Source organism: Pedosphaera parvula Ellin514, from assembly GCF_000172555.1.
In the GTDB taxonomy this organism is placed as follows: Bacteria; Verrucomicrobiota; Verrucomicrobiia; order Limisphaerales; family Pedosphaeraceae; genus Pedosphaera.
Genome location: NZ_ABOX02000024.1, coordinates 57,672 through 99,020, shown reverse-complemented (window position 1 = coordinate 99,020; position 41,349 = coordinate 57,672). Strand labels below are relative to the sequence as shown.

Genomic DNA, 41,349 nt, shown 5'->3' with positions numbered 1-41,349 from the left:
CCTCTTTTCGGAAGTGTAACCCACCACTCCGGACAGACTGTTACACATCATTCCGATTCATACCGCCGGGACCGGCGGACCCGGTATTCGAAAAGCACCTGGGAAATTCTGCGAGTATTTCGAATTTGTGAGGCGGGACTTTGTGGCCAAGGACGAGAAGAACAGCCGGGAAGAGGCGGCACAGGTGCAGTTGAAGAAGTTGTTTGGGGATTAACCGCGGAAAACTTTACTTCGGGACAAAGCGATAGAAGCGGATTGCGGAATTGGTTGAATCGTGGTCGCGGAAATAAAACGTCCGATTGGTGAGTGGTGCCCAGGAAACGAGGTTGGTTGAGGCTTCAATCTGATACGCCAGCTCAATGCCCGGCGGCACAGAGTATCCGAAAGCGTGGTCAACCGATAGTGGTGTTGTTTCCGGCATGGAAAGGCTGGGGGTGCTGAACAGCCGGTGTGGGAGAGTGAGCCCGGGGGCATTGTTTGAATCCAATGGCGCCGTCACTCCGCTCAAGCGCGGTGCCGGGTCGTTTGAGCTAAACGACCAGCTCACCACGTCCTGGTTCTGCCAATCCGCGCCCCCGGATCCCGTGAATCCCACCCATGCCCGGCCTTCATCCAAATTCATCAGTTTGGCCAGATTCACATAGACCGTCATCAATGGATTGGCCAGATCGTCCAGAAACACCTGCAAGTTGCCGGGGACGTAGAGAATTTTCACAGTGTGCACTGCGCCATCGGAGTAATCAATCCGCCGGCTTACCGAGCCGATGAAGTTTTCGGGTGCGTCGCGCAAGGGTTCCGTGGGGGAAGAAGCTGCCAGCACGGCGATCTCATCGTACCGGCCGTCCGTGGGGTGGTCGCCCCAGTGATAGTTTTTAAAGTGAACCGCAAATTGATTCGTGATTCCCCCAAATCCAAGCTCTCCTCCGGTCAGCCCCACGCCAGGTTTTGCGCCGCCCTGGATGACAAAGGCCATGCCATCTCCACCCGAAGAATATTTTTCCGTGATCTGAATTTGAAACGTCGTTTCGAACCCGTTTTTCACCGGCTGCTTCGTTTCCAACCAGGCGCCGCCCAATCCCCGGCCGGCAATCGCGGGCGTCAGTCTGAGGTGTCCGTTGGCCGAAGCGGCGTTGGCTTGCAGGATCAGTCCAGCGGTCGAGGAAAAATCCTGGAAACTAACCGTTCTGGCAGCGCAAAATGGGGTGATGGCAAATAAAGGTAACGCCCATATCTGGAAAGCAACCGAGCGCCATTTTAAATTCATAATATCACCTTGGGTTTGTCGTACGCCCTCTTTTAGCACGGGCGAAAAGGCCGTGCAAGTTATTAGAGATAAATGTCGCGGAAAGGGGTCAGAAAGGGATCAGGCCAAAGCAATTATTATTCGCCATCATTTTGGTTTTCGCCGTAAGCCGGTTGGGAAGCTGGCGCGAGGGATTCAAAACTTGGACCGCGTACGCAGATGAAGTGCGGTGTGAGTTTCGCAGCCGGACACCCTGAAGGGTGGACAACCTACGAGGTGCGTGGTGATGGGATTAGATCCTTGGTCGCGTGCGCGAATCGAGGCGACGGAGTGACAAACATTCCTACCCTAAATCGATGAACTTTGTCCAAGGGACAATCGAACTTTATCCTGGAGACACTGCTTTACTTTTTATATTCCAAAACGTCACCGGGCTGGCATTCCAAGGCGTTGCAAATCGCCTCCAAGGTTGATAACCGGACGGCTTTGGCCTTGCCGTTTTTCAAGATGGAAATGTTGGCCATCGTGATGCCGACTTTTTCGGCGAGTTCGGTGACGCTCATCTTCCGCTTCGCCAACATGACGTCGATATTGATGATGATTGCCATGCTGGTCCTCTTATACCGTCAAGTCGTTCTCGGATTTTATATCCACGGCATTTTGCAAAACCCGTTCAGATATAGTCACCGCGGTGGCGACGATGATTGAAGGAAAGGTAACGAGGATGCGCATGAAAAGCCCGGCCGGCCTGTCTTCCCTGTCGCCACCGATCGTGAAAATTACGCTTGCCGCAACAAAACCGATAAGGCCCAGTGCGCAATATTTTATGATCCGCAAAGAATTCACGGTTGCCTGCGAGAATGTCTTGTTTTGTCTTACGTATCCCAACACCTTGAATGCGTGATAGAGCGCCGCGAAAAACGGGGTGGAACCGATAAACGCATACACCACAAAGGAATTGAAATACATCTGAAACAGTGTGGCGTGCGCATTTGTGCCTTCGACGTGAGGCTCCCAAAGCATGAAAGCAAGAGCGCCGATGCCGATGAGCACGATCACTACCTGAAGAAATATTGTTGAGCCTCGATTCATATTTTCATCTTAGTTGGTAATTGATCGTTTGCCGATATATATTTATCGTTATTCGTGATTCATCCTTAAATTCAAACCATTGCGGCACTTGTAGTTTGAACTGGAGGCGATTTGCAGGAGATAATCGCTTCCGTAGAAGCCGCGAAAAAATTGATGCAAGACTTGGATAATCGACCGCCATTTAAGGAATATGCCGATGGCAATTTCAATACTTCGTTCCGCTACGAGTTGACTGACAAAACTGGTAAGAAAGTGGCGAGTGCAGGTTTGAAGGATCAAGACATCTGCGTGCCATAGACGCTCGCATTCGTGCCGGAAATCGAGAGCATCGAATACGCGAACCGTCTGGTGAACCTGGGTCAATCAAAAAGCGGCACAGACGGTGAGGTGCAATTTCTTTCAGCGAATTCTTCCAGGTGCGGTTGGTCACGTTGCCCGCCCCATCGTACTGGCTTACTTCCTGATCAAAGGCACCCGTGGGAACGGTGAAGGTGCTGGCGGTGTTGGTGGTGAATAAACCACTGGGATGGTCCGCATAAACCGTGAGCGCATTGGTGCCAGGGGGCAGGGCCAGATCGGCACTCCACGCGCTCGGGCCATGGGCATCATAGGCCAGGTCCAGCGCCTGCCCGTTCAAATAGCCCCGCAAGGTGGCGGATCGCTATTCAACGAAACGCTGGTTTGGCAAAGGGAAGTTTGATTTCAGGTGCGCGACATAACCGGAGAAGTCGCATCCCTTACCGAAAGCGATCCGGGCGTGCCGGAGTGAAATAAACCCGCAAAACCACGCTCTGGGTTGACCGGACCAACAGCACGAGGCGGGCAGGCTGTTGGGATGTTCGGTGAGATGTAGATGAGCTTTCCTTCCTCACGAAGGGTTCGTAATCAAGAAGCTGCTCCAAGGTTCAATTTTCATTGGCACCACCGGTGCTATGGTTGGCTCGTGAGTTCTTTTTCCTATTGTTGAGGGCCAGGATAGTGACGATAACGTATTCTGATGCCTAAACCGGCACAGGCATCTGAGGCATGCGTTAAGAGATCAATCCCACTCTGCGGTAATGGAAACTTTCCAATAACATCAATTACCAGCTGTCGCCCTGCTGCTTCGGGATAGGACTCCAAAATCTGTCCGCTTTCAACGAATCTAAAATAGGCATTTAGTTTTGCTTGAAGCGCCAATAAGTGCGTCCGTTCGACCTGCCAGTCCCACTCATCAGCTATTGTGAGAACTGCGAAATCGCTATTATTCTCGATACCGACCGCATCAACTGTTTCTGTATTCTCTAAAGCCATATCCGAGTAGCGTTCAAATCTGCCATCATCATGATAGAAATAAAAAACCGGAGAATCCTCCCCTGCGCTGGCACTCAGACAAAAATAGTCACCGTTCCCAATATTATAGAAAGGAATCATATCTTTCTGCCAGTCGCCATTCTTCATTTCAAAATCGTATGAGAACGCGATGGTATCATTACTGCTAGAATATCCTCCTCGGGTAATGTTCAGAATTTCTCCCCGAAATTGATACTTGTTCACGAGTTCCATAAACAAGATGAACTCGTTGCTGAAATGTGTTCCGAATTTTTCATTCAACTTATTCCAATCTTGCGGCGTCGCCGAATCGAACGGCACAGTCCTCTTTTTGAAGAGTGATGCCAGCACATTCTCGATTTCCTCTCGTGTCATGAATGCCAACAAGGTTCCTCATTATTGCTCAATTCCTTTAAGCATGTTGCGCATTTTTAAGAACCTCTTAACGTAACTCTTTACCAGAACTTTTTTATCTTGCTCCAATTTTTAATTTTCCCAGGCACCACGCCTAATATAGTTGACTCAAAAGTTCATTTGAGCCCTACTGGAATAAAATCGGCAACTGCCTACGCTTAGCCGTCTCCACCAAACGAGCTAATCGCTCCAAAATTGGCTCGCCATCTACATCAATAAAGCAATCATAAAGATTTAGTGGGGTGAGACCAAGTTTCTTCACCACACCTTTTTGCCATTCCGAATGAAATTCTCTCGGTGGACGCTGCTTTAATTCTGATGCAATGATTTCGAGCTCTCTCGATAGTTTGAGACACTCATCCGGTTTCCATTCACCATCACAATCGGAATGCAGCATGAGAGTGGGAAACCGTGTCCCTGGCCGTCCCTCTTCCAACTCTTGTGCTATCGTATTGCGGAAATGCGCGAAATCTGAGTATGCCCCAACGTCCAAACCGTCGATCTCGTCGTCTTCATCAAATACGCAGAGATATAGGCTCACTTCAATCCTTTCTCGATCCGAAGGGCTTTCGGACACTCCTTCATAAGCCTGGCTAGTGACGCGTGTGGTTTAAAGTGTTTGGGAACATCAATTACTAGCTTTCTCCCAGTTTCAGAAGCTAGGAAGGTTAGCAAGCGTACTTGATAGGTGGCCCTGAGCGTTGCGACATTTTTGAACAGGTAAATCTCATCTCTGCTCTGGGCATCTGGAAATGCCGCTCTCGGGACCTGATGCTTCGTGTAACGATAGTTCATCTTGTTCACTTGGGGTTCTGAACTGTGACACCCCACCGCTGAAGATAGTTCATGAAAGTCGGATTCACGGGGCGCGAGGTCTCTATCGTCATTGGTATATTGTTCACGACTGAATTGTAAACTTGCAAGCGCATTTGATAGGTGGAATACAGAGTGCTTGAGCCTCCTTTGATTTCAAGCAGTCCATTTCGAGCGCCGTCTGAAATAGTTCCTATAAGTTGGCCGCCTGGAGTGTATTTTGGTGGCCCTACGATTATTTGAAATGCCGCGGTTTGAGTTTGCTCAGGTGTTGGTTGAAAAACCGAAGTATTTTTTGGTACACCTCGAGCTGCAAGACGTTCTGCTTCATAATCAACGCCTTCCGGTAACTGTGGTGGGACAACATTCTGTTTAGGACTGGAATGCGGCATGTCATTGACAAATTCTCCACCCCAATTCGCAAACTCTTGTGGAGCGTTCTTTGTCATATTCTCAGCCTCGGCACCAAGCCACCGGCTAAGTGTAGCCCCCACATCTGTTTCCAGGATTGGGAACCGCTCCATCAGTGCTGTCATCCATCTTGCAGCGAACTCTCCGCCAGCCGCCTCTCCTCCCGCGGGAATTAGATTCGGAGCAAAATCACCCACAAAATAACCCGCTCCAAAGTGATAGCCCTGTTCGGCAGTGAAATTCTGCGTGATTCGGCTAAAGGCAGCGTTTTCAGCGTCTCGAGCAGCGCTGGTAAGGGGAGTCACATCGCCTTGAAGACTGAGGGCGACACCGGTAGAACTGGACATCTCAATGAACGCTACCGCGTCCAACCCCCAGTCAGTAGCGCCGTTTGCCAATCCAGCAGCTTCGGCAAAGTTGTTCCCAGCCCAGCGAGTGGCAACCCTCCCATCGGCATCAAAATACACCGCTGGATTGCCATTGAACGCAGTATTGAGCGCAGGATCAGATTTGTGTCCCAAAGGATCACCGCTCAGGAAGGCGCGGCGAACGGGGTCATACGGTCTGGTGCCCAACTGGAACAGGCCCGCAGGCGTAATGGAGCGGGTGCGCCAGGCCAAGCTCGCGTAAGCAGGTGCGCTTAACGACAGGCGGGGCGGAGCGTAGCCTTCCACTGGTCCATAAAGGTTCACCCGCGAGGCGTTCCAGGCCACGGTGCCATTGGTCACTGCGCCCAGGATGTTGCCAAAGGCGTCATTGAGCAGGACGGCGGAGCTGTTGAAGGGAAGGCTCGTCACCGTCTCCAGTCCACCCACCCCGTGCATCCCCCCGTAAGTGCCGCTCACATCCGGGCCATAAACGAGCGTATCCTGGCGCGCATTCATCCCCTGGCTGATGCCGATGCCCACAATCAAGAACTCCACCTGCGGGTCGTAGGTATAGGTGACCGTCACCGGCGCGGGATTGGAAGAGAGCGCCACGTTGTTGGTCACCGTGGTCTCAATGGTGCGGACCTGCCGTCCCGCGCCGTCAAAGTAGGACTCAAAATTAAACCCGTTGTTATTGACATCCCGCTGATTGACTCTGACCAGTTGTCCCAAGCCATCCCACGAGAGGCTCTGGGTCTGGATGATCTGGCCGAGCGCATTCTTCCAGGTGCGGTTGGTCACGTTGCCCGCGCCATCGTACTGGCTGACTTCCTGATCAAAGGCGCCGGCAGGAACGGTGAAGGTGCTGGCGGTGTTGGTGGTGAATAAACCACTGGGATGGTCCGCATAGACCGTGAGCGCATTGGTGCCAGGGGGCAGGGCCAGATCGGCACTCCACGCGCTCGGGCCATGGACATCATAGGCCAGGTCCAGACTCTGCCCGTTCAAATAGCCCCGCAAGGTGGCGGGCCCATTGACACTGCCACTGGCCGTGCGGTGGAGAACCGTATTGGTTTCTGTTGCCACCCGGGCAAAGGCATCCAGACCGCCGTTCCACGAAGCGGCACCGGCAGCTTGTCCCGTCAGCACACCGAGGCCACCAGCCTGACCATTGTCAAACGTGTAGTTATTAGTGACGGTCTGGCTGCTGCCCAGAGCCAATGTTTCCTGTGTCAACCGCCGGTTGGCTGTGCCGTAAGTGAAACTCCGCGCATCGGTGTAGTCGCTCCGCGCCGCCGTGTAGGAACCGGGCATTCCATCGCCCGTCCAGGTCCAGTTTTCCGTCAGCACCGGGGAGAGGTTGACGCGGGTGGTTGCCTGCAAGGGCCGCCCTGTGCCGTCGCGCTGGTCCATCGTCATGGAACGGGCGTTGTTCGTGCGGCCCGTCATCAAGCCATTGTCCCCGTAGCCAAAGGTGGCTCCATTCACACCCGTTAACAGGCCATCGGCACGGTATTGGAAGCTCATGCCCGCACTTTGTGCCCGGCGGCCTGCCGAATCCCAGCCCTGGGAAACGGAGTTCAAGGCAGCCCCGTTCAAGGTTGTGCTTTCGCTCGTGAGCTGGGCATAGGCGTTATAGGCGCGGGTGATGACGGTCGTGGGCCCGCCATTGGTGCTCGCGAAGGATTGCGTAAGGTTGGTCACCAATCCGCGCACGTCATACTGCCAGTTGCAGGTGAGCTGTTGTTCGTTCAGCGGCCCGGTCAATACGGCCCTGCCCACCCGCAGATAATCGTCATACAAGTTGGTGCGCGTCACGCCCCGATCGTCGGTGACGGTTTGCGGCAAGCCGGCAAACGCATTGCCTATTGGGTAATAGCTGTAGGTTAGGTGGCGGGTGGACTGCGCGCCGCTGCTGTCATTTTCGGTCAGGATTTGACTGGAGTTATTGTAAGTGGCCGACCAGCCCAGATTACCAGGCATGGCCCGGTTGGTCAGGTTGCCCAGGGCGTCATAGCCATAGCTGGTGACAGCGCCATCGCGCGTGGTTTCGGTGCTCACCCGGTTCAAGGCATCATACGTCCAGGCATTCGTGCTCCAAACCGTGACCACGGAATTGCTCCTGGTGCATTGTTTGCTTTGCGTGAGGTTTCCGGCGGCGTCGTAGTCCTGAGTGGTAAACTCGACCAAGTCGGTGGTGGGATAATGCGGGTAATGAGAAGTGGTGATAGTGCGCCCTTCATTATCCAAGGCGTAGAGTGTCGGAATCGCCTGGGAGTTGGTGCCCTCCCACTGGGTGATAAAATGCTGGTCAGCGGAATAAACAAAGCGGCTGAAGCGCACGGGACTCACACTGTTGGAAGCATAAATGGCTGCATTCACCACCCGGCCCAACGCATCGCGGGTCGTCACGCTCTTTTCCCCAAAGGCATTTACATTCGTGAGAGCGATGCCAGCGGCATCATAGAAGTTGGTGACCACCTGCTGGACCAGATTGGTGGTCAAGCCGCCGCCGGGTCCGGGGATATTCGTATTGCCAATGACGGTCATGATGGCAGGCCCAGCCGAAATCTTGAGCCGGTCCAGTCCGTCGTAGATGTTCGTGAATACATTGCTGGCCGCATCCACGCTCTGAATGACATTGCCGCGCCGATCAAACACCGAGGCATTGGTTGCCAGAGGCGAACCGGTGGAGGAATAGAAGATGCGTGTGGCCGTCCGGTTGGCATCGTCGTAGGTGGTTTCCAGGAACGCGCCATTGCGTTGGAACTCCCGGCGCAACCGGCCATCCAGATAATAGGTCCAGGCGTTGGTGGCTCCATCGGGAGTGCTCTGAAACTCTGGTTTGCCGGTGTACGTATAGCGTTTGGCCGTGACCCCGCCTAGGGCATTGGTGGCAAAGGCCACCTGCCCACCCGGTTCATACGCAAAACGATTGGTGGCCAGTGCCAGGCCGGTTTGGGCGGCGTAGGAACGCTGTTCGATCAGTTGCCCGACCGCATCATACTTCATCCGCTGGTAATTGCCCCGTGGGTCGATGGCTTTGATGAGATTGCCGAAGGGGTCATACTCAAAGAAACTGATGGAATAAAGAGCGTCACCCGAGGGAGCCACCGCACCGGCGGCATTGGGGTCTGCCTGAGAACGCCAGTGAACCTCCTGCACCTTGCGGCCGGCGCCATCATAATCGCGCCAGACATAATCCTCCGGGTCGGATTGCGAGCCATCGCTCCAGGTCAGCTCTCCGTTTTCATTGTAGTAGGCGGACTCGGCGGAGACTCGGTTGTTCAATTCATCATAAACTTCATGCGACTCCACCCGTCCCATCCCGTCGTACGTGTAAAGGTTGGCGCGCCCGGCGGCATCATCGCTTTCCACCAGCTCGCCACGCAGGTTGTGGAAGAAGGTGTTGGTGATATTTGGGTCAGAGGTGCCGCTATAGAGCACCTGCTGAGGCGAAGGAGTTGAACGCAGCTTTCCAGTTTTGCCATGACGGTTGTGGGACAAAGGAGGCTGACGCTACCAATGTCATTAAAGCTATAATGTCAGTATTCCGCGCGGAAATAGGATTTGCACCTATTGTGACATTAAAACGGGTGGATGGGTCTAAAATGAGGTTTACCGAGGACGAAATTTTGTCGGTTTCACCGTCTATTTCCTCTATTTCCGTTCCTTCCTTGCTATCTCATAACTGTCTCAAACAGAAACCATTGGTATCATTGGGTGTTATTTATGTCTCCTTAGAACAGAAATTGAATGAATTTGATGATGTTCCTGCCTTAAGTCATAAACCAAATGATGACCGCCACGTGGATGATGATTTGCCTGTAAACATTTCTGACTTTTGGGGGTGTTTCAAGGTATCGGGACAACTTTTCCTACGACAAAGAACTTGAAAGACCTATCCCGCCGCCCTCCAAACATCGGAACTTGTCCGCCTTGGACAAAATAAAGGGTTTAGAAGCTCTTGCAGCCAAGTATCAAAGTAATTAAACCGCTCGTTCTTGCAGATTAAAGGCACCGCCAAGGAGTTTTGATTACCAAGGTGTCTAATCCGTCGCGCGGTGCGATTTTACACCGCTTTCCCTTTGGTGCCTTGCCAGTGCTTTCCACCCCTGATAGTGTCAGCCTTCAAGATGGGTTCAGCAGTTCATAATTTGCAAATGACGATTGTGGAAGGAAAGCAATCGCTCACACAGTTATTGAGGCAAACAAAGCTGATTGCTGCTAAACTTAATTTGGAGGATGTGGAGCGTTGGGTAGACATGGAACTGGACGGCTATCCAGCGAATACAGAGACACCACCATATAGGGATTATGTTACGAATAGTTTGCAAATTCATAATGCTTATCGGGGCGGTTGGCAATTCGCGGGAAATCTCAGTATTAAGTTGAAAGCACGCGAACCCATTGCACAAATCGAAAGTCATGCAAAGGCAGAGCAAGTAGCAATGGCTTCCCCAAAAAGATTTCCCATCGTAGGCGATGATGGGCTCCCTTCTATACACATGACCAGTCCCCAACGAATTGTCACATCAGGGGAACAATTCAAACGCATCATCGACGCGGTAACGAACGAACTTCTTCGGTGGACAACTGAACTCGAAAAGCGCGGAATCAAAGGAGAAGACATGAATTTTAACGAAAAGGAAAAGCAGGCAGCTGCAAATCACTTTTACAACTACGGCACGGTCCACGGTGCTATTGGCAACATCACCAACTCTCAAGTTACTGTCTATGACTACAGTTCCATCCATCAACTCCTGATTGACAAACAAATACCGACAAAGGACAGGCACGAACTGGAAAACATCATGGACGAACTGAAAGACGCTCCAGCCAAGAAAAAGCCTTCTTTGATTGCTCGCGGCGAACAATGGATTGTCAAACATAAGGAATTTTTAGGGGCGGCAGGCGAGGCGATTGGAAAAGCAATCGGCGCAATGGGGAATCAGTAAAACCAAAGTGTATGATACCCGAAGAAGTCAAAAAAGGCGGTTTTGACCTTGCTGGGGTCGGCAAGGTTGCTGAGGCCATCCCGCCAGAAGTTTACAAGCAGACCACTGCAACAGTGCTGAAGACCTTTGAAGCTTTAGTGGCTCCGCTCACTCAAACGACAGATGGACTCGGGCGACTGATTCGCCAAACCTTTGATAATTGGGTTGAAGTGCGAAAGGCCATTGGAACTTATACGTTGGAGCAAGCATTAATCCGCGCTAAAGCACGAGCGCAGAAGCAAGGCGAAGTTCCACAACTGCCAAGCCATCCTAAAACGTTCCTTCGGGCACTTGAGGAAAGTTCTTTGGAAACTGATTCAGTTGTGCATGAAATGTGGGTCAACCTTTTGGAGTCGCAACTTGTCGACCACAACAGCCATCCACGATTTGTGAGCATTTTGAGCCAGCTAGGCCCAGAGGAAGCGAGACTTTTGCTTACTTTGAAACCTCGCCCCGAGGACCCGAGGCTTTCCTATTTTCTTGGCGGAAGTGAGGGGCAAGTGGGGATGAAGGAACGATGGGTATCCGCAATAGACGAACAGCAAGATCATCCTTGGAGCCTGTCCGTCACCTTATTGTGCCAGCAAAGCCTTGCGGATGTAATTCCCTTCAAGCCAGGACAAGAGCGACGGCCTCTTTTATTGCTCCTGACCCGGTTTGGCCAGGAATTTATGGCTGCCGTTGCTCCGCAAGACTAAAGTAGCCAACTAAAAAAGGAATAGTACCCGCCCAATGAATCTATTTTCGAAATCGCAGAATGACGGCAAGAAGCCGGATGCACTCAGCCACGATTTGCCTTACGATTTACGCGTTCAAATCATGCAAATTTGGGAGAAAGGATTCGGAGAGGATGTGTCCTACCATCCCGGCCCGGGCATGGCATACCGAAAAATTTACCAAATACTTTGCGAGGAACATAAGCTTCTCGAGTTGCCTCAGGTGAGCCAGCACGAGCTTCCTCTGCGCGGAGTCATAGCGGAATACTTCTTTAATCTTCGTGACGTATCCATGGCATTAGACGTGGTTCAGGTTGTGTTTAACGTCATGGAAAATATGATGTACCGGACATTTACCCCTTGGGGAGATAACGCATTCAGCCTTGCACGATTCAGGCCCGCCGACATCATCGAAGAACTGAATCGCCGGTTTAATGAGAACAATGTGGGCTATCAGTATGTTCGCGGGCAAATTGTCACAATTCCCAATGGGCCGCCGCCTTTGCCATTGGCGGAACGATTGGTTGCAGGAGAACCTGCCCGCAACATTAGAAAAATCCAAAAGATAATTGGAGGAGCTGCCGTGGTCGCAATTCATGACCCATACATAGACACAGCTTCGTTATTGCTTATGACGACACTGGCTGACATGGGAACTACGTTCAGCCCTTCGCTTCGCATTCTTGGCACAATAAAGCGGCTCTCCAAAACGACCGAAAAGCAATCATTCCTTACGTTTCTTGCGGATATCAACACCGAACGACAAGCTTCCTGGGAAGTTCGCATTTGTCCAGCGAGCATTAAACCCCACCGCAGATTTTTGGTACTCCATGATGGCAGTATCGTTACCTGCGGAATGTCGCTCAACCATATTGATAAGGACGAGGTTTTAGACCACGAACCAACCGGTTCCGAAAATGCCAGACACGATAGCCAGTTGTTCGAGCAGCAATGGAGCATTGCAACCCTGGTTTAATTGCAACTGAACACACCAGTCACCATAGGCCTTCGCCGATTGTTCATGAGAAGGCATCAACTCATATACTGCGAAGATTTTTGCTGCATTAGCATTCCATCGGTTGTATCACGAGAGGCGGTTGCTAAGGTTGCGATTGAAGCAGTAGCGTAAATAAAAGAAATGAAGGGGACAGGATCGATTTTTTCGAAGGTTGTAATTGCCGTTTCGGTGTGCGCACTTATTGTGGTTGAATTCCTTTTACTCAGGAATGAATCACTTTTTTCCAAGGTGTCAGTTGCTGGTTCAGGGGGCTTCATTGTTGTCGTTGGGTTAATTTTTGAACAAGCAGCAGAAAAAGAGCATTTCAAAAATGTTCGACAATTAAGGTTCATAAAAAAAATCAAGACCTTGGGTGAGTGGCTGGTCATAATCGGAGTGTTCATCGAAGTTATTTTGGCTGGAATCACAGCGTATTCTGAATGGTGCAATGATCCGCTTAAAAAGAAGGTGGCAAGCGCATCAGCATCTGCTCGTCTTATCATCAAAACGCCATCCAATCAGACACCGCTGTTTATATCAAAACCAGAGGAACCGTTCGGGGCTCAGCTAAGATTTTTTAGTCCATCTGGATCAAACACCACTTTGTTATCACTCGTATCTCATGATTGCTTCCTGTGGAATATGGGTACGACCAACCAACGCGACGCCCGACTGGAATTCGCAGAGGACAAAGCAAGTTTCAATTCTTTTGATGTTGATCTGAAAGGATCAAAAACAATCGTTAAGCAATTCAACGAGGTTGACTCATTTATCTTACAATTTTCCGAAATGGATAGAAATGCAGAAGTAGTATCAGGGCTTGTCGTTTTGCACGTGAACGACTCGACGTGGGAATATGATGTGCCTCCACAAAAACCAAAATGGGGGCTAGTTACAATGCGGCGGACGAGAGATAAAAAGGGAAAGCTGATCAGTGAGGTTAAGCCCGTGCCAGTAATAGATTTTGTGGAGCCTCCACGTGTTCAGAAGGAACAAGTGTATGACGGAAAGTGAAGCTGCTTTGCCAATATAAGGATTAAGGAACTATGGCACTAATTAATTGCCCGGAGTGTAATCAGCGGATTAGCAATCAAGCATTTTCTTGTCCCCACTGTGGGCGCCCCAATGTCCCACCACGGATAGCTGCACCAGTTCCACCCGTCATTCCTCAAAGGACAGCTCGTCCTAAGAGAAGTCGCCTATGGACTCTGCTCCTTTTCGCAATCGTGGGCTTCATCGGTTTGGCAGTTTTAGCCCTGGTTTCATCCTCAGACCAGCAGCCTGAAGTGAAGCAGCCTTTCAGGAAGCCACAAAAAGCACCAATCTTGCCTGCGACAACGAGCACAACAAACGAGACGTCACAAGTAGCTGCTTCCACGCCCGATCCAACTACTAGGAGCAATAAAATTGATGTGCTTAAGGGAGAAGGGATCGCCTATGAAATCGAATCCACCATCAATTTCCTTGTGACTTTTACAAAGACGAAGTGCTTGCCTGCAGCGGGCAATGAACCTGGATCGTTTTCATTTATTTTGATTTCATCTGAGCCTGTTTTTAAAGTTGAAGCCTCCAAAAAGGGATGGCTCATCGGAGTTGCAGGCGTAGTTGGCAAATCCTATCACGATCATTCCAATCTCGTGATGGATCAGGTTTTTGTGTCGGATATGTCCCTTGCGAAGGAAGGTCGCGCATTTACTATACCTGCATCAACTCTCCGCTCTCTTCAGGAGCGCTGTAAAAGCGATCAAATAACGCTGGACCAGTTGTATTCGGCAATGCTTGCCGAACTGAAAGAAACGACAGCTCGCCTCAATTGATCGCATGGCTATTTTCCTCTTCATCCTCTCCTGCGTTAGCGCGGCGTCCGTCAGGAGTTGGGTAATGGAAGCGATTGGTCTGCGAGAATGCCACGAGTCTTACGATCGGCACCAGATCAAAACAGAACTGACCAGAGTTTAGTCAGTCTTAGTGGAACCGTTTGCCGGTTTCTCAGGGCTGCTGTTCTTATTCTTTCTATTAAGCAACAGGTTGACTGCACCCATTAGCTCAGCCTTTTGCTGGAGAGCAAAATTTAAATTCTCAGCCAACTTTGACAAAACCACTCTGATGCTCTGTGCCAATGCCAAGCAATCCTCATCTGAGGCATTGTGGATACTATCACTAAGAGCATCGTGAAGTAATGTTAAGGGATTATGGTTATCGATTTTTAAGGAATCAGGAAGCTCTGATTTAATAAGTCCAACAGCCTTGGTAAATTGGGTCTCCTTCTTGGCCTTTTCGAGTTCTGCAACGATATCTCCCGTGACTCCGAGTCGCTTGCAAACCTTAATAATTTCATCAAAAATTCTGTCTTTTTGGTTTTCCACTACTCGCCGATAATAGGTGAATGCAGCGATCCCCAGACCAGAGCACTCCGCCTTTACTCCTTTATAAAAGAAGTCCCTGTCCTGGCCAATTAACTTGCTGATGCGGCTTGTTAGAGCAAGATTCACCTCGGGAAGCTCTCCGTACTTTAAGATTCTGGCCTCAACAATTTCATTAAGGGTGAAGCTTTCCGCTTCTGTAATTCTCAATGCATAAGTCTTTTGTGAACGTCTGCAATGCCGACAGCGATAACTTATGAAGATGTCCGCATCTGGATTAACATGGACAGTGCGTTCAGAAACATTGGGATCAAACTGCGTAAAGTCCTCGCATGCTTCATCGGTGCAGTAAAGATTAAGAACGGGCACCTTGAACTGGACACTAATACCAGCAGCCACTCCCGTAAGCCGAACAGAACAAAGAGTCCCAGGAGGGCTCCCCGTCAGAAAGTCCTTCAGTGCCAACACAGGCTGTTTAACACTCTTATCACCCATGTCTCACATGATAATGAGCGCTGTTCCGGCGGCAATAATTTAAATCCGTGCGGTGGTGCATCACAGTTCGTCCGATGCCAGCTTGCAGCCAGGATGCAGCCGCCGCGCATCATTACTGTGGTATGTGGTACTTGGTGACGTTGACAGAAACGGGTCAGAAACGGGTCGGGCCAAAGTAATTACTATTTGCCATCATTTTGGTTTTCGCCGTAAGTCGGTTGGGAAGCTGGCGCGAGGGATTGAAACCTGGACCGCGTACGCGAATGGGGGGGCAATCGAGCCTTATCCCGGAGACACTGTCTTTACTTTTTATATTCCAAAATATCGCCGGGCTGGCATTCCAAGGCGTTGCAAATCGCCTCCAAGGTTGATAGCCGGACGGCTTTGGCCTTGCCGTTTTTCAAGACGGAAATGTTGGCCATCGTGATGCCGACTTTTTCGGCGAGTTCGGTGACGCTCATCTTCCGCTTCGCCAACATGACGTCGATATTGATGATGATTGCCATGCTGGTCCCCTTATACCGTCAAGTCGTTCTCGGATTTTATATCCAGGGCCTTTTGCAAAATCCGCTCGGATATAGTCACCACGGTGGCGACGATGATTGAAGGAACGGTAACGAGGATGCGCATGAAAAGCCCGGCCGGCCTGTCTTCCCGGTCGCCACCGATCATGAAAATGACGCTTACCGCAACAAAACCGATAAGGGCCAGTGCGCAATATTTTATGATCCGCAAAGAATTCACGGTCGCCTGCGAGAATGTCTTGTTTTGTCTTACGTATCCCAACACCTTGAATGCGTGATAGAGGGCCGCGAAAAACGGAGTGGAACCGATAACGGCATACACCACAAAGGAATTGAAATACATCTGAAACAGTGTGGCGTTCGCATTTGCGCCCTCGACGTGAGGCTCCCAAAGCATGAAAGCAAGAGCGCCGATGCCGATAAGCACAATCACTCCTTGAAGAAATATTGTTGAGCCTCGGTTCATGTTTCTATCTTGATTCATAATTTATCGTTTGTCGATATTTTTTTATCGTTATTTTTGAACCGGGAGGAATCCGAACCGGAGATCCACCTCCTTTGAACATTTTCGGTTCAGTCGACTTTCCAAAGCTCTGCTTGTATAGGTTTTACCGGATTTGCATACTGCGTCCGCACCGATGATTAAGCATAATAAACATCTGTTTCTTTTTGTCGGGATCATTCTCTCCTTGTTCCTATCGCTTCCCCTGGCAGTGACCGCCGAGACGGAACTGGTGCCGCCGGGGTTTCGGCCCATTCCGCTCGGGGTGCATGCGTTGAAGGGCGGGAAGGTGGTGGTGAAGCCCGGTGAAACTTTGGACGGCGCTACGATCCTCATCCGGGACGGTTTTATTGAGAAGGTGGGAAAGGATCTTGCCATTCCGGCCGATGCACGGGTTTGGGACATGAAAGGGCTGACGATCTATGCCGGTTTAATCGACCCTTACCTCGCTCTTGAAGCCAAACCTGCGGCCAAGGCGGAAAAGAAGGATTCGGAGGATTCCGGCCTGACGGGCGGTGGAATCAGATTTTTTGGCACCACTCCGCAGGAACACGAAACCGAAGGGCCGGGAAGCGAAGTGGGATTGGTCACACCCGAACGTCGCATGGCCCGCACCTTCGCTCCGGATGCCAAGGTATTGGCGAGTCTGCGGGAACTGGGATTCACCACCGCCAATGTGGTTCCGAACAAGGGGATTATTCGCGGCACGAGCACGTTTGTAGCGCTTTCGGATGAAGAACCGAGCCACGCCATCATCAAACCGGATGTGTTCCAACACGTTTCCTTTGACCTCGAAAACCGCAAAGAAGATACCTATCCCGAATCGCCGATGGGCGCGGTGGCGGCGGTGAGGCAGGCCTTCTTCGACGCGCAACATTATATTATCGAACAGGTATATCATCAGAAGCATCCCGACGTGCATAAGCGCCCGGCGTTCAATTTCAATGTGAGTCTGGAAGCATTGGCGCCAGCGACTCAAAAGCGGATGAAGGTGGTTTTCGATCCGAAGGACGCCTTGCTGGTGGATCGTGCGGCGCGCATTGCGCACGAGATGAATCTGGATTTTTACATGGTCTCGAGCGGCGAGGAATGGCGTCGCCCGGACCTGGCCAAAGCGGCGGGAGTGCCATTCATCGTTCCACTTAATTATCCCGCGCTCCCGAAGATGCCCAGCGATGATGATTGGAGCCAGGTGACGTTGGATGAATTGCGCGCGTGGGATTGGGCTCCGGAAAACCCGGCGGTGCTGCACAATCAAGGACTCGAGATTGCCCTGACCACTTCGGGACTCACCGAGAAAAAGGATTTCCGCAAAAACCTGCGACTGGCGATCGATCGCGGCTTGTCCGAAACCAACGCGCTCGCGGCGATGACGACCGTGCCGGCAAAACTTTGCGGTCTCGATAATTTGCTCGGAACCATCGAACCCGGCAAGCAGGCCAACTTCACGATCGTGAATGGGAAAGGCTACTTCGATCCGGAATCAAAGGTTCATTCCGTCTGGATCGATGGTCGGTTTTATCGCGTGCCCGGCGAATCTGCTGAGGAGGAGGAAAAGGAGGGGAAGCCAGCGAAGACACAGGAGCGCGAAGAAAAAGTAGCAAAGCCCACCACGCCGGAAGGGGGCGATCCCAACAAGATCCAGCCTGAATCTCCGGAGACGGGCGCTCCTGAAAAGACCAAACCAAAACCCGAGACAAAGCCGGAGACAAAACCTGAGATTGCCACAACCGAGCCAGGCAAATCAAAAGAGGATAAAAAGCAGGAGGAAAAGGAAAAGAAGCTGGCCAAGATGAAAGATCTGCAGAAGCGCATTGCCCATTCACCTTTGGAAGGGCGCGGCGCCATCAGCAATCCACCCGCCCTGCTAATCCGCGGCGCGACGATTTGGACCTGCGGTCCGGAAGGCCGGTTGGAGAATGCTGACTTCTATATCAAGGGCGGCAAAGTTGAGCAGGTTGGAACGAACCTTTTTGCCCACAGCAGCGTTCCCAAGGACACCACAGTCATTAAAGGTGATAACCTCAACATCACACCCGGCATCATTGATTGTCACAGCCACAGCATGATTCTTGGCGATGTGAACGAATCCACCCTGCCCTCTACGGCGATGGTGAGGATTGGCGATGTGGTCAATTCTGAAACCGAAAATATTTACCTGCAACTGGCTGGCGGCCTGACTGTGGCCAACCTGCTTCACGGCTCCGCCAATCCAATCGGCGGCCAAAACTGCGTCATCAAACTGCGCGACGGTGAAACACCGGAAGGTCTCAAATTCGAAGGAGCCATGCTTGGGATTAAATTTGCTCTCGGCGAAAACGTGAAGCAAGCGAACTGGGGTGACAAAGCCGTAACACGTTTTCCGCAGACCCGCATGGGTGTGGAAACATTTTTTGCCAACCGTTTCACGGCCGCGCAACAATATCTCAAGGCTTGGGCCGATTATAAAAAGTCGGGCGGTCTGCCACCCCGTCGCGATTTGGAATTGGAAGCCATTGGCGAAATCATCCAGGGCAAACGTCTCATTCATTGCCATTCGTATCGGCAGGATGAAATCCTGATGCTGATGCGATTGATGGAGCGGTTTGGCGTAAAGATCGGCACATTCCAGCACGTGCTGGAGGGTTACAAGATCGCCGATGAAATCGCGAAGCACGGGGCGGGAGGATCCACTTTCTCCGATTGGTGGGCCTACAAATTCGAAGTGTACGACGCCATTCCTTACAACGGCAGTTTGATGCGTGATCGCGGCGTGGTGGTTTCCTTTAACTCTGATTCAGACGAATTGGCCCGCACCATGAATTTGGAAGCGGCCAAAGCTGTGAAGTATGGCGGGGTTCCTGAAGAGGAGGCGCTGAAATTCGTTACGTTGAATCCGGCGAAACAGTTGCACATCGATAAAAATGTCGGCTCGCTTGAACCGGGTAAGGATGCCGATTTTGTTCTCTGGTCCAAATCTCCCCTGAGTTCCGAAACCATCTGCCTGGAAACCTGGATTGAAGGCAAAAAGTATTTTGACTATTCATTATCCCCTGCCCGCACGAAAGCCCTGAGCCAGGAGCGCGCTGATCTCATCGCCAAAGCCCAAAAGCTGGCCAAGCTTTCCGATGACGGCAGCGGTTCCGGTGAAGGCGGCTCGGATGATAAGTCTTTTTTCCATCAATCCCTTGAACACAAGTACGATGGCCATGTGCGGCATTGTCTCGATGAAGAATAATCTTTTAAGAAAACCGAGTCGGCCTTACCACCACGCATTGTGGTCGGCTGTCGCTGGTATCCTGCTGGCTTTTACTGCCAGCCGTGTTTCGGCTGAATCCATGTTGCTGAGCAACGCCATTGTGCACACCGTCTCCCACGGCACCATCACGAACGGGCAGGTGTTGGTGAATGGAAATAAGATTGAAGCGGTTGGCACGAATCTCACAGCCTCCTCAGCCAAGGTCATCGATCTCAAAAGCCAGCACCTTTATCCCGGGATGATCGCACTGGACAGCGCGCTGGGTTTGACGGAAATCGAAGCCGTGCGCGCCACCCGCGATATGAGCGAAGTGGGAGACTACCACCCTGAGGTGCAATCCTGGATTGCCGTAAACCCGGATTCCGAACTTATTCCCGTCACTCGCGCCAATGGCATCTCTCATGTCGAACCCGCACCGCAAGGTGGTGTGGTCGGAGGAGTTTCCGGAGTCGTCGCGCTGGATGGTTGGACGACCGAACAAATGACCATCAAACGTCCTGCCGCACTGCATGTGTATTGGCCGGAGATGAAGCTCGACACGACGCCCAAGGAAAAGTTCAAGGATCAATCCAAATACAAATCTCTCGAAGACCAGGCGAAGGAGCGCCAGTTGAAGATAAAGTCGCTGGACGATTTCTTTCTGGAAGCCCGCGCCTATGCGAAGGCACGGGAGGTCGCGAAAGGAAAAGGCACTGATTTTGGCATCAATCCGCCGTGGGAAGCGATGTTGCCCGTGGTCCGTGGAGAGATTCCCATCATGGTCCATGCTGATGAATTCCGGCAAATTAAAGCCGCTCTCCGTTGGGCCCAAACCAACCAATACAAAATAGTGTTGGTGAATGGGAACGATGCAATGATGGCTGCCGACATTCTTTCCTCGAGCAAAACACCGGTCGTTTTTGAACGCACCTTCGCGATACCGCCACGGGATTATGAAGCCTACGACGCGCATTATCGCACACCTGAATTACTCCGCCGCGCCGGCGTGAAAGTGGCGTTCAGCGTTGGTTCCGACAGCTTTCATGCCGCCATGGCCAAGAATCTTCCTTACTCAGCGGCCCAGGCGGTGGCTTTCGGTCTGCCGGAAGAGGAGGCGCTCAAAGGGCTGATGCTCTATCCAGCCGAAATTTTGGGCATCGCAGACCGGCTTGGCTCCATTGAAGCCGGCAAGGAAGCGACGCTTTTTGTTTGTGACGGCAGCATTCTAGACCTGCGCGCGAATGTGAAGCAAATGTGGATCGCCGGAAAGGAAGTCAGCCTGGAGAGCCGACACACCCGCCTCTACGAAAAATATAAGAATCGGCCTCGAACCAAATAGCTTTGCTCCCGAAATTCGTCGCACCAAAACCCGCCACAAATCATGAATACACTCTCCCCGCTTCGAACATTGCCACTTTTCCTTGCGCTGGCGGTTACACCAATCACCTACTCAGGAGCACAATCGACCAATCATCCCGCTCCACTCACCCGCGCCCATGCCCATAACGATTACGAGCATAAGCACCCGTTCTTCGATGCAGTCGAGCAAGGCTTTTGCAGCGTGGAGGCGGATATCCATTTAGTGAATGGGCAACTGTTGGTCGCTCACAATTCCAGGGATGTCGATCCAGCGAAGACTTTGCAATCGCTCTACCTGGATCCGATGCGCCAACGCATCAAGAAGAATGGTGGACGGCTATATGCCAACGGCCCGGAATGCACGCTGCTGATTGATTTTAAAACCGAGGGCAAAACCACCTATGCAGTTCTTGGCAAGGTTCTGGCCGAATACTCCGATATTCTGAGCGTCTTTAAAGATGGCAAACTGGAAACCAACGCCATCACTGTGGTCCTCACCGGCGGTTACTCGCGCGAAGCGGTCAAGGCTCAAGCCATGCGTTATGCGGTTTGCGATGGCAAAATTCCCGATTTGGAGAAGAATCCACCCGCAAATCTCGTGGCCTGGATCAGTGAGGATTGGAGTAAATTTTTCAAGTGGCAGGGCCATGGCCAGATGCCGGTGGACGAAAAGGAAAGATTGATTCAATTCGTCACCAAGGCCCATGAACAGGGTCGCCGCATACGCTTTTGGGATGCGCCTGACCGGCCCGCTTTCTGGAAGGAAATGCTGGCCGATGGCGTCGATTTGATCAACACGGACGACTTGAAAGGTTTTCAAACATTTTACAATTCAAGGTGATAAGGGTATTGCGTGACTACTTTCGTTTGCCAAAAGCCTTTGGATTCGTTAGTGTTTGACCATGGCAGCAAGCCAGAGCACAACTACGACATTTTAGCGTTCACGGAAAAGAACCCGTGGACGCCAACGCCTCGATTTTGCCTTTCGAGGCGTTTTTGTTTACCCGTTTAAGCAACCTGGAAATCTATAGATATGCGTTACGTCATGAAACAGAAGGTGTTCTCTTTTGGTGATGATTTCGTCATCAAAGATGAGCAGGGAAAGGAGGTCTTCTTCGTGGATGGCCGTGCCTTTAGCCTGGGCGACAAGCTTTCGTTTCAAGACATGAGCGGAAATGAACTGGCATTCATTTCTCAAAAACTTTTGTCGTGGGGACCAACCTACGAGATCTATCGTGGCGGAGACCTGGCTGCGGTGGTGAAAAAGCATCTGTTCACGCCCCTGCATTGCCGATTCACCGTCGATGTGCCCGGCCCTGATGACCTGGAAGCGCGGGGCAGTTTTACTGACATGGAATACACTTTTGAGCGCGGTGGCCGGAGGGTTGCTGAAGTATCAAAACGCTGGTTTTCCTGGTCGGACACTTATGGCGTCGAAACAACTCCTGACGCTGATGATATTTTGATTCTAGCCAGCACTGTCGTTATCGATTTGATCTGCCATGGCGATCGTAAAAACCATTAACATTTATCCACATGCAACAAAAACCTGAAGCTGAACGGAAAACTCTGGATGATCGCCAGAAAATGACTGACCTGGAACGCGTCCGCCATTCCTGCGCGCACGTGCTCGCCACCGCCATTCTCCGCCTTTGGCCGGATGCCCAGTTTGCCGCCGGTCCGCCGGTCGAAAACGGCTTTTACTACGATGTCGAACTCAGCCATCGCATCTCCCCGGAAGATTTCGAGAAGATCGAGGCCGAGATGAAGAAGGAAACCAAGGCCAACAATACTTTCGAGAAAGTCGTTGTAACCCGCGAACAGGCGATTAAGGATGCCCAGACCGGCCGCCTGGCTGCGTTGGGTGAACGTGGCACTCCCAGCAAGTTCAAACTGGATATCGTTCAGAACATTCCTGAGAACGAACCTATTTCGTATTACAAGAACGGAGACTTCCTTGACCTCTGCGCCGGACCTCACGTCATGCGCACCGGCAACATCGGGGCTTTCAAGCTGACCCACGTCGCCAGTGCTTATTACAAAGGCGATGAAAAGAATCCTCAACTCCAGCGCATCTACGGCACTGCCTTCAAGAATAAGACCGAGATGGAGGCTTACTTCACCATGTTGGAAGAGGCGAAGAAGCGCGACCATCGAAAGATTGGTCAGGAGATGGGACTCTTTGCCATTGATACGGAATATGTCGGCCCCGGTCTGCCACTTTGGTTGCCCAAAGGTACCATGATCGTGGAAGAATTGGAGAACCTCGCAAAGGAAACCGAGTTCGCAGCAGGTTATGTGCGTGTGAAAACTCCACACCTGGCCAAGGAAAAGATGTACAAGACCTCCGGCCACCTGCCCTATTATGCGGAGAGCATGTTTCCGCCGATGGAATTAAAGGAAAAAGGTGGAGACAGCAATGAGGAGGCGGAACGTTATTATCTCAAAGCCATGAATTGCCCGCATCATCACCGCATCTTTGCGGCGGAACCGCACAGTTATCGCGATCTCCCATTGCGCCTGGCGGAATATGGCACTTGCTATCGTTACGAGCAGTCGGGCGAACTGTTCGGTCTCATGCGTGTCCGTTCGCTCAACATGAACGATGCACATATTTATTGCACCGAAGAGCAATTTGCGGATGAGTTCAACGCAGTGAATGAAATGTATCTGAAATACTTCAAGATTTTCGGTTTGGAGAAATATCAGATGCGCTTCAGCACCCACGATCCAAAGCGGCTGGGCGACAAGTTTGTGAATGAACCCGAACTCTGGAAGAAGACCGAGGACATGGTTCGCAACGTGTTGGTCAAAAACAACATTAACTTTGTTGAAGTGCCGAATGAAGCCGCGTTTTACGGCCCCAAGATTGACGTGCAGGTTTGGAGCGCGATTGGCCGTGAATTTACCATTGCCACCAATCAAGTTGATTTCGCCGTCCCCGCAAAGTTCGGCCTGACTTATCGCGATCGCGACAATACCGAGAAAACCCCGCTCTGCATTCATCGTGCGCCACTCGGCACTCACGAACGCTTCATCGGATTCCTGATCGAGCATTATGCGGGCAACTTCCCGCTCTGGCTGGCTCCCGATCAGGTGCGTGTGCTGACTATTGGCGATGACGAAGCCTTGGTGAACTACGCCAAACTGATTGCCAACGAACTCCGCGCGAACATGGTTCGTTGCGAAACCGATTTTCGTACCGACCCTATCAAAGCCAAGATTGCCGAGGCCGAGCAGACCAAAGTCCACACCATGCTCGTCATCGGACCGCGCGATATGGAAGCTGGCAACGTCAGTGTGCGTCTCCATGGCAAAGGCAGCCTCGGTGCCAAGCCAAAGGGAGAAGTGATTGCTGACATACTGGCTTCAATCAAAGAGCGTCGGAGCTAATCCTTATTCTGTCCATGCGCCAGGCGTGATTCCACTCGCACCTGGCGCATTTGATTACTATACTGGAATTGCGCATGAAACGTTTGTTACTTGCCCTGTTGTCTCTCGCACTAGTCTTCGCGGCAAATGCCGATGAAGGAATGTGGCTTTTCAATCAACCACCTCGTGAAATCCTGCAATCACGCTTTCAGTTCGCTCCCAGCGATGCCTGGTTGGAGCACCTGCAAAAATCTTCGGTCCGCTTCAACTCTGGCGGCTCCGGCAGTTTCGTCAGTGCGGATGGGTTGCTGATTTCCAATCATCATGTTGGTGCGGACGCCTTGCAAAAACTAAGCACGCAGGAGAAGAACTTCCTGCGCGATGGCTTTCACGCACAATCCTTTGCAGAGGAGATAAAATGCCTGGACCTGGAACTCAATGTTCTGGATTCCATTGAAGATGTGACCAGTCGTGTTAACGCTGCCATACCAAAGGCAGTTGATGCCTCAACAGCCTTTCTAGCAAGGCGCAAGATCATTGCCGAAATCGAAAAGGAATCTCAGGATAAAACCAGCATGCGCTCGGACGTTGTCACCCTCTGGCAGGGCGGCGCTTATCATCTTTACCGCTACAAGCGCTTTACCGACGTGCGACTGGTGTTTGCGCCTGAACAACAGATCGCTTTCTATGGTGGCGATCCTGACAATTTTGAATTTCCTCGCTACGACCTCGATATCTGCCTCTTCCGCGCCTACGAAAATGGCAAGCCAGCCACGGTCACAAACTTTCTCAGATTTTCTGCCTCCGGCCCCAAGGATGGCGATTTGGTCTTTGTCTCCGGCCACCCGGGACACACCAGTCGCCTGCTCACGATGTCGGAGTTGGAAGGGCTTCGCGATGAAACCATGCCTTTCAATCTCAGCACTCTCAAACGTCTGGAGGTCCTGCTTGGCAATTGGAGTGCGCGCAACGATGAAAATGCCCGCCGCGCAAGGAAACTCCTCTTTAGCGCTCAAAACGCACGCAAGGCCAATGACGGACGCCTCGCCGGTCTGCTTGATCCGGATTTAATGAATCCGAAGTCAAAGGCCGAATCTGATTTTAAGACCAAGCTCGTTGGCCAGTCTCAATATGCAGATGCGCTCGCGGCATATGACAAAATAACCGAAGCTACCAAAATCCTCATGGCTCAGTCCCGACGACACGCGTTGCTCGAAGGCGGCCAGGCATTTAACTGTGACAGCTTCCGCATCGCCCGCACCTTGTTGCGTGCAGGTGAGGAACGTCCCAAGCCCAATGGTGAACGCCTCCGCGAATTTTCCGAATCGGGCAAAACGTCTCTGGAAATTGCGCTGTTTTCTGAAAAGCCAATTTACACCGATCTGGAGATTCTCACTCTTTCCGACTCGCTCACATTCCTCGCAACCCAATTTGGCGCGAATGATCCGCTTGTGAAAAAAGTTTTGGCTGGCAAATCACCGCGAGATCGTGCTGTGGAGTTGATCACTGGCACCAAAGTGCGCGACGTCGCTTTTCGCAAGCACCTCTATGAAGGAAGTGCAGCCGCAGTTACCGCAGCTCATGATCCCATGATCGAACTGGCTCGCCTGGTCGATCCTGACGCTCGCGCATTGCGCAAGGTTGCGGAGGAGCAGGACGAGATCAAGCAGCAGGCGCATGCTGCCATTTCACGGGCCCGCAACGCATTGCTGGGCACTTCCGGCTATCCCGATGCCACATTCACTCTGCGCCTCTCCTTCGGCACCGTGAAAGGTTATGAAGAAGATAAAAAGACGGTGCTTCCCTTCACCACCTTGGGAGGACTCTACGCTCGCGCAAAGGAGATGAAGAATCGTCCGCCATTCGACTTGCCAATCCTCTGGGAAAAACGCAAATCACATCTAAACTTGAAAACTCCCTTTAATTTTGTGAGCACTTGCGACATCATCGGTGGAAACTCCGGCAGCCCCGTGGTCAACCGCGCAGGTGAATTTATTGGCATTATCTTTGACGGCAACTTGCAAAGCTTGCCCTGGGATTACGCATATAACGACAAGCAAGGACGTGCTGTGTCCGTCGATTCCGCCGCCATCCTTGAAGCGCTGAACAACGTCTACGGCGCCAGGGAACTGGCGGGCGAACTGCTAAAAGGACGGCGCATTCAGTAAACCTCTTGCCTTAGCCGATGATTCACTATTATTGGGATGTATTTCTAGAGTTGATACGCACTCCGTTTCAGCACGTGGAATTAATTTGGGGTATTGTTCCGCTCTACTTTGGGCTCCTGTTGAATGAACTTACATCTGGTAAAGCGAACTTCCGCACCGCCATCCAGACTGGATTCAGCTTTCTCTGGGCCGCAGCGCAATGGCTTTATCCTTATTTCCGACCACACGCAACCGGCGCACGCCAGATCGAGTGGGGCTCGATGCCTGGCATCAATCTCGTGGTAACGATTCTGGTAATTGCCTTCGGTGCAGCCGCCCTCTTCAGTGGTATCCGGCGTCGATATCCCAAATATGGCTCCTTTCTTGGTTATACCCGCTTCAGCAACTACTTCATGATCACCATCTTTGCTATTCAGGCACATTATCCGGAGCTGGGGTGGACCTGGGATCGACTGATTGCCATCGCCCTCTTCGCGCTGCCTATTTGGTTGATCCTGCATTTCGGTTTGATGCCCATCCGCAAGTGATTGGGAAAACACCCGCCACTTCCTTCCTTTAGTGGATTAGACCGCGCTTTGCCTGAACATTTCAACCTGATAGCGCACTTGACGCCCTTTGCCGGGTTGGCTTACCCTTCCCGACTCGCTGGATGGCGAAAACCTATTATATTAGGAAAGCTGGTTTTGAGTTTAACGGAAAGGTTTGCTTGTGAACGTTACAGTTGAAAATTTAGCCCCATGCAAAAAGTTGGTTAGGGTGGAAGTCGAATCGCCGGAAGTTGACAAGGCGTTTGATTCCATGATCAAGGATTTCCAACGTCAGGCCGCGCTGCCAGGCTTTCGTCCGGGCAAAGCTCCCCGCGACATGGTCGTGAAGCGCTACGAGAAGGACATCCAGGACGAAGTCAAAAGGAAGCTCATCCCCGATGCCTACCGCAAAGCCATTGAAGAGCAAAAGCTCGAAGTAGTGGGCGCTCCGGACATCGAAGAGATCCAGTTCTCTCGCGGCCAGGCCCTCCAATTTGCCGCCACCATCGAGACCGCACCCGAATTCGAACTGCCCGAATACAAAGGCATCCCCGCGAAGCGCGAAACCACTCAGGTCACCGATGCAGACGTCGAACGCGCCATCAACATGCTCCGCGAACGTCAGACCAATTTCAACACCGTCGAGCGCGCGGCCCAGGCCGGCGATGTGGCCGTGGTCAATTACACCGGCACCACCGATGGCAAACCGCTGACTGAAGTCGCTCCCACTGCCAAAGGCCTTACGGAACAAAAGGGTTTCTGGATCAACATCGATAAGAACTCCTTCATCCCTGGCTTCGCCGATCAATTGATTGGCGCCAAGGCTGGCGATAAGCGCACGGTCAACGTCGATTTCCCTGCCGATTTCGTCACTCCTCAACTCGCCAATAAGAAAGGCGTTTACGAGGTCGAAGTCGTCGAAGTAAAAGAGAAGATTTTGCCAGCCGTCGATGACGCCTTCGCCAAGACTTACGGTGCCGAAAGCCTCGAGAAACTCCGCGAGGGCGTTCGCAAAGACTTGGAAAACGAGCTCACCTACAAGAAAACCCGCAGCGTTCGCAACCAATTGGTTGAAGAATTGCTCAAGCGCGTTTCCTTCGAACTGCCTGAATCTTCCGTCAATAATGAAACCCGCAATGTGGTTTACAATATTGTTCAGGAAAACCAGCAGCGCGGCATTCCCAAGGAAGTCATCGAACAGCAGAAGGATCAAATCTATTCTGCCGCCAATGACAGTGCCAAGACCCGCGTAAAAGCCGCCTTCATCTTCCAGAAAATCGCCGAGAAGGAAGGCATCAAAGTTTCCCAGGAGGAAGTCGCTCAACGGGTTCATCAGATGGCCTCCACCTACCAGGTTCCGGTCGAGAAGTTCGTCAAGGACTTGCAGCAACGCAATGGCATCGTTGAAATCTACGACCAGATTGCCAATGAAAAGGTTCTCGATTTCGTCCAGCAAAACGCGAAGATCGAAGACGTCGCCCCTGAGCCTGCTCCAGCAGCGAACCCGGCTTAATCAATCACTCTCCTCAAGAGGCGGGCAGCAATGCCCGCCTCTTTTTTATTGGCTGCGCCCGAACTTCTTTTCGAGCTCCCGATAATTCATTTCAATGAGCGTCGGCCGTCCATGCGGACATGTATAAGGCATGGCACAATGCCGCAAATCGTTAACCAAATTCTCCAACTCAGGTCCGCCCAATGGATCATTTGCCTTCACCGCATGTCGGCAAACCGTTTTGGCAATGGTATGCTCGCCCAAGCGCAGGCTGTTCACTTCCTCCCCTGCCGACTTCAATTCATCCACCAGTTCCAAAACAAACCGGCGCGGATCGCTCGCTCTTACAAACGGCGGCAGCGCATCCAGCAGAAATGTCCGCTCACCAAACTCACTCAGCCCGACCCCCAGGCGTGTCAACTCCGCCAATTGCCCCCGCAAAAACTGCGCGTCCCGCACCGATAACTCCACCGTCTCCGGCAACAAGAGCTTTTGCGACGCCGCACTCCCCTGCCCCTCCAGGCGGTTCAGCATCTGCTCGAACAAAATCCTCTCATGTGCCGCGTGTTGATCCAGCAACACCAACCCGCGATCGGATTCCAGCACCACGTACAATCTTCCAACCACGCCCACCACCCGCAATGGCACATTCAACAACGGCACTGGTCCCGCTGATAACTGACTCGCAACACTCGTCGCACTCGGTTGCACGGCCAGGCTGGCAATCGGCAATTGCGAACTCGCCGGCATCACCGGCCGCGCTGGCTCAATCGGTGTCCTCGCCTCCCACAACGGCGCTTTGTTCGCGACCCCACCCGCACTCGCCGGCGCAACCAGGTTCGATCGTTGCAACAACTCTTCCGTCCTTGGCATTTCTGGAGCTTTTGCAATCGCTGCTGCTGGCGCAGCCACCCCGACACTCCTCGTCAACTCGCTTGAGTGTTCAACTCCCCTCGCTGGCGCGCCATCATTTCCCGTCGTATGAAACTTCAACAATGTCTGCCTCACCGCCTGCGTCACCAATCGCCGCACCTGCATCTCCTGATGAAACTTCACCTCGCGCTTCGACGGATGAATGTTCACATCCACCGCTGCCGGATTAATCTCCAGGAACAGGCAACACACCGGGAATCGTCCCTTCATCAACGCCGTGTGATAGCCCTCAATCAACGCAAAGTTTAGCCCGCGATTCTCCACCGGACGCCGATTCACAAATAAATTCTGATCCTCCCGCGTCGACCGCGACACCCCCGGCGCTCCCATCAATCCCCACACTCGGAAAGTATTCTTCGGTTGCTCCCGCAACATCGACACCGCCAGATCGTTCTCATCCACCTCCACCGGCTCGGCCAGTTCCACGCTGAAATCCACCGGCAGCAGCTTCTGCTCACTCCCATGAATCGCCCGCATCCGCTCGCGCAATCCATTAATCCGCGACGCCGCATCTTTGCCCGCATTAACCGCCGGCCATTGCCAGATCAACCGTGCATCCTTCGAAAACGTGAACGCCACCTCCGGATACGCCAGCGCCGCCAACGTCAAATAATGCTGGATATGCGCCGACTCCGTCTCTTCACTCCGCAAAAATTTTCTACGCGCCGGCAAATTAAAAAATATCTGCCGCACCTCCACGCTCGTTCCCGTCGCGCTGCCCGCCGCCTTCACCTCCATGATCTTGCCACCCACCACCACGATCTGCGTTCCCTCGGGCGAACCCCCGTCGCGCTCCCGCGTCGTCAAAGTGAACCGGCTCACGCTTGCAATGCTCGGCAACGCCTCCCCGCGAAAACCCATCGTCGCAATCGCCGCCAGATCCTCCGCCCGCTGAATCTTGCTCGTCGCATGCCGCTCCAGGCACAGCAACGCGTCATCCCGGCTCATCCCGCTCCCATCGTCCGTCACCCGCACCAGGCTCCGCCCGCCCGCCTGTATTTCCACCGTCACCCGCGATGCCCCGGCATCCAGCGCATTCTCCACCAGCTCCTTCACCACGCTCGCCGGACGTTCCACCACCTCGCCCGCAGCGATCTGGTTCGCCACCTGGTCTGATAATAGTCGGATGCGATTCATTAAATTCTAATTCTATCTGCCGATGACTGCCTCTTCATGTTCGCCTGCCGGCACCGGCAACGCGAATGAAAACACCGCCCCGCGCCCCGGCTCATTCCGCGCGGAAATTCGTCCCCGATGATCCTCCACAATCTTTTTGCTGATCGACAAACCCAAGCCCGTCCCATGCGCCTTGCCAAACGTCGCAAACGCATCGAACAACCGATCCGCAATCTCCGTCGCAATACCCGGCCCCGTATCTTCAATCTCCGTAATCACTTCCTCTTCCGACACTCGAAAGCGCAACGTGATCCTCCCCCCGTCAGGCATCGCATCCGTCGCATTATGAATCAAATTATAAAACACCCGCCGCAACCGCTTCGGATTCAATAACAGCCTGATCGCCGGCGGTGCATTCTCCAGCTCGATCGTCACCGACTTGATCTCAATCTCCGGCCGGATCTCTTCCAGCAATATTTGCACGAAAACGTCGTAAGGCGTCTGCGCCAGGACGAAACTGACATGCGACCCCTGCGTAAACTCCAAAATCTCGTTCACCAACTCACTGATCCGCTCCACCTGCTTCGAAATCCGTTGCTTCGCCAAATGCCTCCCCTCCGGCGTCGCCTTTTCCATCCCTGCCATCTCCGCGCTGAGCCCGATGATGTTCAATGGATTCTTCAAATCATGCACTATCGTCCGCGCGAACCGCCCCACCAACGCCAACCGCTCCCGCTGCAACACCTCGCTCACATATTGACGATTAAATTCCCGCAACCGATTGCTGATCTCCCGCAACAATCCCATCGATAGCAGCGGCGAATTCTCCACCAATGCCAGCATCGCTTCACGCGGAATAAAATAAACCTCCGTCTCCTCCAAAGCCGTCGCACTCGCCGACCTCGGCTTATTCTCCAACACCGCCATCTCCCCGAACATCTCGCCCGGCCCCACCTTGGAAAAAGCATGCCGATCATTCAACGTGATCAACCCCGTAATCTGCACCAAACCCCGCCTCACCACATACACGCCATCCCCCGTGTCCCCTTCCCGGAAAATATCCTCATTCGCCTTAAACCCGCGCACCTGCGCCGCCTGCTCCAAAACCTTCAACTCACCAGGCTTCAACTGGCTGAAGATCGGGCATGATTCAAGCGTCATCATGCCACCAAGTTTAAGCCAAAACCCCCTCCCGTAAAGCAAACAACTGACTCCCAACCACCCGCCCTTCTCCCGCTCTTTAACTATAGCCGCCGAGCCCCGGGAGGCGGACTGCAGAGCCCCCCGACTCCATCCTCTCACAGCCTTCCTGCCCGATCCACCCACGAGCCCGCCACCAGAATAGTTCCCACACGCAATACGCAACACGCAACCTCTCCCGCATTCGTTTACTCGAATTGACTCGATTTTTTCCCGAATTCTAATCCCACGCACTGCCGTCCCATCCGTCCCATTGAGTTCCGAGCGGACAATTAAATCTCTCCTTTTCGCGTATTTCGCGTATTTCGCGGTTTCCATCCCTCTCTCCGTCTTCCGCTCCTTGATCAGTTCACCAATTCCTGACCTCCCACGAAAATTTCCAACCTTCCGATACCTACCAATACCTTCCGATGGCTTCCGATACCTTCCGAACCCGAGTCCACCCACCGCCCGTCCCATCCACGATGGCAATCCGCGCCAGAACGCCAAATCAGTCGCGGACCGTCGGTCATAGTCTCCTTCTCCCCTTGCGCATGGGAGAAGGCCGGGATGAGGGAAGATGCGCCCGGATTCTATTTTGCTTCCGGGACTGCCCACGCCTCCACCTTCACCTGCGACCTCCCGTTTCCAGCAAAAATCCCTGTATTTCCTGCGAAATACTTTCGGCCCATCAACTCCCCTCTCACACGCCATACGCAACCCGAAACACTTACGCTTGACGGAACCCCCCGCAAAACCTAGTTTAGGCTCCGGCTGGTGGCCATAGCTCAATGGTAGAGTCCAAGCTTGTGGAGCTTGTTGTTGCGGGTTCGAATCCCGTTGGCCACCCCATTTTTTTGTACGCATCCGGTTCATTTCAGCCTCTTTTCCATCGGTAATTCTCGATTCCATCCTCTCCATTCGAAACTCGAAATTCGACATTTGAAATTCTTCGGGCCTCACCCGTTACAAACTCCTTTTTCATGATCTACCCCGGATTAAACAGAGATGGGGTTGACATACACTGACCAACCCCCTCCCCAAAGCACAAATTATTTTTCATTCACCATCAACCACTTACATCAAAAGCACGAAAAAACACCACTTTTTTGCTCACAAAACCGGCTCTCGGTTCCCCAAAACACCCCAGCAGAGGCCTGCGCGCATTACATACTTTTTACATATGTCAGCTCGACGAGCATAATCCCATGGAGCACCATCCCAATGGCGTCAATGAGGCACCAAAAGTTTAAGACCGAACAGCCGTTCACAGACATGAATTTATGAAAATGATTTACCTCCTGCTCTTGGGATGCTTCCTGCAGTCCGCGACCATTTTCGCGGCCGAAAGCGCAGACATCGCTATAAAACTAAAGAATCTTAAGCATACATCCTGGGAAAACTCTACGAACAAGCTCCTCACTGGCGAGACCCGTTCGCCGATCTTTGCTAACGAGTTCCTCACTGCCGCCGCACGGACACCAGTCCAGGTCAATTCAAAGAAGACAACTTACGAATATGAAGTGGGCCAATACGGCACCAGTTCATATTCGATCGTCACGTTTATCTCCGATAAAACGCATAATATCTGGATCGGACCCAAGCAGGATTTCTACGTGGATCTGGATTCGGGCATCCTGGGTGGCAAGCTGTCACCGGGGGGATTCATCATCTGGTGCGAAAGCATGGTCCTTAAACAAAATTTGAAGACCACAAATCTCACCGAAGTCATACAGAAATTTGAGGAAGACACCGATATAAACGCGATTGATAGAGCGCTCCAAGGCGGTCAGAATGATGAGGTCAGGCTCCGGCACCTGACGAATTTAAGGCGGGTTTTTAATACTTGGGCGTTTACGGATGGCCCGTTCAGCTCTACCACCAGCCCCAGCGCGCGGCTGGTGTCGAGTGAATTGGTGGATGGACAGGTGAAATTACAGTTGGAAAATCCCGCCTCCCAATTCGTGGGCGAAGCATGGATCGATCCGGTGACAAAAAAAGTCACGAAGGCCGTGGAATCCGGCAAGCAAGTGTTTCCACGGTAATCTGGCGTCACAAACAATTGGACCGGGCAGCAATTGAGTCTTATGGCGGTGCAAACATCATCTAAAAGGACACTCATCGCGACTGGCCTGTTGTTGATCATGCTGGCTACCCTTGCGTTCTTTCTCACCCGCCCCAAGGAACCCTCGTTCGAAGGCAAAACACTCACGGAGTGGCTTTCACAGTATAATCAGGCAAGAAGCCGTATACGGGCATTTAATATCGACGCCCCCAACATCCGAATTCAGTTCGATCCATAAGGGCAATCAGCACCAATTGCATTCCCACATTGTTAAAATGAATGGACGCGAAAGATTTTCCCGGAGTTAGCGCGCTGGAATTTAAATCCTGATTATTTACACTGCTCTACCCGAAGAACCTTATGTAAAAAGGAAAGACTGCCCTTTTAAGTATTAATTATGAAAACAATTTGGTTTCTGACTTTGATTTTATAGCCACCATAATGCCGTGTGGTGGAAGCTGTTCATCCGCATTGACCGCTGCGACCCATCCAGGCTGGACCAATTCGATGCGGAGGGGGCGGATTACCCCAGTTGACGCGGCGGATGTACCGCGAACTGGCCAAGATGATTTGACCACCAACCCGTGAATCTGGTTGTAATGTTTCGAAGGCGGGGCGTCGGTATCGGTGCCAGTCCGGAATTTGGCGGTTGGGTGATGTGGCGCAGGCGCGCGCGTCACACAGGTGGGAATGCCTGTATAGGGGGGTGGAACCCCCCCATTAGCAATAATAATATCCCAGTGTATTCTCATCTTGCAAAAGTGAATGACAACGCCACTGCGAACAAAACCGGCGTGGACCTCAACTTCCGACAGGTTAGGGATGGGAGTGGGACCGGGTGACGTTCCGGTTTTCAGGTCTTGGATTGGAGCTAATTTGCTATTCATATTGTTAAGAATTAATTGTTAAATGGTTATTCAAGTTTTCGCGCATGACATAGGTCCAGGCGGCCGTAATTTCCTTCGGTCAAAAGAACTGGCTGAGATGGTGGCCTATCCTTCACACCTCTATCGGCTCGATGTCATGTTTGGGAAATTCATTACCATGTTTGGAAAGAAAATCACTTCAGCGTAAACGGCTCGCTCTTGGAAACGCTATTGAAGATCGGTCGTCTCATGATGTCAAGGCGACCGATTGACTCTCCCAGAGATGAGTTTAAGAGTATCGATTTAGAACCTACAAAGTGAAGCTCAAAGGCCAATCTTTCAGGTCGGCGAACCGTGTGTGCAAATCGGGCATGCGACCCGTCAGAGCGTGGTGAATTTGTTGCTCGTGGGCCATATACTTGCCAATATTAGATCTCACTGAACCTCCAAGACCATCTCATGAATGAAAACTTTAAACCGAGATTTGTTATTTGATTTATTGTTCGCTGCGCAAGTGAACTAGTTATACAGAAGTTACTAAAACAAAGGATAATATTATGCCGTTTGCACGTATTGATCTAATTAAAGGAAAAACCGCCGAGTATCGCAAGGCCTTGGCCGACGTCGTGTATAAGGGAATTGTCGATATACTCAAGGCGCCGGATGGCGACCGATTCATAGTCATCGGCGAGCATTCACCAGATAACTTAATCTACGACCCCAAGTTCCTCGGTTGCGATCGATCGCCTAACTTCCTCCTGATCCAAGTGACCAGCACTGTCGGAGATAATAAAGAGTCAAAGCTTGCCTTCTTCCGATATATCGCCGACGAACTGAAGAGCAAACTATCCGTCCGTCCTGATGACATCATGATCAACATGGTCTTCGTTGACCGCTCGGATTGGTCATTTGGCAATGGCGAACCGTGGGTATAGCACTTTCTCCCGACTTCCGGAGAAATAAGGAAAAAAGATCCATCCAGGATCGCTTTGGCACCACAAGGCCAGGGTAAAAAAGGAACTGAGTAGTCAAGTAAAGGGGTCGGTCCTGAATGGCGCTTACTTAAGGAATTACCATTAGATTTCCTTGCATTCATTGGTCCTTTTGAACTTTTGACCGAATGTTTTCGCCAAACTCAATGTTTGCTGTTTTCGGAAATACTCAGGTCTTCGTTGAAATCAAGAAATCGCTTTTGAAGACGTGTAAAAACAACAGAGATATAACCCATTGATACTATTTGTTCTACGTCTTAAGTAAGCGCCATTCGGGTCGGTCCTTAGTATTTATACTGATCTCCCCGAAGGACCTTGTGTAAAAAGCAAGAGCTGACCCTTCTACGAACGACCACGAAAAGCGAAGAAACTGTAAAAATGGAAACTTTGGTAGGTGCGCATGGTATACGAAAAAAGTGATCCTGAACAAAGCGAAATGCCTGGGTTATGCCGCCTTACTTATTAAGGTGTCGCCAAACGATAAAATCCCCAGCCATTGGTCGCTGAAAGAATGAATTGTTCTTGTAGGGTTTTCGGGTTGAGCGTAAATGCATCAGCGATCGTTTCCCACCCTGCCGCGTTCAAACTGGAACTCCGTTGCAGAACCATATTCGTCGCGGGAACAGTCCACGATATTCCCAGACCAGATCCGACAGCTTTGAGCTTCAATCGTGGTTTGGGTGGCGAATAACGGGTGTAAATGGAATTGGGCAGACTAAAGGCGTCCGCACTGAGTGCCAGAATCAATCTGTTCCCATCAGCCGATGAAGCTATCCATCCGTATGTTTGGCCAGGGACATTGTTCTGGCTCCACGTGACTCCCGAATTAGTCGAGGTGTAGATGTAACCCATCGACACGATCAATGTGTCTCCATTCCCCGAGGTGGCAACATAACCGCCGGCACCCCTCGGAAAATCAGTCGATGCCCAGGTGGTTCCATAATTGGTGGAAACGTAAACGCGATCAACACTGCCGGCAGTGCTGTATGTAGTGAGTAGACGTATCGCCAGCAGCGTGGATCCATCCGCCGAAGAGGCAACGGAATACCACATTGGCGAAGCCCCTGCCGGGAAATCCCAGGCGATATTATTCGATTGCCACGTGGAACCTGAATTGGTGGAAGTGAAAATTCCAGTGCCCCCTGCCACCTGCCGGGTTCCATCCGCCGAGCAAGCCACGGAGTACCAGCGATCGGCCGGCGCATCGGATGCCCTCCAGTTTGTACCCGAATTGGTCGAGACATAAATCAGGCCCCGCGACGTGGCGCGGTTATTATAGGCAGCAGCGGCAACGAGTGTTTTGCCATCGCCTGAAGAAGCTACACTGCTCCACTGATTACTCTGCGCGCTGGTTGGCCTCCAGCTTGCTCCCGAATTGGTCGAGATGTAAATTAAGTCGCCGTGATCGCCACCTCTAGTGGGATCGACAATGATAGCTGCTGATGCGATCAACTGGTTGCCATCGGCAGACGATGCCACGGAGGTCCAGCTGTTTGACGGCGCTCCAGAAGCCAACCATGATTGCCCTGCATTCGTCGAGCAATAGATTCCCGGATTTCCAGCCACCGCTGCCACCAGTTTCACCCCGTCGGCGGAACATGCCAACGCGACGAGCCACTGTTTGTTGGGTGCGCCTGTCGCCTGCCATACCTGCGCAAGTCCATTGCTGGTGGCTGCGACCATCGTCACAACACAACAGGTCATTTTTAACAGACAGAGAATAACCTGCCGTGAACTGGACAGCGATGGATGATCGAAAAGATCCTTGGGTTTCATTTCCTTTATTAATTCTTCTAGTTTCGCGCCGACTACGCTGGCCTGGGCTTCTAACACGACTACTCCAGTGCGCGTCTCAAACGCTATCACAACTCTTCTATACTGCCGTCGCCGGGTGTCAAGCCCGCAGGAGACTCCAAATCATCAAGAAGGGGTCGGAGTAATGACACCTTGCTTGGATGTGCCGGGTTCGCTGCAGTGCATTGTCAGCGCATCCGCTTCGCAGTCTTCAGGAGCGCCAACGCATTCTCCCAGTCTTTGAGAGAGCCTCGGAAGGTGCCACTCCACAGCATGTCATCGACACTCATCATAATTATGACCAAACACGGTTCTCTATCGGTAAAAACGCTGTAGCGGCCTTTACAAGACTCACCAGCAAACCCCTCGCTCAAATACTCCCAACGAAGCATGCTGTTTGCGGCCTCACCCTTCCGGTCCGGGCTGTGCTGTCCAAGCTCCAGGCGAGCTCCAGACAAGCTAACAAAGTCGATATCCCACCATCCATCTGGCCCTTCGTCGAACTTAGCACTCCAGTTTGGCGTGGCACTGAACGACAGCGGGTCGACCGCCACCGTCGATTTTACCAAAGTTGGAGCAACAGCACTTTCCTGGGACGCAGCAACCTTGCTGGTTTTGCATCCAGTCGATGTGCAGGCCAAAGCCGCCATTGCAAGGAGGCAAGCAGAGATGTGCCGCTGTAGCTGCAAACCAAAAATCGCAGGGGTGTTCATATTTACTCCGACAGAGTAACAATCCGGTCGGAAGACTCAACGTGCAAAGAAAAGGGTATGAACCGGAGTGATGGGTAACAGTCTATCCGGAGTGATGGGTTACACTTCCGAGCACTATGGCTTGGAAAACTGTAACCCCGATGGAAGAGATTATTCGCTTTGTGATGTTGGCGCGGAGCGCGCGCTTTACGGTGAGGGAACTGTGCGAGCAGTTTGGCATCAGCCGGAAGACCGGCTACAAACATTTGGCTCGCTACGCCGCGTTCTTTTCGCGGTCCTTTACAGAAATTTGCTAGTCTGATATATATTATATTCGAGGAGCTTCCATACGAGAACATGTGCATGGTTGCTTGCACGCCATTGGTGCAGCTCGTGAGCCGTAATGATTAGATCGTAATTGTCTGCCGCTTATCATCAACATGAAAGGAATTCACTATGACCACTCAATCCATTTCGATTCCCGAACCTCAGTCGTTCGATAGCCTGCTGTCGCTCAAGGGCCGCTGCGCGGTGGTCACCGGCGGGAGCCGGGGCCTCGGAGAGGCGATCGTTCGGCGATTGGCCCAGGCCGGCGCCTCAATTGTGCTGACCGGACGCGGCCGTGATGCGCTGCAGCGCGTCGAGTCGCAGCTCACCTCGACCGGGGGACAAGCCTTGGGCGTGCAGGCGGATCTTGGCAGTCTCAAGGATTCCCAGAAGGTGATCAGCCAGGCGCTGGAGCGGTTCGGGCGCGTCGACATCCTGGTCAATAACGCCGCCGTGTTCCCTCCATGTCTGTTTCTGGAGATGACCGAGGAGGTGTGGGACCACACGGTCGACACCGACCTCAAGGGCGCTTATTTCCTCGCCCAGTTCGCAGCCAAGGCGATGATCACCACCGGTCGCGGTGGCCGCATCATCAACCTGTTGTCCACCGATGCATTTCGGCCCACCGGGACGCTGTCGGCCTACGGCGCAGCCAAGCTCGGCCTGTGGTCGGCCACTCAGGCCATGGCCAAAGAACTAGCCGAACACCGGATTCTGGTCAACGCTCTCACCCCCGGTGCAACCATCACCGAGGAACGGCTGGCCAAGATGAAGGACGGCACGTTCGGCGCAGATGAAATACCCGAGGGTGCCGTCAAGACCCGGGAAAAGATGCAGGCCGTTATGAAGACCGGTGCCTTTGCCCAAATGCTGACCGCCCTGATGCCGCTGGGCCGCCCCGGCTGGCCCGACGAGATCGCCAAGGCAGTGCTGTTCCTGGCATCCGACATGGCCAGCTACATCAGCGGGGCCAATCTGATCGTCGACGGGGCGCAAACCTTGCGATAAGGAGTGAAGTCGGCAGGAGAAATTGTCTCCATGAAGCAGTTCATTCTCCGAAACAACCTTTATCTGCTGACCGCGCTGGCGATCGGCGTGGCCATTTATGTTGCAGTAAACTGGGCCGCGATTCCGTTTCTTCAGCGGATGGTCGGCCTGTTCTTCGTCGCGATCATGCTGCACGTGTGGGAGGAATCTCGATTTCCCGGTGGTTTTGCGGAAATGATCACCGCTCGTCTGAATTTCGCCATTACCGATCCACGTGTCGCCGAGCTGATCTTGGCGGGTGCCATCCTCTACCTGGGCTTCGTGCCGCTGTTCTTCCCGCACGTTGCGTGGCTGGCGATGGCGGCGATGTTACTCGGCGTTCTTGAGCCGATTGCCCATCTCGCGGCGATCAAGATGTTTCAGCGAAAGCACTTTTACTCACCCGGGCTGCTGACGGCGGTCGTCCTCCTGCTGCCCATTTCAATCTATGGAATCGCCTTCGCCGTCCGGAATGATTTGATGCGGCCGTGGGATTGGATCTGGTCGCTTCTCTATATGGCTACCGGGCTGGCGATCGCACAGGGAACGGTCGTCAGAATGAGCGGCTTGAGATACACCGAGTTCCTGAAGCGAGTCCGGTCAACTCTGTTCGCAAAACAGGTTTGACCAGGGGGCCTAGAAGGGGGCAGGCCAAGGGTCAAACCAAAGTAATGACGCTCAGCGCGAATAATTCCTTCATTAATTTACAATTCTTGCATTGGTTGGCGTATCGAGTTCAACCCCCTTAATATCCTCTTGGATCATTCCCAACCGTTTGAATCCAAGTTGAAGCTAAAAGGTTAAAGGATTCGTCCGCCGCCACCTCTGCTAAACGTCTGATCGCAACTGTTGCATCGGCAAATGTCCAGCCTTTGGAATTCAACGCCAGCCAGGCTTGCCCCAAGTCACCAGATTCCAGTATTTCATCGAAGGTCAGCCGAAAAAGGGGGTTTGACCCTTTACAAAGATTCGATAATTCTAAAACTCCAACAAGCTTGAGATGAAAAATGTAATACTTTTAAACCCGCCAGCTCCTGCAACGGATAAAGATATTGCTGAGCTCGAGGCGGCTATCAGTCGAAGGATTCCAGATTCCTTGAAGACCTTATTGATGAGGAGCGACGGGGGGATTTTGAGTTGCGAAAACTCAATGACGAACGCCAAACTTCCGTCCGGTGCAAAGCTGGAGTTGGAGGTTCAGCGGTTTTACAGTGTCGCAATGATCCTAGAGGACCTAAAAACATACGCAGGACGCGTGCCTAAGAATTTCTTACCGTTTGCAGACACGTTAGAAGGTGATCTCTTTTGTTTAAACTTGGACGAACGCCAGTCCGGCGTTTATTTTTGGGATCACGAGAGAGAGGAAGAGGCTTACATATTAGTAGACAAGGTTCCCGATCCTGCTCAAACAAATATTTATCCCGTAGCCCCAAGCTTGGAAACCTTTGTGGATACACTTGCAATGGATGAGTCTTAAATTCCTTTTTTTGGAGGCGAATTCCTTCGCGAGTGATCTCTATTTTGTTAAAGCGGTCAAAAAGGGGTAAGGCTAAACCAAAAAGACCAGCCCCATTTCTGAGACTGGCCTGGAAGTCATCAGCCCGGCTCAGGGCTGACTAGGATCGGGATAGTTCCCGCCCCGTTTCACTCTTCACGCCCTACTTGCTCCCGTTCAACGACTGCTGCAAACGCTCCACTCTTGCGCTCAGCTTATCAACGGAAACGTGGTTCTCCTCGGCAATCGAGGGCCAGCTCTTGCCGGCGTCGTGCTCTTTCAAAAACGAATCAGGCGTTTTCTTGGTTTCGTCCGCGAGCACGCTGGCCACCAGAAGTCCGGCAGCCTGGACGTTGGGATGGTTCTTGTGCAGCGCGCGCACCCGCTCGATCGGAACGCCAGTTTCGGTGGCAATGCGTTGCAACGCAGTGTCCATCTTCCCGGGGGTGGACGTCACGGAATTGACTGCTTCCATCTGGGTTT

At 52.2% G+C, this 41,349-nt stretch carries 35 protein-coding genes and 1 tRNA gene (1 of these 36 cut by a window edge); 21 read left to right on the top strand and 15 right to left on the bottom strand.

The features are described from left to right. Window positions 1-226 precede the first annotated feature (226 nt). From CFLAV_RS18315 to CFLAV_RS18275, 7 genes are all read right to left on the bottom strand, one after another. Window positions 227-1,264: an L-type lectin-domain containing protein gene (locus CFLAV_RS18315; RefSeq protein WP_007416281.1), complete on the bottom strand. Its 1,038-nt coding sequence runs from the start codon at window positions 1,262-1,264 to the stop codon at window positions 227-229. Window positions 1,265-1,647: 383 nt separating this feature from the next. Next, window positions 1,648-1,851, bottom strand: coding sequence for a helix-turn-helix domain-containing protein (locus CFLAV_RS18310; RefSeq protein ID WP_007416280.1), 204 nt, complete (start codon window positions 1,849-1,851; stop codon window positions 1,648-1,650). 10 nt (window positions 1,852-1,861) lie between these two features. After that, window positions 1,862-2,335, bottom strand: coding sequence for a DUF2975 domain-containing protein (locus tag CFLAV_RS18305; protein ID WP_007416279.1), 474 nt, complete (start codon window positions 2,333-2,335; stop codon window positions 1,862-1,864). Window positions 2,336-2,540: 205 nt separating this feature from the next. Continuing rightward, window positions 2,541-2,984, bottom strand: coding sequence for a hypothetical protein (locus CFLAV_RS18300; protein ID WP_040549338.1), 444 nt, complete (start codon window positions 2,982-2,984; stop codon window positions 2,541-2,543). Window positions 2,985-3,292: 308 nt separating this feature from the next. Next, complete coding sequence (locus CFLAV_RS32625; RefSeq protein ID WP_007416276.1) at window positions 3,293-4,021, bottom strand: SMI1/KNR4 family protein; 729 nt, start codon at window positions 4,019-4,021, stop codon at window positions 3,293-3,295. A 166-nt stretch (window positions 4,022-4,187) separates the two neighbouring features. Next, a complete protein-coding gene (locus tag CFLAV_RS18285; protein ID WP_007416275.1) occupies window positions 4,188-4,601 on the bottom strand; it encodes an Imm70 family immunity protein in 414 nt (137 codons plus the stop codon). A 259-nt stretch (window positions 4,602-4,860) separates the two neighbouring features. Further along, window positions 4,861-9,159, bottom strand: coding sequence for an RHS repeat protein (locus CFLAV_RS18275; RefSeq protein WP_150107482.1), 4,299 nt, complete (start codon window positions 9,157-9,159; stop codon window positions 4,861-4,863). A gap of 35 nt (window positions 9,160-9,194) precedes the next feature. Here CFLAV_RS18275 and CFLAV_RS35020 point away from each other — a divergent pair, with 35 nt between their 5' ends. The 6 genes from CFLAV_RS35020 to CFLAV_RS18250 all read left to right on the top strand — a co-directional run bounded on the left by CFLAV_RS35020 (window position 9,195) and on the right by CFLAV_RS18250 (window position 14,179). Continuing rightward, complete coding sequence (locus CFLAV_RS35020; RefSeq protein WP_150107481.1) at window positions 9,195-9,548, top strand: hypothetical protein; 354 nt, start codon at window positions 9,195-9,197, stop codon at window positions 9,546-9,548. A 240-nt stretch (window positions 9,549-9,788) separates the two neighbouring features. Then, window positions 9,789-10,610, top strand: a complete 822-nt coding sequence (locus tag CFLAV_RS18270; protein ID WP_007416272.1) for an AbiTii domain-containing protein — start codon at window positions 9,789-9,791, stop codon at window positions 10,608-10,610. Between the two features lie 11 nt (window positions 10,611-10,621). After that, the gene (locus tag CFLAV_RS18265; RefSeq protein ID WP_007416271.1) at window positions 10,622-11,347 is read left to right on the top strand and encodes an Abi-alpha family protein; all 726 of its coding nucleotides are present in this window, start codon (window positions 10,622-10,624) and stop codon (window positions 11,345-11,347) included. Window positions 11,348-11,381: 34 nt separating this feature from the next. Next, the gene (locus CFLAV_RS18260; protein WP_007416270.1) at window positions 11,382-12,341 is read left to right on the top strand and encodes an AbiJ-NTD4 domain-containing protein; all 960 of its coding nucleotides are present in this window, start codon (window positions 11,382-11,384) and stop codon (window positions 12,339-12,341) included. Window positions 12,342-12,503: 162 nt separating this feature from the next. Then, window positions 12,504-13,376, top strand: a complete 873-nt coding sequence (locus CFLAV_RS18255) for a hypothetical protein (protein WP_007416269.1) — start codon at window positions 12,504-12,506, stop codon at window positions 13,374-13,376. A 212-nt stretch (window positions 13,377-13,588) separates the two neighbouring features. Further along, the gene (locus CFLAV_RS18250) at window positions 13,589-14,179 is read left to right on the top strand and encodes a hypothetical protein (RefSeq protein WP_040549334.1); all 591 of its coding nucleotides are present in this window, start codon (window positions 13,589-13,591) and stop codon (window positions 14,177-14,179) included. Between the two features lie 138 nt (window positions 14,180-14,317). Here CFLAV_RS18250 and CFLAV_RS18245 read toward each other — a convergent pair whose 3' ends face one another. The 3 genes from CFLAV_RS18245 to CFLAV_RS18235 form a co-directional block, all read right to left on the bottom strand. After that, a complete protein-coding gene (locus tag CFLAV_RS18245) occupies window positions 14,318-15,220 on the bottom strand; it encodes a hypothetical protein (RefSeq protein ID WP_007416267.1) in 903 nt (300 codons plus the stop codon). Between the two features lie 302 nt (window positions 15,221-15,522). Beyond that, window positions 15,523-15,726, bottom strand: coding sequence for a helix-turn-helix domain-containing protein (locus CFLAV_RS18240; RefSeq protein WP_007416266.1), 204 nt, complete (start codon window positions 15,724-15,726; stop codon window positions 15,523-15,525). 10 nt (window positions 15,727-15,736) lie between these two features. Beyond that, on the bottom strand, window positions 15,737-16,210 hold the full coding sequence (locus tag CFLAV_RS18235; protein WP_040549333.1) for a DUF2975 domain-containing protein: 474 nt from the start codon (window positions 16,208-16,210) through the stop codon (window positions 15,737-15,739). Window positions 16,211-16,382: 172 nt separating this feature from the next. Here CFLAV_RS18235 and CFLAV_RS18230 point away from each other — a divergent pair, with 172 nt between their 5' ends. The 8 genes from CFLAV_RS18230 to tig all read left to right on the top strand — a co-directional run bounded on the left by CFLAV_RS18230 (window position 16,383) and on the right by tig (window position 28,402). After that, window positions 16,383-19,463, top strand: coding sequence for an amidohydrolase family protein (locus CFLAV_RS18230; protein ID WP_007416264.1), 3,081 nt, complete (start codon window positions 16,383-16,385; stop codon window positions 19,461-19,463). Then, complete coding sequence (locus CFLAV_RS18225; RefSeq protein ID WP_050785839.1) at window positions 19,453-20,802, top strand: amidohydrolase family protein; 1,350 nt, start codon at window positions 19,453-19,455, stop codon at window positions 20,800-20,802. Before CFLAV_RS18230 ends, CFLAV_RS18225 begins: the two co-directional genes overlap by 11 nt. A gap of 42 nt (window positions 20,803-20,844) precedes the next feature. Continuing rightward, window positions 20,845-21,663 (top strand): phosphatidylinositol-specific phospholipase C/glycerophosphodiester phosphodiesterase family protein, encoded by an 819-nt coding sequence (locus CFLAV_RS18220; protein WP_007416262.1) that lies wholly within the window; start codon window positions 20,845-20,847, stop codon window positions 21,661-21,663. A gap of 204 nt (window positions 21,664-21,867) precedes the next feature. Next, complete coding sequence (locus tag CFLAV_RS18215; RefSeq protein WP_202796920.1) at window positions 21,868-22,347, top strand: LURP-one-related/scramblase family protein; 480 nt, start codon at window positions 21,868-21,870, stop codon at window positions 22,345-22,347. An 11-nt stretch (window positions 22,348-22,358) separates the two neighbouring features. Continuing rightward, window positions 22,359-24,215 (top strand): threonine--tRNA ligase, encoded by a 1,857-nt coding sequence (gene thrS, locus CFLAV_RS18210; RefSeq protein WP_007416260.1) that lies wholly within the window; start codon window positions 22,359-22,361, stop codon window positions 24,213-24,215. A gap of 74 nt (window positions 24,216-24,289) precedes the next feature. Next, window positions 24,290-26,362, top strand: coding sequence for a S46 family peptidase (locus tag CFLAV_RS18205; RefSeq protein WP_007416259.1), 2,073 nt, complete (start codon window positions 24,290-24,292; stop codon window positions 26,360-26,362). Between the two features lie 17 nt (window positions 26,363-26,379). After that, window positions 26,380-26,889, top strand: coding sequence for a hypothetical protein (locus tag CFLAV_RS18200; RefSeq protein WP_007416258.1), 510 nt, complete (start codon window positions 26,380-26,382; stop codon window positions 26,887-26,889). Between the two features lie 181 nt (window positions 26,890-27,070). Then, a complete protein-coding gene (tig, locus tag CFLAV_RS18195) occupies window positions 27,071-28,402 on the top strand; it encodes a trigger factor (protein ID WP_007416257.1) in 1,332 nt (443 codons plus the stop codon). Window positions 28,403-28,447: 45 nt separating this feature from the next. Here the strand turns inward: tig and mutL are convergent, their stop codons facing one another. Together mutL and CFLAV_RS35595 are read right to left on the bottom strand one after the other, a co-directional pair. Further along, window positions 28,448-30,451, bottom strand: coding sequence for a DNA mismatch repair endonuclease MutL (mutL, locus tag CFLAV_RS18190; protein WP_007416256.1), 2,004 nt, complete (start codon window positions 30,449-30,451; stop codon window positions 28,448-28,450). Window positions 30,452-30,463: 12 nt separating this feature from the next. After that, entirely contained in the window at window positions 30,464-31,594 is a 1,131-nt protein-coding gene (locus CFLAV_RS35595; protein ID WP_040549332.1) for a sensor histidine kinase, read from the bottom strand. Window positions 31,595-32,386: 792 nt separating this feature from the next. On the opposite strand from CFLAV_RS35595, the gene CFLAV_RS18180 reads away from it, so the two are divergent. The 3 genes from CFLAV_RS18180 to CFLAV_RS18160 all read left to right on the top strand — a co-directional run bounded on the left by CFLAV_RS18180 (window position 32,387) and on the right by CFLAV_RS18160 (window position 35,475). Beyond that, window positions 32,387-32,461, top strand: a tRNA-His gene (locus CFLAV_RS18180). 431 nt (window positions 32,462-32,892) lie between these two features. Beyond that, a complete protein-coding gene (locus tag CFLAV_RS18175; protein WP_007416254.1) occupies window positions 32,893-33,654 on the top strand; it encodes a hypothetical protein in 762 nt (253 codons plus the stop codon). A 1,443-nt stretch (window positions 33,655-35,097) separates the two neighbouring features. Continuing rightward, entirely contained in the window at window positions 35,098-35,475 is a 378-nt protein-coding gene (locus CFLAV_RS18160; protein WP_007416250.1) for a tautomerase family protein, read from the top strand. 519 nt (window positions 35,476-35,994) lie between these two features. Here the strand turns inward: CFLAV_RS18160 and CFLAV_RS18155 are convergent. Further along, a complete protein-coding gene (locus tag CFLAV_RS18155; RefSeq protein WP_040549330.1) occupies window positions 35,995-37,308 on the bottom strand; it encodes a WD40/YVTN/BNR-like repeat-containing protein in 1,314 nt (437 codons plus the stop codon). 206 nt (window positions 37,309-37,514) lie between these two features. Next, on the bottom strand, window positions 37,515-38,039 hold the full coding sequence (locus CFLAV_RS18150; RefSeq protein ID WP_007416248.1) for a hypothetical protein: 525 nt from the start codon (window positions 38,037-38,039) through the stop codon (window positions 37,515-37,517). A 140-nt stretch (window positions 38,040-38,179) separates the two neighbouring features. On the opposite strand from CFLAV_RS18150, the gene CFLAV_RS35015 reads away from it, so the two are divergent. The 4 genes from CFLAV_RS35015 (at window position 38,180) to CFLAV_RS32620 (ending at window position 40,848) form a co-directional block, all read left to right on the top strand. Beyond that, window positions 38,180-38,335, top strand: a complete 156-nt coding sequence (locus tag CFLAV_RS35015) for a helix-turn-helix domain-containing protein (RefSeq protein ID WP_160164612.1) — start codon at window positions 38,180-38,182, stop codon at window positions 38,333-38,335. 139 nt (window positions 38,336-38,474) lie between these two features. Further along, complete coding sequence (locus tag CFLAV_RS18140; RefSeq protein WP_007416246.1) at window positions 38,475-39,353, top strand: SDR family NAD(P)-dependent oxidoreductase; 879 nt, start codon at window positions 38,475-38,477, stop codon at window positions 39,351-39,353. 30 nt (window positions 39,354-39,383) lie between these two features. Beyond that, window positions 39,384-39,998 (top strand): HXXEE domain-containing protein, encoded by a 615-nt coding sequence (locus CFLAV_RS18135; RefSeq protein WP_007416245.1) that lies wholly within the window; start codon window positions 39,384-39,386, stop codon window positions 39,996-39,998. A 373-nt stretch (window positions 39,999-40,371) separates the two neighbouring features. Beyond that, the gene (locus CFLAV_RS32620; protein WP_007416244.1) at window positions 40,372-40,848 is read left to right on the top strand and encodes an SMI1/KNR4 family protein; all 477 of its coding nucleotides are present in this window, start codon (window positions 40,372-40,374) and stop codon (window positions 40,846-40,848) included. Window positions 40,849-41,029: 181 nt separating this feature from the next. Here the strand turns inward: CFLAV_RS32620 and CFLAV_RS18125 are convergent, their stop codons facing one another. Next, window positions 41,030-41,349: the 3' portion of a hypothetical protein gene (locus tag CFLAV_RS18125; protein WP_007416243.1), read on the bottom strand. Its footprint extends 103 nt past the window's final position; only the last 320 of its 423 coding nucleotides appear in the window; its start codon lies off the right edge, out of view; its stop codon occupies window positions 41,030-41,032.

What these genes read in the sequence shown, in the direction of transcription:
- CFLAV_RS18315 (WP_007416281.1), bottom strand. Translation starts at nt 1,264, where the DNA reads ATGAATTTAAAATGGCGCTCGGTTGCTTTCCAGATATGGGCGTTACCT.
- CFLAV_RS18310 (WP_007416280.1), bottom strand. Translation starts at nt 1,851, where the DNA reads ATGGCAATCATCATCAATATCGACGTCATGTTGGCGAAGCGGAAGATG.
- CFLAV_RS18305 (WP_007416279.1), bottom strand. Translation starts at nt 2,335, where the DNA reads ATGAATCGAGGCTCAACAATATTTCTTCAGGTAGTGATCGTGCTCATC.
- CFLAV_RS32625 (WP_007416276.1), bottom strand. Translation starts at nt 4,021, where the DNA reads ATGACACGAGAGGAAATCGAGAATGTGCTGGCATCACTCTTCAAAAAG.
- CFLAV_RS35020 (WP_150107481.1), top strand. Translation starts at nt 9,195, where the DNA reads ATGTCAGTATTCCGCGCGGAAATAGGATTTGCACCTATTGTGACATTA.
- CFLAV_RS18270 (WP_007416272.1), top strand. Translation starts at nt 9,789, where the DNA reads ATGGGTTCAGCAGTTCATAATTTGCAAATGACGATTGTGGAAGGAAAG.
- CFLAV_RS18265 (WP_007416271.1), top strand. Translation starts at nt 10,622, where the DNA reads ATGATACCCGAAGAAGTCAAAAAAGGCGGTTTTGACCTTGCTGGGGTC.
- CFLAV_RS18260 (WP_007416270.1), top strand. Translation starts at nt 11,382, where the DNA reads ATGAATCTATTTTCGAAATCGCAGAATGACGGCAAGAAGCCGGATGCA.
- CFLAV_RS18255 (WP_007416269.1), top strand. Translation starts at nt 12,504, where the DNA reads ATGAAGGGGACAGGATCGATTTTTTCGAAGGTTGTAATTGCCGTTTCG.
- CFLAV_RS18245 (WP_007416267.1), bottom strand. Translation starts at nt 15,220, where the DNA reads ATGGGTGATAAGAGTGTTAAACAGCCTGTGTTGGCACTGAAGGACTTT.
- CFLAV_RS18240 (WP_007416266.1), bottom strand. Translation starts at nt 15,726, where the DNA reads ATGGCAATCATCATCAATATCGACGTCATGTTGGCGAAGCGGAAGATG.
- CFLAV_RS18235 (WP_040549333.1), bottom strand. Translation starts at nt 16,210, where the DNA reads ATGAACCGAGGCTCAACAATATTTCTTCAAGGAGTGATTGTGCTTATC.
- CFLAV_RS18230 (WP_007416264.1), top strand. Translation starts at nt 16,383, where the DNA reads ATGATTAAGCATAATAAACATCTGTTTCTTTTTGTCGGGATCATTCTC.
- CFLAV_RS18225 (WP_050785839.1), top strand. Translation starts at nt 19,453, where the DNA reads ATGAAGAATAATCTTTTAAGAAAACCGAGTCGGCCTTACCACCACGCA.
- CFLAV_RS18220 (WP_007416262.1), top strand. Translation starts at nt 20,845, where the DNA reads ATGAATACACTCTCCCCGCTTCGAACATTGCCACTTTTCCTTGCGCTG.
- CFLAV_RS18215 (WP_202796920.1), top strand. Translation starts at nt 21,868, where the DNA reads ATGAAACAGAAGGTGTTCTCTTTTGGTGATGATTTCGTCATCAAAGAT.
- thrS (WP_007416260.1), top strand. Translation starts at nt 22,359, where the DNA reads ATGCAACAAAAACCTGAAGCTGAACGGAAAACTCTGGATGATCGCCAG.
- CFLAV_RS18205 (WP_007416259.1), top strand. Translation starts at nt 24,290, where the DNA reads ATGAAACGTTTGTTACTTGCCCTGTTGTCTCTCGCACTAGTCTTCGCG.
- CFLAV_RS18200 (WP_007416258.1), top strand. Translation starts at nt 26,380, where the DNA reads ATGATTCACTATTATTGGGATGTATTTCTAGAGTTGATACGCACTCCG.
- mutL (WP_007416256.1), bottom strand. Translation starts at nt 30,451, where the DNA reads ATGAATCGCATCCGACTATTATCAGACCAGGTGGCGAACCAGATCGCT.
- CFLAV_RS35595 (WP_040549332.1), bottom strand. Translation starts at nt 31,594, where the DNA reads ATGATGACGCTTGAATCATGCCCGATCTTCAGCCAGTTGAAGCCTGGT.
- CFLAV_RS18175 (WP_007416254.1), top strand. Translation starts at nt 32,893, where the DNA reads ATGAAAATGATTTACCTCCTGCTCTTGGGATGCTTCCTGCAGTCCGCG.
- CFLAV_RS18160 (WP_007416250.1), top strand. Translation starts at nt 35,098, where the DNA reads ATGCCGTTTGCACGTATTGATCTAATTAAAGGAAAAACCGCCGAGTAT.
- CFLAV_RS18155 (WP_040549330.1), bottom strand. Translation starts at nt 37,308, where the DNA reads ATGAAACCCAAGGATCTTTTCGATCATCCATCGCTGTCCAGTTCACGG.
- CFLAV_RS18150 (WP_007416248.1), bottom strand. Translation starts at nt 38,039, where the DNA reads ATGAACACCCCTGCGATTTTTGGTTTGCAGCTACAGCGGCACATCTCT.
- CFLAV_RS35015 (WP_160164612.1), top strand. Translation starts at nt 38,180, where the DNA reads ATGGAAGAGATTATTCGCTTTGTGATGTTGGCGCGGAGCGCGCGCTTT.
- CFLAV_RS18140 (WP_007416246.1), top strand. Translation starts at nt 38,475, where the DNA reads ATGACCACTCAATCCATTTCGATTCCCGAACCTCAGTCGTTCGATAGC.
- CFLAV_RS18135 (WP_007416245.1), top strand. Translation starts at nt 39,384, where the DNA reads ATGAAGCAGTTCATTCTCCGAAACAACCTTTATCTGCTGACCGCGCTG.
- CFLAV_RS32620 (WP_007416244.1), top strand. Translation starts at nt 40,372, where the DNA reads ATGAAAAATGTAATACTTTTAAACCCGCCAGCTCCTGCAACGGATAAA.